This is a genomic window from Mesorhizobium sp. M0587 (assembly GCF_040320945.1).
Taxonomy (GTDB): Bacteria; Pseudomonadota; Alphaproteobacteria; order Rhizobiales; family Rhizobiaceae; genus Mesorhizobium.
In genome coordinates this window covers 112,607-169,331 of record NZ_JAMYQP010000010.1, presented here as the reverse complement: position 1 = coordinate 169,331, position 56,725 = coordinate 112,607, and the positions used below count along the sequence as shown (strand labels likewise).

53 protein-coding genes and 1 tRNA gene (2 of these 54 cut by a window edge) are annotated in these 56,725 nt (G+C 64.0%); 39 read left to right on the top strand and 15 right to left on the bottom strand.

All coding sequences use genetic code 11. From position 1 onward, the window contains the following. Positions 1-646 carry the start of an acetate--CoA ligase gene (gene acs, locus NKI49_RS12520; protein ID WP_352606034.1) on the bottom strand. It extends 1,310 nt beyond the left edge of the window, so only the first 646 of its 1,956 coding nucleotides appear in the window; the start codon lies at positions 644-646; the stop codon falls past the left edge of the window. Between the two features lie 304 nt (positions 647-950). On the opposite strand from acs, the gene NKI49_RS12515 reads away from it, so the two are divergent. Further along, entirely contained in the window at positions 951-1,223 is a 273-nt protein-coding gene (locus NKI49_RS12515; protein WP_352606032.1) for an usg protein, read from the top strand. Positions 1,224-1,382: 159 nt separating this feature from the next. Here the strand turns inward: NKI49_RS12515 and NKI49_RS12510 are convergent, their stop codons facing one another. Both NKI49_RS12510 and NKI49_RS12505 read right to left on the bottom strand, forming a co-directional pair. Further along, positions 1,383-2,417, bottom strand: a complete 1,035-nt coding sequence (locus NKI49_RS12510) for an aldo/keto reductase (RefSeq protein ID WP_352606030.1) — start codon at positions 2,415-2,417, stop codon at positions 1,383-1,385. Between the two features lie 45 nt (positions 2,418-2,462). Next, the gene (locus tag NKI49_RS12505; protein ID WP_352606028.1) at positions 2,463-3,644 is read right to left on the bottom strand and encodes an MFS transporter; all 1,182 of its coding nucleotides are present in this window, start codon (positions 3,642-3,644) and stop codon (positions 2,463-2,465) included. Positions 3,645-3,764: 120 nt separating this feature from the next. On the opposite strand from NKI49_RS12505, the gene NKI49_RS12500 reads away from it, so the two are divergent. Beyond that, positions 3,765-4,673 (top strand): LysR family transcriptional regulator, encoded by a 909-nt coding sequence (locus NKI49_RS12500; RefSeq protein ID WP_352606026.1) that lies wholly within the window; start codon positions 3,765-3,767, stop codon positions 4,671-4,673. 52 nt (positions 4,674-4,725) lie between these two features. Here NKI49_RS12500 and NKI49_RS12495 read toward each other — a convergent pair whose 3' ends face one another. Together NKI49_RS12495 and NKI49_RS12490 are read right to left on the bottom strand one after the other, a co-directional pair. Further along, positions 4,726-5,775 carry an aldo/keto reductase gene (locus NKI49_RS12495; protein ID WP_352606024.1) on the bottom strand — a complete coding sequence of 350 codons (1,050 nt, stop codon included), beginning with the start codon at positions 5,773-5,775 and terminating at the stop codon, positions 4,726-4,728. Between the two features lie 216 nt (positions 5,776-5,991). Next, positions 5,992-6,654, bottom strand: coding sequence for a YggS family pyridoxal phosphate-dependent enzyme (locus NKI49_RS12490; RefSeq protein WP_352606022.1), 663 nt, complete (start codon positions 6,652-6,654; stop codon positions 5,992-5,994). Between the two features lie 154 nt (positions 6,655-6,808). On the opposite strand from NKI49_RS12490, the gene leuS reads away from it, so the two are divergent. The 3 genes from leuS to NKI49_RS12475 all read left to right on the top strand — a co-directional run bounded on the left by leuS (position 6,809) and on the right by NKI49_RS12475 (position 12,804). Further along, positions 6,809-9,433 carry a leucine--tRNA ligase gene (gene leuS, locus NKI49_RS12485; protein WP_352606020.1) on the top strand — a complete coding sequence of 875 codons (2,625 nt, stop codon included), beginning with the start codon at positions 6,809-6,811 and terminating at the stop codon, positions 9,431-9,433. Further along, entirely contained in the window at positions 9,420-10,001 is a 582-nt protein-coding gene (locus tag NKI49_RS12480; protein ID WP_352606018.1) for an LPS assembly lipoprotein LptE, read from the top strand. The genes leuS and NKI49_RS12480 overlap by 14 nt, the downstream gene beginning before the upstream one ends. 277 nt (positions 10,002-10,278) lie before the next feature. Then, positions 10,279-12,804 carry a DNA translocase FtsK gene (locus NKI49_RS12475; RefSeq protein WP_352606016.1) on the top strand — a complete coding sequence of 842 codons (2,526 nt, stop codon included), beginning with the start codon at positions 10,279-10,281 and terminating at the stop codon, positions 12,802-12,804. A gap of 73 nt (positions 12,805-12,877) precedes the next feature. On the opposite strand, the gene fsa is transcribed toward NKI49_RS12475, so the two are convergent. Then, the gene (gene fsa / locus NKI49_RS12470) at positions 12,878-13,534 is read right to left on the bottom strand and encodes a fructose-6-phosphate aldolase (protein ID WP_027025515.1); all 657 of its coding nucleotides are present in this window, start codon (positions 13,532-13,534) and stop codon (positions 12,878-12,880) included. Positions 13,535-13,624: 90 nt separating this feature from the next. On the opposite strand from fsa, the gene NKI49_RS12465 reads away from it, so the two are divergent. Next, positions 13,625-15,808 carry a primosomal protein N' gene (locus NKI49_RS12465; RefSeq protein WP_352606014.1) on the top strand — a complete coding sequence of 728 codons (2,184 nt, stop codon included), beginning with the start codon at positions 13,625-13,627 and terminating at the stop codon, positions 15,806-15,808. A gap of 35 nt (positions 15,809-15,843) precedes the next feature. On the opposite strand, the gene NKI49_RS12460 is transcribed toward NKI49_RS12465, so the two are convergent. Next, complete coding sequence (locus tag NKI49_RS12460; RefSeq protein WP_352606012.1) at positions 15,844-16,299, bottom strand: type II toxin-antitoxin system VapC family toxin; 456 nt, start codon at positions 16,297-16,299, stop codon at positions 15,844-15,846. Continuing rightward, positions 16,296-16,538: a type II toxin-antitoxin system Phd/YefM family antitoxin gene (locus tag NKI49_RS12455; RefSeq protein WP_352606010.1), complete on the bottom strand. Its 243-nt coding sequence runs from the start codon at positions 16,536-16,538 to the stop codon at positions 16,296-16,298. Before NKI49_RS12455 ends, NKI49_RS12460 begins: the two co-directional genes overlap by 4 nt. A 66-nt stretch (positions 16,539-16,604) precedes the next feature. On the opposite strand from NKI49_RS12455, the gene NKI49_RS12450 reads away from it, so the two are divergent. The 7 genes from NKI49_RS12450 (at position 16,605) to NKI49_RS12420 (ending at position 23,220) form a co-directional block, all read left to right on the top strand. Then, complete coding sequence (locus NKI49_RS12450) at positions 16,605-17,300, top strand: aspartate/glutamate racemase family protein (protein ID WP_352606008.1); 696 nt, start codon at positions 16,605-16,607, stop codon at positions 17,298-17,300. A 94-nt stretch (positions 17,301-17,394) separates the two neighbouring features. Then, positions 17,395-17,790, top strand: a complete 396-nt coding sequence (locus NKI49_RS12445) for an AGROH133_08824 family phage infection protein (RefSeq protein ID WP_352606006.1) — start codon at positions 17,395-17,397, stop codon at positions 17,788-17,790. 245 nt (positions 17,791-18,035) lie between these two features. Then, a complete protein-coding gene (locus NKI49_RS12440) occupies positions 18,036-18,596 on the top strand; it encodes a F0F1 ATP synthase subunit delta (protein WP_352606004.1) in 561 nt (186 codons plus the stop codon). Continuing rightward, positions 18,596-20,125 (top strand): F0F1 ATP synthase subunit alpha, encoded by a 1,530-nt coding sequence (gene atpA, locus NKI49_RS12435; RefSeq protein WP_027025510.1) that lies wholly within the window; start codon positions 18,596-18,598, stop codon positions 20,123-20,125. The genes NKI49_RS12440 and atpA overlap by 1 nt, the downstream gene beginning before the upstream one ends. Before the next feature lie 46 nt (positions 20,126-20,171). Beyond that, complete coding sequence (locus tag NKI49_RS12430) at positions 20,172-21,056, top strand: F0F1 ATP synthase subunit gamma (protein WP_352606001.1); 885 nt, start codon at positions 20,172-20,174, stop codon at positions 21,054-21,056. A 69-nt stretch (positions 21,057-21,125) separates the two neighbouring features. Then, positions 21,126-22,700, top strand: coding sequence for a F0F1 ATP synthase subunit beta (gene atpD, locus NKI49_RS12425; protein WP_352605999.1), 1,575 nt, complete (start codon positions 21,126-21,128; stop codon positions 22,698-22,700). A 112-nt stretch (positions 22,701-22,812) separates the two neighbouring features. After that, positions 22,813-23,220, top strand: coding sequence for a F0F1 ATP synthase subunit epsilon (locus tag NKI49_RS12420; RefSeq protein ID WP_352605997.1), 408 nt, complete (start codon positions 22,813-22,815; stop codon positions 23,218-23,220). 145 nt (positions 23,221-23,365) lie between these two features. On the opposite strand, the gene NKI49_RS12415 is transcribed toward NKI49_RS12420, so the two are convergent. Then, positions 23,366-24,910: a mannitol dehydrogenase family protein gene (locus NKI49_RS12415; RefSeq protein WP_502899587.1), complete on the bottom strand. Its 1,545-nt coding sequence runs from the start codon at positions 24,908-24,910 to the stop codon at positions 23,366-23,368. A gap of 96 nt (positions 24,911-25,006) precedes the next feature. Between NKI49_RS12415 and uxaC the strand changes: the two genes are divergently transcribed. The 8 genes from uxaC to NKI49_RS12375 are packed head-to-tail and all read left to right on the top strand — an operon-like array spanning position 25,007 to position 32,111. Next, the gene (uxaC, locus tag NKI49_RS12410; RefSeq protein ID WP_352605995.1) at positions 25,007-26,467 is read left to right on the top strand and encodes a glucuronate isomerase; all 1,461 of its coding nucleotides are present in this window, start codon (positions 25,007-25,009) and stop codon (positions 26,465-26,467) included. Positions 26,468-26,500: 33 nt separating this feature from the next. Beyond that, positions 26,501-27,478, top strand: coding sequence for a TRAP transporter substrate-binding protein (locus NKI49_RS12405; protein WP_352605993.1), 978 nt, complete (start codon positions 26,501-26,503; stop codon positions 27,476-27,478). Between the two features lie 56 nt (positions 27,479-27,534). Next, positions 27,535-28,062 carry a TRAP transporter small permease gene (locus tag NKI49_RS12400; protein ID WP_352605990.1) on the top strand — a complete coding sequence of 176 codons (528 nt, stop codon included), beginning with the start codon at positions 27,535-27,537 and terminating at the stop codon, positions 28,060-28,062. After that, positions 28,062-29,342, top strand: coding sequence for a TRAP transporter large permease (locus tag NKI49_RS12395; protein ID WP_352605988.1), 1,281 nt, complete (start codon positions 28,062-28,064; stop codon positions 29,340-29,342). The genes NKI49_RS12400 and NKI49_RS12395 overlap by 1 nt, the downstream gene beginning before the upstream one ends. 11 nt (positions 29,343-29,353) lie before the next feature. Further along, complete coding sequence (locus tag NKI49_RS12390) at positions 29,354-30,127, top strand: FadR/GntR family transcriptional regulator (RefSeq protein ID WP_352605986.1); 774 nt, start codon at positions 29,354-29,356, stop codon at positions 30,125-30,127. A gap of 22 nt (positions 30,128-30,149) precedes the next feature. Continuing rightward, positions 30,150-31,001, top strand: coding sequence for a 5-dehydro-4-deoxy-D-glucuronate isomerase (kduI, locus tag NKI49_RS12385; RefSeq protein ID WP_352605985.1), 852 nt, complete (start codon positions 30,150-30,152; stop codon positions 30,999-31,001). Next, the gene (gene kduD, locus NKI49_RS12380; protein WP_352605983.1) at positions 30,998-31,762 is read left to right on the top strand and encodes a 2-dehydro-3-deoxy-D-gluconate 5-dehydrogenase KduD; all 765 of its coding nucleotides are present in this window, start codon (positions 30,998-31,000) and stop codon (positions 31,760-31,762) included. The genes kduI and kduD overlap by 4 nt, the downstream gene beginning before the upstream one ends. Before the next feature lie 10 nt (positions 31,763-31,772). Next, the gene (locus NKI49_RS12375; RefSeq protein WP_352605981.1) at positions 31,773-32,111 is read left to right on the top strand and encodes a cupin domain-containing protein; all 339 of its coding nucleotides are present in this window, start codon (positions 31,773-31,775) and stop codon (positions 32,109-32,111) included. A 224-nt stretch (positions 32,112-32,335) separates the two neighbouring features. Here the strand turns inward: NKI49_RS12375 and NKI49_RS12370 are convergent, their stop codons facing one another. Then, positions 32,336-33,757: a coniferyl aldehyde dehydrogenase gene (locus NKI49_RS12370; protein WP_352605979.1), complete on the bottom strand. Its 1,422-nt coding sequence runs from the start codon at positions 33,755-33,757 to the stop codon at positions 32,336-32,338. A gap of 306 nt (positions 33,758-34,063) precedes the next feature. On the opposite strand from NKI49_RS12370, the gene recQ reads away from it, so the two are divergent. Beyond that, entirely contained in the window at positions 34,064-35,905 is a 1,842-nt protein-coding gene (recQ, locus tag NKI49_RS12365) for a DNA helicase RecQ (RefSeq protein WP_352605977.1), read from the top strand. A gap of 29 nt (positions 35,906-35,934) precedes the next feature. On the opposite strand, the gene NKI49_RS12360 is transcribed toward recQ, so the two are convergent. Then, complete coding sequence (locus tag NKI49_RS12360) at positions 35,935-36,897, bottom strand: DUF1186 domain-containing protein (protein ID WP_352605975.1); 963 nt, start codon at positions 36,895-36,897, stop codon at positions 35,935-35,937. Between the two features lie 299 nt (positions 36,898-37,196). On the opposite strand from NKI49_RS12360, the gene NKI49_RS12355 reads away from it, so the two are divergent. After that, positions 37,197-37,706 carry a DUF2867 domain-containing protein gene (locus NKI49_RS12355; protein ID WP_352605973.1) on the top strand — a complete coding sequence of 170 codons (510 nt, stop codon included), beginning with the start codon at positions 37,197-37,199 and terminating at the stop codon, positions 37,704-37,706. A gap of 208 nt (positions 37,707-37,914) precedes the next feature. Here the strand turns inward: NKI49_RS12355 and NKI49_RS12350 are convergent. Beyond that, a tRNA-Ser gene (locus NKI49_RS12350) sits at positions 37,915-38,004 on the bottom strand. Positions 38,005-38,426: 422 nt separating this feature from the next. Here NKI49_RS12350 and NKI49_RS12345 point away from each other — a divergent pair. The 3 genes from NKI49_RS12345 to NKI49_RS12335 all read left to right on the top strand — a co-directional run bounded on the left by NKI49_RS12345 (position 38,427) and on the right by NKI49_RS12335 (position 40,186). Then, positions 38,427-39,110, top strand: coding sequence for a 50S ribosomal protein L21 (locus NKI49_RS12345; RefSeq protein WP_352605971.1), 684 nt, complete (start codon positions 38,427-38,429; stop codon positions 39,108-39,110). Positions 39,111-39,209: 99 nt separating this feature from the next. Continuing rightward, positions 39,210-39,479, top strand: a complete 270-nt coding sequence (gene rpmA, locus NKI49_RS12340; RefSeq protein ID WP_027027342.1) for a 50S ribosomal protein L27 — start codon at positions 39,210-39,212, stop codon at positions 39,477-39,479. 119 nt (positions 39,480-39,598) lie between these two features. Next, positions 39,599-40,186, top strand: a complete 588-nt coding sequence (locus NKI49_RS12335) for a GNAT family N-acetyltransferase (protein ID WP_027027341.1) — start codon at positions 39,599-39,601, stop codon at positions 40,184-40,186. A 164-nt stretch (positions 40,187-40,350) separates the two neighbouring features. Here the strand turns inward: NKI49_RS12335 and NKI49_RS12330 are convergent, their stop codons facing one another. Further along, positions 40,351-41,220, bottom strand: coding sequence for an endonuclease/exonuclease/phosphatase family protein (locus NKI49_RS12330; RefSeq protein ID WP_352605963.1), 870 nt, complete (start codon positions 41,218-41,220; stop codon positions 40,351-40,353). A 133-nt stretch (positions 41,221-41,353) separates the two neighbouring features. Between NKI49_RS12330 and obgE the strand changes: the two genes are divergently transcribed. From obgE to NKI49_RS12310, 4 genes are all read left to right on the top strand, one after another. Then, positions 41,354-42,385: a GTPase ObgE gene (gene obgE, locus NKI49_RS12325; RefSeq protein ID WP_027027338.1), complete on the top strand. Its 1,032-nt coding sequence runs from the start codon at positions 41,354-41,356 to the stop codon at positions 42,383-42,385. Positions 42,386-42,388: 3 nt separating this feature from the next. After that, complete coding sequence (proB, locus tag NKI49_RS12320; protein ID WP_352605960.1) at positions 42,389-43,618, top strand: glutamate 5-kinase; 1,230 nt, start codon at positions 42,389-42,391, stop codon at positions 43,616-43,618. Between the two features lie 3 nt (positions 43,619-43,621). Continuing rightward, positions 43,622-44,908 carry a glutamate-5-semialdehyde dehydrogenase gene (locus NKI49_RS12315; protein ID WP_352600508.1) on the top strand — a complete coding sequence of 429 codons (1,287 nt, stop codon included), beginning with the start codon at positions 43,622-43,624 and terminating at the stop codon, positions 44,906-44,908. A 291-nt stretch (positions 44,909-45,199) separates the two neighbouring features. Then, positions 45,200-45,787, top strand: a complete 588-nt coding sequence (locus tag NKI49_RS12310) for a nicotinate-nucleotide adenylyltransferase (RefSeq protein ID WP_352600506.1) — start codon at positions 45,200-45,202, stop codon at positions 45,785-45,787. Between the two features lie 108 nt (positions 45,788-45,895). On the opposite strand, the gene NKI49_RS12305 is transcribed toward NKI49_RS12310, so the two are convergent. Further along, positions 45,896-46,744 (bottom strand): mechanosensitive ion channel family protein, encoded by an 849-nt coding sequence (locus NKI49_RS12305; RefSeq protein ID WP_352600504.1) that lies wholly within the window; start codon positions 46,742-46,744, stop codon positions 45,896-45,898. Between the two features lie 242 nt (positions 46,745-46,986). Here NKI49_RS12305 and rsfS point away from each other — a divergent pair, with 242 nt between their 5' ends. From rsfS to NKI49_RS12265, 8 genes are all read left to right on the top strand, one after another. Beyond that, positions 46,987-47,364: a ribosome silencing factor gene (gene rsfS, locus NKI49_RS12300; RefSeq protein WP_010912111.1), complete on the top strand. Its 378-nt coding sequence runs from the start codon at positions 46,987-46,989 to the stop codon at positions 47,362-47,364. Positions 47,365-47,449: 85 nt separating this feature from the next. Continuing rightward, positions 47,450-47,932, top strand: a complete 483-nt coding sequence (gene rlmH, locus NKI49_RS12295) for a 23S rRNA (pseudouridine(1915)-N(3))-methyltransferase RlmH (RefSeq protein WP_352600502.1) — start codon at positions 47,450-47,452, stop codon at positions 47,930-47,932. Positions 47,933-48,141: 209 nt separating this feature from the next. Beyond that, on the top strand, positions 48,142-49,530 hold the full coding sequence (locus tag NKI49_RS12290) for a murein hydrolase activator EnvC family protein (RefSeq protein ID WP_352600500.1): 1,389 nt from the start codon (positions 48,142-48,144) through the stop codon (positions 49,528-49,530). A 1-nt stretch (position 49,531) separates the two neighbouring features. Beyond that, a complete protein-coding gene (locus NKI49_RS12285; RefSeq protein WP_027027331.1) occupies positions 49,532-50,863 on the top strand; it encodes a S41 family peptidase in 1,332 nt (443 codons plus the stop codon). Between the two features lie 270 nt (positions 50,864-51,133). Beyond that, on the top strand, positions 51,134-52,315 hold the full coding sequence (locus NKI49_RS12280; protein ID WP_352600498.1) for a divergent polysaccharide deacetylase family protein: 1,182 nt from the start codon (positions 51,134-51,136) through the stop codon (positions 52,313-52,315). Positions 52,316-52,342: 27 nt separating this feature from the next. Then, entirely contained in the window at positions 52,343-52,864 is a 522-nt protein-coding gene (locus NKI49_RS12275; RefSeq protein WP_352600496.1) for an RNA pyrophosphohydrolase, read from the top strand. Positions 52,865-52,935: 71 nt separating this feature from the next. After that, positions 52,936-54,081: an alanine racemase gene (gene alr, locus NKI49_RS12270; RefSeq protein WP_352600494.1), complete on the top strand. Its 1,146-nt coding sequence runs from the start codon at positions 52,936-52,938 to the stop codon at positions 54,079-54,081. Between the two features lie 81 nt (positions 54,082-54,162). Beyond that, entirely contained in the window at positions 54,163-55,419 is a 1,257-nt protein-coding gene (locus NKI49_RS12265; protein WP_352600522.1) for a D-amino acid dehydrogenase, read from the top strand. A gap of 13 nt (positions 55,420-55,432) precedes the next feature. Here NKI49_RS12265 and NKI49_RS12260 read toward each other — a convergent pair whose 3' ends face one another. Next, on the bottom strand, positions 55,433-56,314 hold the full coding sequence (locus tag NKI49_RS12260) for a LysR family transcriptional regulator (protein ID WP_352600492.1): 882 nt from the start codon (positions 56,312-56,314) through the stop codon (positions 55,433-55,435). Positions 56,315-56,667: 353 nt separating this feature from the next. On the opposite strand from NKI49_RS12260, the gene NKI49_RS12255 reads away from it, so the two are divergent. Continuing rightward, a protein-coding gene (locus NKI49_RS12255) for a CoA-acylating methylmalonate-semialdehyde dehydrogenase (protein WP_352600490.1) crosses the window boundary here: on the top strand, positions 56,668-56,725 show its 5' portion. 1,439 nt of this gene lie beyond the right edge of the window; the window shows 58 of its 1,497 coding nt (coding positions 1-58); its start codon is at positions 56,668-56,670; the stop codon falls past the right edge of the window.

Sequence of the window (56,725 nt, the reverse complement as noted above, 5' to 3'; positions counted from 1 at the left end):
CGACCTTTGTGCCGGCCTTGCCGGCGATCTCGACCGCCTTGTCGGTGTTCTCTTTCAGGGGGATCGCCTTGCCGCCACGCAGGCCCTCATCGGCGGTTATGACAATGGTGGACCTGCAGTCGTCGATACGCCCTGCGAGCGCATCTGGCGAGAAGCCGCCGAAGACCACCGAGTGGATGGCGCCGACACGCGTGCAGGCGAGCATCGCATACGCGGCTTCCGGGATCATCGGCATGTAGATCGTGACGCGGTCGCCCTTCTTGACGCCATGCTTCTTCAGCACATTGGCGAAACGGCAGACATGCGCGTAGAGCTCGTTGTAGGTGATCTTCCTGTCGTCGTAGGGGTTGTCGCCTTCCCAGATGATGGCGGTCTGGTTGCCGCGTTTCTTCAAATGGCGGTCGATGCAGTTATAGGAAACGTTGGTCTGCCCGTCCTCGAACCATTTGATCGAGACCTTGCCGTCGAAGGAGGTGTTCTTGACCTTGCCGAAGGGCTTGAACCAGTCGATCCGCTTGCCGTGCTTGCCCCAGAACTTGTCCGGGTTCTTGACGCTGTCGGCATACCATTTCAGGTAAGTGTCGTTGTCGATCAGCGCGTCTTTTTTCCACGCCGGCTGAACGCGGTGGACATGAACCTCGGACATTTCCTGACTTTCCTCCCAAACCAATCGCCGACTTGAAATGCCAGCGGGATCACGGCGACCCGGCCGCGAATTCCGCGGCATTATTACCAGTTCCGCGGTGACGGCAACATTAGACGTTGGATTCGCGCGGCGGGATGCCGCAGGCGGCTTTGCCCGGGCTGTCAGCACTCAGCCGATGCCGCTGCTAACTACGTGTTTTCGCGCGGAAAACCCCTTCTCGATCAAGAAAAAATCAATAGACAGTTAAGCAACGGCGCGCACAATCCGGTGTCGGGAGGAAAGGAGAATCAATTTGGGGACCGGCATGCGCGATCATTCCGAAATGGACCTGATGCTCAGGGGCTATGGCCTGACCACGGCCAAGATTCTTTATCACTTCCCGGACCATCCGCATCTCTTGCAGAGCTTCATCTGGCAGGACTACGATCTGGCGCCGCAATTTCCGGTGCTGATCAAGTTCATCGAGTTCTGGAAGGCCAAGCTGGACGGGCCGCTGCATTCGGTCAGCTACACCCACCAGAAGCTGATCGCGCCGAACGAATGGCGCAAGGTGGATGGCGAGTTCGTGCTGCATTAGTTTCTTGGCGCAGAAGTTTTGACCCTGGCGATTGGCGGAAAACATCAATGACTTCGTCATCCTCGGGTCTTCGCGACGCCGCTTCGCGGCTGCTCCGCCCGTGGATGACGAAGTTGGGGTTCCGGCTGCCCTATCCCAAAATGAACGACCGCGACGGGTTCACACCGCCGGCGGGTTAAGCCTGGCAAAGCCTTCCTGCCGGCGATAAGGAAAATATGGATAGGGCGCGGTGACCTCGCTTGCCGCATCGAGCTTTCTCATCTGCTCCGGCGTTAAATTCCAGCCGACCGCGCCGAGGTTCTGGCGCAATTGCTCCTCGTTGCGGGCGCCGATGATGACGGAGGAAACGGCCGGGCGTTGCAGCAACCAATTGGTGGCGATCTGCGGCACCGTCTTGCCGGTTTCCTCCGCCACCGCGTCGAGCGCGTCCACGACCCTGTAGAGATGTTCGTCCGCGACCGGCGGGCCGAAACTCGCGGTGTCGTGCAGCCGGCTCTTTTCCGGCAGGGGCTGTCCGCGGCGGATCTTGCCGGTCAGGCGGCCCCAGCCGAGCGGACTCCACACCAGCGCGCCGACACCCTGGTCGAGGCCGAGCGGCATCAGCTCCCACTCGTAGTCGCGGCCGACCAGCGAATAGTAGACCTGATGCGCGACATAGCGTGGATAGCCGTGCCGGTCGGCCAGTCCAAGCGACTTCATCACTTGCCAGCCGGAGAAATTGGAGACGCCGACATAGCGCAGCTTGCCGGCGCGCACGAGCTCGTGCAGCGTCGACAGGACTTCCTCGATCGGCGTGCCGGCATCGAAGGCGTGCAACTGCAACAGGTCGATGTAGTCGGTGCCGAGACGCTTCAGCGCGTCTTCGACCGATCTGATCAGCCGCGAACGCGAGGAGCCGTAGTCGGCCGGCCCGTCGCCCGTCGGCAGCGCGGTCTTGGTCGAGATCAGCACGGCATCGCGCCGGCCCTTGATGGCCTCACCAAGCACTTGTTCCGAGGCGCCGCTCGAATAAACGTCGGCGGTGTCGAACAGATTGACGCTGGCTTCGAGGCAGATGTCGATGAGCCGCCGCGCTTCCCTGGCGTCGCTATTGCCCCAGGCGCCGAACAGCGGGCCGGAGCCGCCGAAGGTTCCTGCGCCGAACGAAAGTGCGGGCACTTTCAGGCCCGATGCACCGAGACGTCGATAGTCCATTTTTTACTCCTTGATGATGTCGAAAACGGATTTTGCGGGCGAGCCCTATGAGCGCACGGAGGCCGGTGCGCCGAGCGTCCGGCCGCGATCGAGGCGTAGCGCCAGTCCCGCCACGCCGAGCGCCGCGACTGGCAGCAAGGCGGCGACCCAGGTGAGCGCACCGAGGCCGAGACCATGGGCGATGACCGCGCCGCCGAGCCAGGCGCCGGCGGCGTTGCCGAGATTGAAGGCGGCGATGTTGAAGGACGAGGCGAGGCTCTGGCCGGCACCTTGCGCCTTTTCCAGCACCCACATCTGCAATGGGGCCACGGTGGCGAAGGCGGCGGCACCGAGCAGGCCGACATAGATGACGGCCATCACCTGATTGTGGATGGCGAAGCTCATGGTGGCGAGCACCAGGGCCAGCACGACGAGACTGCCCAGCACGGCTGGTATCAGCCAACGATCGGCGACCTTGCCGCCGGCGAGATTGCCGGCGATGAGACCGCCGCCGAAGACGAGCAGGATCGGCGACACCGCCGTCTCCTGGAAGCCGCTGATCTCGGTCAGCAACGGGGCGATGTAGGTGAAGACGGCGAAGACGCCGGCATAGCCGAGCACGGTGGTTGGGAGGCCGAGCAGGACCGGCGTGCGGCGCAGCACGGCGAGATCGGCGCGCAGGTCGCTGTTTCCGGGCGACGCCTCGCTGCGCGGCACCAGAGCCAAGATGACGGCGAAGGCGGCCAGGCCAACCAGGGTTACCGCCCAGAAGGTCGCGCGCCAGCCGAAGGCCTGGCCGAGCCAGGTGCCGAAGGGCACGCCGAGGATGTTGGCGATGGTCAGGCCGGTGAACATCAGCGCGATCGCCGAGGCTTTCTTGTTGGGCGCGACCAGCCCGGTGGCGACCACCGAGCCGACGCCGAAGAAAGTGCCATGGGCAAAGGCGGTGATGATGCGGGCGCCCATCAGCGTCCAATAGCCGGGCGCCATCGCGCAGGCGAGATTGCCGAGCGTGAATATCGCCATCAGCGCCAGAAGCACGGTCTTGCGTGGCCAATTGCCGGTGGCGATGGTGAGCAGCGGCGCGCCGATGACAACGCCCAGCGCGTAGCCGGAAATGAGCTGGCCGGCGGCCGAGATCGAGACGCCGAGGTCCTTGCTGACGTCGAGCAGCAAACCCATGATGACGAATTCGGTGACACCGATGCCGAAGGCACCAGCGGCGAGGGCATAGAGAGCAAGAGGCATGGCGATTTCCACTTCGACGGCGAAGAGGCGCCGTCCCGCGCCCAGACCCGGAAGATCGTGTCGCCATGCGCTGTGAACCAGACTTGCGCTGGGCACATTTTCTGTGAAATAGATTCACAAATGGCTAGGCCCGATATCAATCGCTCCGGCGAGATCGAAGTGTTCGTGCGCGTCGTCGAGACGGGCAGCTTTTCGGCAGCGGCGCGGGAACTGCGCATGACGCCGTCCGCAGTCAGCAAGCTGATCGCGCGGCTGGAAATGCGGCTTGGCGCGCGACTGGTCAGCCGCTCGACGCGCAAGCTGCAACTGACGCCCGAGGGAACCGCGTTCTACGATAGCGGGCTGCGCATCCTGGCCGACATCGCGGCGGCCGAGCGCGAGGCGGCTGCGGGCGCGGCACCGCGCGGACGGCTGCGCGTCAACACCTACGTTCCCTTCGGAGTGCACCGGCTGGTTCCGCTTCTGCCGCAATTCCTCGATCGCTATCCCGAGATTTCGGTCGATCTGGTGCTGAGCGACAGCGTCATCGACCTGATGGCGGAACGCGCGGACGTTGCCATCCGTGCCGGGCCGCTCGGCGAATCACGGCTGGTGGCACGAAAGCTCGGGCAAAGCCCGGTGGTGGTGGTTGCCGCGCCCTCTTATATCGAGGCGCACGGCTTGCCGCTGACGCCGGCCGATCTCGACAGGCACAATCGCATGGGCTTCGGTTTCGTCAGGCATGTCGACGGCTGGCCGTTCCTCGACGCGGCCGGAAGCACCATCATGATCCCGATCACGGGGAACACGCTGGTCAGCGACGGCGAGGCGATGCGGCTGATGACGCTGGCCGGGGCCGGCGTCTCCAGGCTGGCGCGCTGGCATGTGGCGGCCGATATCGCGGCAGGCCGGCTGGTGCCGCTGCTGGAGGCGTTTAATCCGGGCGACGAGGAGGCAACCCACGCCGTCTATGTCGGCCAGGGCCGACATCTGCCGGCGCGGGTACGGGTCTTCCTTGATTTCCTCGGGGAAAGCGTCCGGCTGACCTGACAGGGTTCCCGGGAGCCGACCGGCTCCCGGGATATTTGTCTTGGGCCGAGCGTTATGCCTTCGGGGTGAACGGCGCCGGGCGCCGGCCGGCGGCTTGACGCTCCAGCATCCAGCCGGGATATTCGGCCGGCAAGGCGCTGACCTCGTCGAGGCGGGCGAGATCGCCGGTGTCGAGCTTCAACTGCGTTGCGGCCAGGTTCTGCTCGAGCTGGTCCATGCGGCTGGCGCCGATAATGACGCTCATCACAAAGGGCTTGGCCAGGACATAGCCGAGCGCCACCGTGGCGACGCTCACACCGTGCTTTCCAGCGATCTCGCGCATGACGGCGACCGCTGCCCAGGCTCGGTCCTCGTTGACCGGCGGAAAGTTGAAGGACGCGCGGCGACCCTCGCCATTGCCGGGCGCGCCCGGGCCATATTTGCCGGAGAGCAGGCCACCGGCCATCGGCGACCACACCATCAGCCCAAGCTTCTCCTCGTTGATGAGCGGCACGATCTCGCGCTCGAGATCGCGTCCGGCGATCGAATAATAGGACTGGACGGTCTCGAAGCGGGCAAAACCCTTGCGGTCGGCGATGCCGAGCGCCTTGGCGATGCGCCAGGCCGCCCAATTGGAAACGCCGACGTAGCGGACTTTGCCGCTGGCAACCAGATCGTCCAGCGCCCGCAAGGTTTCGTCGATAGGCGTCACCGTGTCGGTGCCGTGCAGTTGATAGAGGTCGATGTGGTCGAGCTGCAGCCGTTCGAGGCTGGCATCGACCGAGTCCATGATGTGACCGCGCGAGGAGCCGCGCTGGTTCGGGCCTTCGCCCATGGCGCCGTAGACCTTGGTGGCGACGATCACATCCTGCCGATTGATGCCGAGGTCCTTGATCGACTGTCCGAGCAGCTTCTCGGAGGCGCCGAAGGAATACACATCGGCGGTGTCGAAGAAATTGACGCCCGCGGCAATGGAGCGGGCAACGATCTCGTTGACGCCCTTCTGGTCGAGACTGGCAATCAGGCCCCATTGGGCATTCTGCCCAGCGGCGCCGAAAGTCATGGTGCCGAGGCAGAGTTCGGAGACGAACATCCCCGTATTTCCAAGCTGGTTGTAACGCATGATGGAAGCTCCAGAGAGTTTGTGATGGCACAAACAAATAGGAACGGCACGTTTCGTTTCAACCATTGGCGCAATGGACCGGTCGAACTGGACCATTCTTGCCGCTGGTGCCGAAACTTATCGGAGATGGACCGCTCGGATCATTGTGTTCGGGCGGCGACTGACCTCCTCGACAAATTCGTCGTCCCACTCGGCCCACCGCAGAGCGGATGGTTTTTACCGGCTGCCGAAAATAGCCGAGCCTACCCGGACGCTGGTGGCGCCGAAGGCGATCGCCGTCTCGTAATCGCCGGACATGCCCATCGATAGTTTTGCGACACCGGCCTCCCGCGCCAATTTTTCCAGCAGGGCGAAATGCGGGCCGGGGTTCTCGTCGGCCGGCGGAATGCACATCAGGCCTTCAATGGCGAGACTATGGACATCGCGGCAGCGTGCGACGAAGGCGACGGCGTCGCGCGGCTCGATGCCGGCCTTTTGCGGCTCGGAGCCGGTGTTGACCTGGATGTAGAGTCTTGGCGCGCGGCCCTGCCTGGCGATCTCCTTGGCGAGTTCGGCGGCGATCTTCTCGCGGTCGACCGTTTCGATGACGTCGAATAGCGCCACCGCCTCTTTTGCCTTGTTCGATTGCAGCGGGCCGATCAGATGCAGCTCGACATCCGGAAAAACCGCCTTTAGCGCCGGCCACTTGCCTTGCGCCTCCTGCACCCGGTTTTCGCCGAAGACGCGCTGGCCGGCCTCGATGACCGGGCTGATGTCGGCGGGATCAAAGGTCTTCGACACCGCGACCAGCGTCACCGCGCCGGCTTCGCGACCAGCCTCGCGCTCGGCGGCGGCGATCTTCGCCTTTACCGCGAAAAACTGCTGAACGGTGTCGCTCATGTCTAAATCCTGCTGTTTGACCCGCGTTTTTGTCAGACGCGATACCCATATGGTTGACGGGTTTGCCAAACCATGGTGAACACCCGGACCACATTCCCTGGATTGCCGAGCAGCCGCCAGCAGTCCGCGCATGCTTTTAAGTGAAAAACGTCCCATGGCAACCGAACGATACAATCCGCGCGCGTCAGAACCCAAATGGCAGAAGGCCTGGGCCGCCAGGAAGCTGTTCGAAGCGCACAATGACGATCCGCGTCCGAAATACTTCGTGCTGGAGATGTTCCCCTATCCGTCGGGACGCATCCATATCGGCCACACCCGCAACTACACGATGGGCGACGTGGTGGCACGCTACAAGCGGGCCAAGGGCTTCAACGTGCTGCATCCGATGGGCTGGGACGCTTTCGGCATGCCGGCCGAGAACGCGGCGATGCAGAACAAGGTCCATCCCAAGGAATGGACCTACCAGAACATCGCCACCATGCGCGAGCAACTCAAGGTCATGGGCCTGTCGCTGGACTGGGCGCGAGAATTCGCCACCTGCGACGTCGACTATTATCACCGCCAGCAAATGCTGTTCCTCGATTTCGTCGAGAAGGGGCTGGTGACGCGCAAATCCTCCAAGGTGAACTGGGATCCGGAGGACATGACCGTGCTCGCCAACGAGCAGGTCATCGACGGGCGCGGCTGGCGCTCGGGCGCGCTGGTCGAACAACGCGAGCTGACGCAGTGGTTCTTCAAGATCACCGACTTTGCGCAGGACTTGCTGGATTCGCTCGAAGGCCTCGACGAATGGCCCGAAAAAGTGAAGCTGATGCAGCAGAACTGGATCGGCCGCTCGGAAGGCCTGCTGATCCGCTGGCCGCTGGCCGCGCCGATAGCGGACGAACATGAGCTGGAAGTCTACACGACAAGGCCCGACACCATCTTCGGCGCCTCTTTCATGGCTGTCGCCGCCGACCATCCGCTGGCCAGAAAAGCCGCCGAGAGCAATCCGGCGCTGGGCAAGTTCATCGAGGAGGTCCGGCACATGGGCACCTCGGCGGCGGCGCTGGAGACAGCCGAGAAGAAAGGCTTCGACACCGGAATCCGCGTCGTTCATCCGTTCGACGACAGCTGGACGCTGCCGGTCTACGTCGCCAATTTCGTGCTGATGGAATACGGTACCGGCGCTATCTTCGGCTGCCCGTCGGGCGACCAGCGCGACCTCGACTTCGCCAACAAATACGGCCTGCCGGTGATCCCGGTGGTGATGCCGGAAGGCGCCGACGCGAAGACGTTCCAGATCACCGAAGAAGCCTATGACGGCGACGGCGTGATGATCAATTCACGCTTCCTCGACGGCATGAAGCCGCCGGAGGCATTCGACGAAGTGGCGAAGCTCCTGGAGCAGAAGACGATCGGCAACCGGCCAATGGCCGAGCGCAAGGTGAACTTCCGCCTGCGCGACTGGGGCATTTCGCGCCAGCGCTACTGGGGCTGCCCGATCCCGATGATCCATTGCGAGGATTGTGGTGTCGTGCCGGTGCCGAAGGCCGATCTGCCGGTCAAGCTGCCCGACGATGTCGATTTCGACCGGCCGGGCAATCCGCTCGACCGGCATCCGACCTGGCGGCATGTGACGTGCCCGCAATGCGGCAGGGACGCGCGCCGCGAAACCGACACGATGGACACGTTCGTCGATTCCTCCTGGTATTTCGCCCGCTTCACCGCGCCCTGGGCGCATGAGCCGACCGATCCCAAGGCGGCCAACGAGTGGCTGCCGGTCGACCAGTATATTGGCGGCATCGAGCACGCGATCCTGCATCTGCTCTATTCGCGCTTCTTCACCCGCGCCATGCGCGAAACCGGCCATGTCGACTTGGCCGAGCCGTTCAAAGGCCTGTTCACGCAAGGCATGGTGGTGCACGAAACCTACCGCGTCGGCTCGGCATCGAATGGCCGCTGGCTGGCGCCGTCCGAGGTGCGGCTGGAGGATGTCGACGGCAAGCGCCGCGCCGTCGAGATCGCCACCGGCGAGGACGTGACGATCGGCCCGCTCGAGAAGATGTCGAAGTCGAAGAAGAACACGGTGAGCCCGGAAGACATCACAGATGGCTACGGAGCCGACACGGCACGCTGGTTCATGCTTTCGGATTCGCCGCCCGAGCGCGACGTCGAGTGGACCGACGATGGCGCCGCCGGCGCGCACCGCTTCATGCAGCGCATCTGGCGCCTAGTGTCGACCGCGGCCGAAACGCTGGCGGGCGTCAAGCCTGCCACGGCTGGCGCCGGCGAGGCCGGAGCAGTTTCCAAGGCGACGCACAAGATCCTGAAGGCGGTCGGCGAGGATATCGAGAAGCTCGGCTTCAACCGGGCCATCGCGCGCATCTACGAACTGGCCAATGCGCTGACCGCGCCGCTCAACGAGGTGGCGGAAGACAAGGCGGATTCGGCGCTGAAGGCCGCCTGCCGCGAGGCCGTGGAGATCCTAGTGCATCTGGTCGCGCCGGTCATGCCGCATCTCGCCGAGGAGTGCTGGGAGGCGCTCGGCGGAACCGATCTGGTCGCCGAACGGCCGTGGCCGGTGTTCGATCCGGCGCTGGTCGTCGACAACGACGTCACCTATCCGATCCAGGTCAACGGCAAGAAGCGCGGGGATTTGACAATTGCCCGCGACGCGGATCAAGGTGCGGTCGAAAAAGCGGTATTGGCTCTCGACTTCGTGCAGAAAGCACTCGAGGGTAAGACACCGCGCAAGGTGATCATCGTGCCGCAGAGGATCGTCAATGTCGTTGCCTGATCGGGAAAAGACAGACGTCAGCCGTTTGCTGCGCCGCGTGGCGCTTGCCGGCCTTATCGGCTCGCTGACGCTTGCCTCGGCCTGCACGGTGCGGCCGCTTTATTCCAACGCGCCGCTGTCGACCGGCTCGACCAGCGCCAATGCCGAACTGGCATCGATCGCCGTCAAGCCGGTCAACACGCGTTACGCCCAACAGGTGCGCAACAACTTGATCTTCGGGTTTGGACGCGGCGCCGGCGAGCCGGTCTCGCCCGCCTACTCACTCAGTCTCGGTGTGACCGAAGCCGTCGAATCCTCGGCACTCGTGCAGGTCGGAACCGACCAGGACGAGCCGACCGCCGGTTCGGTGACGCTGACCGCCGGCTATACGCTGACCGATGCGAAGACCGGTGTCGTCATCGCGGTCGGCAAGCGTTCGATCACCTCGTCCTTCGATAGGCCGCGTCAGGAATTTGCCTCGTACCGGGCGCAGATCGATGCCGAGAATCGTGCCGCGCGCGAATTGGCCGAGGCGCTGCAGCTATCCATCGCCCAGGACCTGGTCAGGCACGGCAAGACGGCGGGCTAGAGCGTATCAGGCGAAACGCGCCGGCTACCTGGTGCCTCCCCACGATATGTAGACCTTGGTTCCTCGGTCGCCTTGCGACGGCCAACGGCATGACCTTCAGCTCACCCATTCCAGCCGGATGAATGGGTGATCGTGGAACGACGATTGGACCGCTCGAACCGATCGCCGACATCGCCGCAAAAGATGCGCTCCAATCGTTGCAGCGGAGCCGGCGGGAAGCAACTGTTAACCACTCGCTCCCTATTGCTCGACAGACGTTTCAGAGTGAGTCTTGAGCATGGAATCCAGGCGTTTTCCTCGGGTCAATTCATTGAAGACAGCTTCGCCCGATGATCCCGCGGCAGGGCGTTTCGGCGGTATGGGCGACAATGCGGACGGCCGGCAGCCGGGCGCATCCAGAACCGGCAATTCCGCGCCGTTTGTCGATCTCGGCGGCAATGAAAGCCCCGCCTGGCAGGATTACTTCTTCCTGGCGCCGAATGTGCGGTTCACGCGCACGCCGGACTATGAGGCCAGGACGCTTCGCCCGCAGCACGACCAGATTGCTGTCGAGCAAAGCGAACCGCTGGAGCCCTCAATGCAGCAAGCAATCGCACAGCCAGTAGCAGCGGCGAGACCCTCCTCCTCGTCATCGGCCTCGACGAGCCGGCACTCCGGTCCGGAGGCCGCCCGGCCGCTTGCCGGCAGCAGAGCCGCGATGCATGCAACGCCATCGGCCCAGGCGGCGGCATCCGTTGCGCCAGGGCGTGCCGGTCAAAAGGCGCCGGCTGTTCCGCCCGCCGAGGTAGCCGCATCGCAACATGCATTCACGCGGGCAGTGTCCGCCCCGGGAACTGGGATGCCGGTCAAGGCAACAGGTCGCAAAAAAGCGCGCTGGCCCTATCTGTCGGATCACGTGTTTTTCGAGGTCATGGCGCCCTACATGATCGAAAGTCCGTCGCCGGTGTCGCGGTCTGCCCCAGCTCCGCGCCCAGCCGGGCCGGTCGTCGCCGAACGGGCCGACATTCACCATGGGCCCGCGGCGGATCCCACTTCGTTGTTTCGTGTCATCGAATGCCTGCCAGGCCTGCAAGCCTCGGTTGCCCTGCCGGATGCCCGTCCAGCCAACTCGAACGAAGCCGCGGTCCAGCCGGCTGAAAGCGTCCCTGTCCCGGTCGCGCAAGGCTCGCAGGAGACCGTCCCGGGTGCGGCCGTGCGGATATCTTCGCCGTTGCCCAAGGTCGGCCGAATCGTCCGGTCGACGACTGGAGCGGCCTACGAGCTTCCCTCGGAAGAGCTGCTACAGCAGCCGCCGGAAGGGCAGGGCTTCTACATGTCGCAGGAGCGGCTTGAGCAGAATGCCGATCTTCTGGAAAGCGTGCTGGAGGATTTCGGCGTACGCGGCGAGATCATCCATGTTCGCCCCGGCCCGGTCGTCACCCTCTATGAGTTCGAGCCGGCGCCAGGCGTCAAATCCTCCCGCGTCATTGGTCTAGCCGACGATATCGCCCGCTCCATGTCGGCGGTTTCAGCACGCGTGGCCGTCGTGCCCGGCCGCAACGTCATCGGCATCGAGCTTCCGAATGAAACCCGCGAGACCGTCTATTTCCGCGAACTGATCGAATCGCAGGGTTTCCGCAAAACCAGCTGCAAGCTGGCGCTTTGCCTCGGCAAGACGATCGGCGGCGAGCCTGTGATCGCCGAATTGGCGAAGATGCCCCACCTGCTGGTCGCCGGCACGACCGGCTCAGGCAAGTCGGTTGCCATCAATACGATGATCCTGTCGTTGCTCTATCGGCTGAAACCGGAAGAATGCCGGCTGATCATGGTCGATCCCAAGATGCTCGAACTCTCCGTCTATGACGGCATTCCGCATCTTTTGACCCCCGTCGTCACGGACCCCAAAAAGGCCGTCACCGCACTCAAATGGGCAGTGCGCGAGATGGAAGACCGATATCGCAAGATGGCCCGGCTCGGCGTCCGCAATATCGACGGCTACAACGAGCGCGCGGCCGCTGCCCGCGACAAGGGCGAGGCGGTCGTCATGACCGTGCAGGCCGGCTTCGAGAAGGGCACCGGCGAACCCCTCTTCGAACAGCAGGAAATCGACCTTGCGCCGATGCCCTACATTGTCGTCATCGTCGACGAAATGGCCGACCTGATGATGGTCGCCGGCAAGGAGATCGAAGGCGCCATCCAGCGCCTGGCACAGATGGCGCGCGCGGCCGGCATCCACCTGATCATGGCAACTCAGCGCCCTTCCGTCGATGTCATCACCGGCACGATCAAGGCCAACTTCCCGACCCGGATCTCCTTCCAGGTCACCTCCAAGATCGACAGCCGCACCATCCTGGGCGAGCAGGGTGCCGAGCAGCTGCTTGGCCAGGGCGACATGCTGCACATGATGGGTGGCGGTCGCATCGCGCGCGTGCACGGTCCCTTTGTCTCGGATGTGGAGGTCGAGCATGTCGTGGCGCATCTGAAGGCACAGGGCCGCCCCGAATATCTGGAAACCGTGACTGCCGACGAGGATGAAGAGGTAGACGAGGGCGACCAGGGAGCGGTCTTCGACAAGGGCTCCGTTGCAGCCGAGGACAGCGATTCCATCTACGACGAGGCGGTCAAGGTCGTGTTGCGCGACAAGAAGTGTTCGACGTCCTACATCCAGCGTCGCCTCGGCATCGGTTACAACCGCGCCGCTTCACTGGTCGAGCGCATGGAGAAGGAAGGGTTGGTCGGCGCACCCAACCACGTCGGCAAACGCGAGATCATCATGGGCCGGCGTCAGCCGGTAACGGCGCCCGACGATGCGGGTACGGACTGATCGGCAGGCCCTGATCCGCACCGCGCACAAAAAAAGACCGGTTGCCCGGTCTTTTTTGCAAAGTGGAATGGTCTCAGCTGATCTTCTGGCCGGTCTTGGCCCAGTCGGCGAGGAACGCTTCCAGGCCCTTGTCGGTCAGCGGATGCTTGACCAGTGCCTTCAGCGTCGCCGGCGGCGCGGTGATGACGTCGGCGCCGATGAGGGCCGCCTGCTTGACGTGGTTTACCGTGCGCACCGATGCGGTCAGGATCTCGGTCTGGAAATCGTAGTTGTCGTAGATCTGCCGGATCTCCTGGATCAACTCCATACCGTCCGAGCCGGTGTCGTCGATGCGGCCGACGAAGGGCGAGATGAAGGAGGCGCCGGCCTTGGCGGCGAGCAGCGCCTGATTGGCCGAGAAGCACAATGTGACGTTGACCATGCGGTTCATCTGAGTGCGGATCGTCTTGCAGGCCTTGAGGCCGTCCAGCGTCAGCGGCACCTTGATGCAGACATTGGGCGCGATCTTGGCCAGCACCTCGGCCTCCGCCATCATGTCCTTGTACTCGGTCGCCACGACTTCCGCCGAAACCGGCCCTGCGACGATATCGCAGATCTGTTTGGTGACCTCGGAGATCTTGCCACCCGATTTTAGGATAAGCGAGGGATTGGTGGTGACGCCGTCGAGCAGTCCCAGATCGTTGAGCTCACGGATATCCTTGATATCGGCGGTGTCGACAAAAAATTTCATGGTGGGTCTCCTGAAGATTTTATCGTGCGGGCTGGGCACGTTCAGCGTCGGCCTTTGCTCTAGACCAAAGTCGGGGCAAGGTCACGCCTCATGATCGAAGATTCGCCCTTTGTCGCGGCCGCGCCGGTGCTGGTGCCGATGCCGGCCGAACGCCCCTACACCTACGCCGTGCCGGCCGGCATGCGCGTGGTGCCGGGGTCGATCGTGCGCGTGCCGCTTGGGCCGCGCCAGGTCGCCGGCATCGTCTGGGATGGCGCGGTCGAGAGGGTCGACGCGAAAAAGCTGCGCCCCATCGAGCAGGTCTTCGACTGCCCGCCGATCGACCGCGCCATGCGCCGCTTCGTCGACTGGGTGGCGCAGTACACGCTGTCGCCGCCGGGCATGGTGGCCCGCATGCTGCTCAGGGCGCCGGAGGCTTTCGACCCCGAACCATGGATCGAGGGGCTGCAGCGCACGCTTCTCGCTCCCGATCGGATGACGGATGCGCGAGCGCGTGTGCTGGAGACCGCCGAAGGCGGGCTTGCCTGGACGCGATCCGGCCTCGCCCATGCCGCCGGCGTATCGTCGACGGTGGTCGAGGGCCTCAAGGCGCAAGGCGTGTTCGAGACGGTGATGATTCCACCGCGCCCGGTGGTGGCCGCGCCTGACTCCAGCTATGCCGTGCCGGAGCTGATGCCGGACCAGAGCGACGCGGCATCGATGCTGCGCGCCAATGTCGCAGCGGCTTCCTTCAGCGTCGCGCTGCTCGACGGCGTCACCGGCTCGGGCAAGACGGAGGTTTATTTCGAGGCGGTGGCGGCGGCGCTCGACCAGGGCAAGCAGGTGCTGATCCTTTTGCCGGAAATCGCGCTGACGCATGCGTTTCTCGAGCGCTTCCAGCAGCGCTTCGGCGCCAAGCCGGGCGAATGGCATTCGGATCTGCCGCCGCGGATGCGCGAACGGGTCTGGCGGCAAGTGGCGGAAGGCGGCGTGCGCGTCGTCGCTGGCGCACGCTCGGCTTTGTTCCTGCCGTTCAGGGAGCTTGGTCTGATCGTCGTCGACGAGGAGCACGACCCCGCCTACAAGCAGGAAGACCGCGTCTTTTACAATGCCCGCGACATGGCGGTGGTGCGCGGCCACATAGGCGGTTTCCCGGTGGTGCTGGCTTCGGCGACGCCATCGGTCGAAAGCCGGGTCAACGCCAGCCAGGGCCGCTACGCCAGGGCGGTGCTTTCGGCTCGCTTCGCCGAGGCGGCGCTGCCTCACCTCAAGGCGATCGACATGCGGCGCGCGCCACCGGCACGGGGCGGCTTCCTGTCGCCGGTCCTGCTCGACCATATGCGCCAGACGCTGGAGAAGAAGGAGCAGTCGCTGCTCTTCCTCAACCGGCGCGGCTATGCGCCGCTGACACTGTGCCGGGTCTGCGGCCACCGCTTCGGCTGTCCGGTCTGCTCGGCCTGGCTGGTCGAGCACCGCTTTCGCGGCCAGCTCGTCTGCCACCATTGCGGGCACAATGAGCGCCGCCCCGAAGCCTGTCCGGAATGCGGAACGCTCGATCATCTGGTCGCCTGCGGGCCGGGGGTAGAGCGCATAGCCGAGGAGGTGGTCGCGCATTTTCCCGACGCACGCACCATCGTGCTGTCGTCCGACCTGATGGGCGGCGTGCGGCGGCTACGGCTGGAGCTGGAGGCGATCGCAAACGGCGAGGCCGACATCGTCATCGGCACGCAGCTGGTCGCCAAGGGCCACAACTTCCCCAACATGACCCTGGTCGGCGTCGTCGATGCCGATCTCGGTCTCGCCAATGGCGATCCGCGCGCCGCCGAGCGTACCTTCCAGCTGCTCAGCCAGGTGACCGGGCGAGCCGGCCGCACCGGCAAGAAGAGCCTAGGCCTGCTGCAAACCTTCCAGCCCGACCACCCGGTGATGCGGGCGATCGTCTCGGGCGATGCCGAGGCTTTTTACGAACGCGAGATCACCGAGCGCGAACGAGCGGCGCTGCCGCCCTTCGGCCGGCTCGCCGGCGTCATCGTCAGCGCGGTGACACGGGCGGAAGCGGAGGGCCATGCACGCGGCCTGCGCCGCGCCGCGCCTGAAGCCACCGACCTGTTCGTGCTGGGTCCGGCGGAGGCGCCGCTGTCGTTGCTGGGCGGCCGCCACCGCTTCCGCCTGCTGATCCAGGGCGAACGGCGCGCCGACATGCAAGGCTTCATCCGTGCCATGCTGGCCAACGGGCCGAAACAGCGCGGCTCGGTCCGGGTGCAGGTCGACATCGACCCGCAGAGCTTTTTGTAAAAACCCGCAGACCTTTTTTGTAAAAAAGAGATCGATCAGTCGGGGTCTGGCGGGTCTTGCAGTATGTTCCAGCACCAAACGTCAAGCGCTTCAAAATGCCTGACGTTTGCCGTAATGACGGTGAGCCCATTTGCTGCCGCCGTGGCAGCGATCAGTATGTCCGCCAGGCCTGGATTCTTCCCTTTCGCAGAGACTGCTTCCTCCATTCGGCCCGCTTTTCGCGCTATATCGGCGTTGATCCCCAGAATTTGATCTGCAAATCCTTCGATAGTGTCGTTGAGCCAGGCAGTGAGACTGTCCGCGCGGTTTGTGGCCCCGGCACGATCGAGCCTGCGTATGCCTTTCTCGATTTCGGTGATCGCTATAACGGAGATGAATAGCGTTTGTTTTTCACCTTGCGTTACGATCCAGTTTGCGACGTTTTTCGCAAGCGGCGGCCTGCCAGGCGCGAACGCGGATAAGATGGAAGTGTCGAGAAGATAGCCGCTCAAAGATCGATATCCCGCGACGGCGACTCGTTCCTTTCAAGCTCGATCCCTCCCGGATAGGTCAGAAGAAACTCTCCGAAGTTTCGACGCTTGGTTGGATAAAGCTTTTGCAGGTCCTCGACCGAAACGACCGCCGCTGCTGGCTTGCCGTGCTTTGTGATAATGGTGGGCTCGCCGCTCTCTGCGGCCTCGACGAGCGCCGAGAACCCTGCCTTGGCTTCCCTAACCTGCATCGTTTTCACGGCAACCTCCTTGTGGTCTCATGGGGTCATAAATATAGGTATTCGAGCAGCAAAGGAACAGCATCGATGAAAACCCTCGGCCTTCTGGGCGGCATGAGTTGGGAATCGACCGCCATCTACTATCGGCTGCTGAACGAGATCGTGCGCGAGCGCCTCGGCGGGCTGCATTCGGCGAAACTGCTGCTCTGGTCCTTCGACTTCGCCGAGATCGCCGAGCGGCAGCATCATGGCGACTGGGAGGGCGCCGGCGTGCTTCTGGTCGAAGCCGCGCGCAACCTTGAGGCCGGCGGCGCGGAAGGGCTGCTTTTGTGCACCAACACCATGCATAAGCTCGCCGATCAGGTGCAGGCGTCGGTATCGATTCCGCTGATCCACATCGCCGACGCCACGGCGGCGGCGATCAAGCGCGCCGGCATGCAGCGCCCGGCTCTGCTGGCGACACGCTTCACAATGGAGCAGGATTTCTACAAGGGCCGGCTTGCCGGCAAATATGGTCTGCAACCTGTCGTGCCCGATGCGGCCGGACGCGACATGGTGCATCGCGTCATCTACGAGGAACTGTGCCAGGGCATCCTCACCGAGGCCTCCAAGGCGGCCTACATTACAGAGACTGAACGTCTGCGCCGCGAAGAGGCCGCCGACAGCGTCATCATGGGCTGCACCGAGATCACCATGCTCATCGGCCAGCAGGATTTCGACATCCCGGTGTTCGACACGACCCGCATCCATGTCGAAGCCGCCGTCGAGTTCGCGCTCTCTTGATGCGCTCCTCCTAAAGTGCCCGCAGCCATCTGGCATCCATTCTTTCCTTCGCTAGAATGCGCGGAATTTCAAACAGGCATTTCGAGGGGACGAGATGGATTTTGCACTTCCGTGGCCGACGAGCCAGGGCGAATGGCTGGCCTGGTCGAGCGCCGCCGTCACCGTGCTGCTCGGCCTTTTGTTCTTTCTGGCGCCGGGTCTTGCCTTCCGTGTCCTGCGCTTGCAGGCCAAGCCGGAGAAGGCGGCGGCGATCGCCGAGGGGCGCGGCAGGATGTCGGGCTTCTATCTCGGCGTCGGCCTGTGCTGCATCCTGCTGGCGCAGCCGCTTATCTACATGGCGCTCGGCTTCTCCTGGCTGTTCACCGCCTTCGGCCGCCTGCTGTCGATGATGTCGGACGGCGCCAACACACCCTTCAACTGGGTTTCAATCGTGGTGGAGCTGGCGCTGGCGGCCTTGCCGCTCGCCTTTGCCTTCGGCTTCGTGCCCTGAATCCGCGGCTATCGCCTGGAGGAAGGCACGAGTCTTTCGCCGGATGCGACAATAGTGCCTGAAACCATACGGAACGACGCATTGCGGTCTTAAAATGCCTGTGCTAGACGGCAATCGACTTTCGGCAGGGGATAGCGGAAGCCGCGCCTCCGTGCTCGAAAAAATGCAGTAAGGTCAAAGATTTAGCCAGAGTTTTCGCTCGCGCCAACAATCTGCGGCCTGTCAGACAAGAGAAAAGACGGTCCGTGGCTCAATCGTCATCGCCAATCTCAGGTGTCGCAGAACGCTACGCGGGTTCGCTGTTCGAACTCGCGCTGCAGGCCAATTCGGTGGCCAAGGTCGAGACCGACCTGAACAGTTTCGAAGCCATGCTCGCGGGCAGCGCCGATCTTACCCGATTGATCAACAGCCCGGTTTTCTCCAGCGAAGACCAAGCCAAGGCCATCGCGGCGATCGCGGACAAGGCGGGGATTACGGGCCTCACCGGCAATTTCCTGCGCGTCGTCGCCAAGAACCGCCGGCTGTTCGCCATCCCCGGTATGATCAAGGCGTTCCGCCAGATCGCCGCCGAGCATCGTGGCGAGGCCGCCGCTGACGTGATTTCGGCTCACGAGCTGACCGCCGCCCAGCAGACCGAACTCAAGGCGGCGCTGAAGAGCGTTGCCGGCAAGGAGGTGGCCATCTCCGTCACCGTCGATCCGTCGCTGCTCGGCGGACTGGTGGTCAAGATGGGCTCGCGCCAGATCGATACGTCGCTCAAAACCAAACTCAATTCGCTCAAGCTTGCACTGAAAGAGGTCGGCTGATGGACATCCGCGCCGCGGAAATTTCCGCAATTCTGAAAGACCAGATCAAGAATTTTGGCAAGGAGGCCGAGGTCTCCGAAGTTGGACAGGTGCTGTCCGTCGGTGACGGTATCGCCCGCGTCTACGGCCTCGACAATGTCCAGGCCGGCGAGATGGTCGAATTCCCCGGCGGCATCCGCGGCATGGCGCTCAACCTCGAGGCCGACAATGTCGGCGTCGTCATCTTCGGCGCCGACCGCGACATCAAGGAAGGCGACATCGTCAAGCGCACCGGCGCCATCGTCGACGTCCCCGTCGGCCCTGGCCTGCTTGGCCGCGTCGTCGACGCGCTCGGCAATCCGATCGACGGCAAGGGTCCGATCAAGGCAGTCGAGCGCAAACGCGTCGACGTCAAGGCGCCCGGCATCATTCCGCGCAAATCGGTGAACGAGCCGATGTCGACCGGCCTCAAGGCCATCGACGCGCTGATCCCGGTCGGCCGCGGCCAGCGCGAGCTGGTCATCGGCGACCGCCAGACCGGCAAGACCGCCATCATCCTCGACACGATGCTCAACCAGAAGTCGGTGCACGACAACGGCCCCGAGAAGGAAAAGCTCTACTGCGTCTACGTCGCCGTCGGCCAGAAGCGCTCGACCGTCGCGCAGTTCGTCAAGGTGCTTGAGGAGCGCGGCGCGCTCGAATACTCGGTCATCATCGCCGCTACCGCTTCCGATCCCGCACCGATGCAGTTCCTGGCGCCGTTCGCCGGCTGCACCATGGGTGAGTATTTCCGCGACAACGGCATGCACGCGCTGATCAGCTATGACGATCTGTCGAAGCAGGCCGTCGCCTATCGCCAGATGTCGCTGCTGCTGCGCCGCCCGCCGGGCCGCGAAGCTTATCCGGGCGACGTCTTCTACCTGCATTCGCGCCTGCTCGAGCGCGCCGCCAAGCTCAACGACGATCTGGGCGGTGGATCGCTGACCGCTTTGCCGATCATCGAAACGCAGGCCAACGACGTATCGGCCTATATCCCGACCAACGTGATCTCGATCACCGATGGCCAGATCTTCCTCGAAACCAACCTGTTCTTCCAGGGCATCCGTCCTGCGGTGAACGTCGGCCTTTCGGTCAGCCGCGTCGGCTCCGCCGCGCAGATCAAGGCGATGAAGCAGGTTGCCGGCTCGATCAAGGGCGAGCTCGCGCAGTATCGCGAAATGGCGGCCTTCGCGCAGTTCGGCTCCGATCTCGACGCCGCCACGCAACGCCTGCTCAACCGCGGATCGCGCCTGACCGAGCTCCTGAAGCAGCCGCAGTTCTCGCCGCTGAAGACGGAAGAGCAGGTCGCGGTGATCTTCGCCGGCGTCAACGGTTACCTCGACAAGCTGCCGGTGAACCAGGTCGGCAAGTTCGAGCATGGCCTGCTCAGCCACATGCGTTCGGCCGGCAAGGACGTTCTCGATGCCATCCGCAAGGAAAAGGCGCTGTCGGACGATCTGCGCGGCAAGCTGAAGGCCGAGATCGACGCTTTCGCCAAGACCTTCGCCTGAGCGAAGCGCCAGTCCGGATGAGACAAGACGGGATCAGGTTTGAAGCATGCCTTCATTAAAAGACCTTCGTAACCGTATCGCCTCGGTCAAGGCGACGCAGAAGATCACCAAGGCGATGCAGATGGTCGCCGCGGCGAAGCTGCGCCGTGCGCAAGAGGCCGCCGAAGCGGCGCGGCCCTATTCGGAGCGCATGGGTTCCGTGCTGGCCAACATTACCCAGGCAATCGGCGGCGGTGGCGATGCCCCGGCGCTGATGACCGGCACCGGCAAGGATGACGTGCATCTGCTCGTCGTCTGCACCGCCGAGCGCGGCCTGTGCGGCGGCTTCAATTCGCAGATCGCCCGCCTGGCCCGCGACCACATCCGCAAGCTTCTGGCCGATGGCAAGAAGGTCAAGATTATCTGCGTCGGCAAAAAGGGTTTCGATATCCTGCGCCGCGATTATGCAGCGATGATCATCGACCGTGTCGATCTGCGCGAGGTCAAGACGCTCGGCTTCGTCAATGCCGATGCCATCGCCAAGAAAGTCATCCACCTCTTCAACGAGGGCGGATTCGACATCTGCACGCTGTTCTACTCGCAGTTCAAGTCGGTCATCAGCCAGATCCCGACCGCGCAGCAGATCATCCCGGCCGGCGTTGCTTCGGCTCCTGCCGAGGCGGCGGTTGGCGGCAACGCCGTGTACGAGTATGAACCGGAGCCGGGCGAAATCCTCTCCGACCTCATTCCGCGCAACATCTCCGTGCAGGTTTTCCGGGCGCTGCTCGAAAACGCAGCCGGCGAAATGGGCGCCAAGATGAGCGCCATGGACAACGCGACGCGCAACGCCGGCGAGATGATCAACAAGTTGTCGATCACCTACAACCGCCAGCGGCAGGCGCAGATCACCAAGGAACTGATCGAAATCATTTCGGGCGCCGAGGCGCTCTAGGCGCGGTTGGCGGGTCACGGCCCGCGACAGGACCGCGTGAGAAACAAAAGGACGAAAAGGGTAAAGACGATGGCGAAAGCAGCGACCCCCAAGGCGGCGGCCCCCAAAACCGCAGCGGCGAAGGCGGCAAAGGCACCGGCAGCAGCAGTGAAGGCGGCTCCGGCCAAGGCGGCAGCGCCCGCCAGGGCCGCCGCGGCCCGGGCACCGGCAGTGGTTGCCAAGGCAACGGGCGTCGTCGGCAAGGTTCGCCAGGTCATCGGCGCCGTCGTCGACGTGCAGTTCGGCGATCACCTGCCGGCGATCCTGAACGCGCTCGAAACGACCAATGTCGGCAACCGCCTCGTGCTCGAAGTTGCCCAGCATCTCGGTGAAAACACCGTGCGCTGCATCGCCATGGACTCCACCGAAGGTCTGGTGCGCGGCCAGGAAGTGCGCGACACCGGCGCGCCGATCACCGTCCCGGTCGGCCCGGGCATGCTCGGCCGCATCATCAACGTCATCGGCGAGCCGGTCGACGAAGAAGGCCCGGTCGACGCGATCGAAATGCGCTCCATCCATCAGCCGGCTCCGACCTATGTCGAGCAGTCGACGGAAGCGCAGATCCTGATCACCGGCATCAAGGTGCTCGACCTGCTCGCGCCCTACGCCAAGGGCGGCAAGATCGGCCTGTTCGGCGGCGCCGGCGTCGGCAAGACCGTGCTGATCCAGGAACTGATCAACAACATCGCCAAGGCGCATGGCGGCTATTCGGTGTTCGCCGGCGTCGGCGAGCGCACCCGCGAAGGCAACGATCTCTATCACGAGTTCATCGAATCCGGCGTCAACAAGAAGGGCGGCGGCGAAGGCTCCAAGGCCGCACTCGTCTACGGCCAGATGAACGAGCCCCCGGGCGCGCGTGCCCGCGTCGGCCTGACCGGCCTGACGGTTGCGGAATATTTCCGCGACCAGGGCCAGGACGTGCTGTTCTTCGTCGACAACATCTTCCGCTTCACGCAGGCGGGTTCGGAAGTGTCGGCTCTGCTCGGCCGCATCCCGTCGGCCGTCGGCTATCAGCCGACGCTCGCCACCGACATGGGCGCTTTGCAGGAACGCATCACCACCACCACCAAGGGTTCGATCACCTCGGTGCAGGCGATCTACGTGCCCGCCGACGATCTGACCGACCCGGCGCCGGCGACCTCGTTCGCCCACCTCGACGCAACGACGACGCTCAACCGCGCCATCGCCGAAAAGGGCATCTACCCGGCTGTCGATCCGCTGGATTCGACCTCGCGCATGCTCGACCCGCTGGTCGTCGGCGATGAGCACTACGGCGTCGCGCGCCAGGTGCAGTCGATCCTCCAGCGCTACAAGTCGCTGCAGGACATCATCGCCATCCTGGGCATGGACGAGCTTTCGGAAGAGGACAAGCAGACGGTTGCCCGCGCCCGCAAGATCGAGCGCTTCCTGTCGCAGCCCTTCTTCGTCGCCGAAGTGTTCACCGGCGCGCCGGGCAAGCTGGTGGACCTCGCCGACACCATCAAGGGCTTCAAGGGCCTCTGCAACGGTGACTACGATCACCTCCCGGAAGCTGCCTTCTACATGGTCGGCGGCATCGAGGAAGCGGTCGAGAAGGCACAGCGCCTGGCCGCCGAAGCGGCTTAATCAAGGGAATAGGGAGTAGTCAGTAGTCAGTGGTGAATAGCAGCTGGGTGATCGGGGCGGTTGTCCTCTCTCCCTACTCCCTACTCACTATTCCCTACTCACTAAACTGATCATGGCTGAAGCTTTTAAATTCGAACTGGTTTCTCCGGAACGCCTGCTGGTTTCCGCTGAGGTCGAATCCGTCGTCATTCCGGGCGCCGAAGGCGAGATGACCGTCATGGCGCATCACGCCCCGGTCATGACCACGATCAAGCCAGGCGTCGTCACGGTGAAGGCCGTGTCGGGTAGCGAAGAACGCTATGTCGTGTTCGGCGGCTTCGCCGACATCGTTCCGGCCGGCTGTACGCTGCTGGCGGAATCGGCCGTCGCGGTGAAGGATGTCGACCGCGCCGATCTCGCCCGCCGCATCCAGGAAGCTAGGGAAGACGCCGCCGACGCCAAGGACGACCAGGCGCGCAGCAAGGCGGAACAGTTCCTTAGCCAGCTAACCACGCTGGAAGGCGCGATACTTCCGGCCTGAAGTTAGCTTCAGACGATTGAATGAAAAGCGGGGCCTTGCCTCGCTTTTTTGTTGAGACGTCCCTGGTCGCGTGGCGTGAAGATTCGGGTATGCGGAGGTCGGCGGGCGCTGGCCCAGGGATGTCGGCGTTCTGCGTTCCCAGGCTCTAAGTTAATGTCGCGGCACTGGACCCACTTCCTATGCCAAGTGCTGCGAGCGCAAGCTCCACCCCACCTTGCCGCAAGTGCACGAGATGGCTGGCCACCAGTTCCATCAGCGTCTGGCGTCCGGCGTGTTCCCTGGCAAAGCCGGCCAGGTCGAATACCGCCGCCACTGTTTCGTTCGCCGGCAACTGCTGGCTGAAAACTTCCGCCAGCGCCGCATCCAGCGGATCGGTGAAGTGGGCTTCCGGCAAGGTCTTGCCGCGCGCTTCGGACGCGGCGATCCAGGCGGCGATCACCAGCGTCAGGTGCTCGGGCGGTGCGCCGGCTTCGATGCGCTCGATGGCGGACGCGACGATGCGCTGCGGCAATTTCTGGCTGCCGTCATTGGCGATCTGCGCCGTGCGGTGGGCGAGCGCAGTGTTCGAGAAACGCTTGGTAAGTTCTGCCGTATAGCTCGTCGTATCGAGCCCGGCATTTGTGGGCAGCGTCGGAATGGCCTCGGCCCACAGCGCGTCGACAAAAGCCCGTATCGCCGGATCGGCGAAAGCGCGATCGACGGTGGCGTGACCGCTGAGCAGGCCGAGATAGGCAATGGCCGAATGCGAGCCGTTGAGCAGCCTGAGCTTCATGTCCTCGAAGGGCCCGACATCATCGACCATGGTGACGCCGAATTGTTCCCAGGCCGGCCGGCCCTCGGGGAATTTGTCTTCGATCACCCATTGGCAGAACGGCTCGGTCATGACCGGCCAGGCGTCCTCGACGCCGAGTTGGCCAGCGATCCGCGCCCGGTCGGCATCGGTGGTCGCCGGCACGATGCGGTCGACCATGCTTGAGGGAAATGCGACCGCGTCGGCGATGTGGCTGGCGAGCCCTGCATCGCTCTTCATGCCGGGGCCACGCAATTCTGCAAATTCAATCAGCAATCTGTGCAGCGTGGCGCCGTTGGCCGGCAGATTGTCGCAGCACAGCACGGTGAACGGCGGCGTGCCGGCGGCGCGTCGCCGGGCGAGCGCCTCGGCCAGAAAACCATGCGCCGTCTTCGGGGTTTGCAGGTTCGCTAGGTCGTGGACGATGTCGGGATGAGCGGTGTCCAGGCCGCCGCCGGCCGCGCGCAGATACGCCTTTTCCGTGATGGTCAGCGTGACGATGCGGGTCCGTGGATCGGCTAGCGCGGCCAGCACCGCGCCGGGGTCTTCCGGCGCCGCCAGCATCGAGCCGATGGAGCCGACGACGCGGAGCTTTTCCTCGCCGCTGCTCCTGATTGCCAGCGTGTAGAGCCCGTCCTGCGGCGCCAGCGCATCGCGGGTGTCGGCGCTGCGCAGCGAGACGCCTGTTATGCCCCAGCCCGTCTCCCCGGCCGCCAGGCAGTCGTCGACATAGGCGGCCTGATGGGCGCGATGAAAGGCGCCGACGCCGAGATGCACGATGCCCGGGACGACATGACTGCGATCATACGCAGGTCTCGCCACCAAAGCCGGTAATGCCTGTACCGTGCCGCCGGAGAGGCGCTTGGTCATGGTGGTGCGGCTGGTCTGGTTGGACGGCATGAAAATCGCCTCGAGGATGGTCGGCAGGGGGCGTAGCATTCGATTTCTTGCCACACAATGGTTGGAAAAGTCATCATACAACAATCTAATTTTTGTATGTTGACATTATTTCCGACCGACCCTACCGATGGCGGCTCTGGGAGGATCGACGTGGCACTGACCGACGCGGATTTGCTGTTTCCGGCCGAGGCGCGTCCGCGTTCGATCGCGCGCGATCTCTACGCCGGGATCAAGGACCTGCCCATCGTCAGCCCGCACGGCCACACCGATCCGCGCTGGTATGCCCTGAACGAGCCTTTCCCGGACCCGGCCCAGCTGCTCATCGTGCCCGACCACTATATTTTCCGCATGCTCTTCAGCCAGGGCGTGCGGCTTGAGGATCTCGGCGTGCCGGCGCTCGACGGCACGCCTGTCGAGACCGACGGCCGGACGATCTGGCGGCGCTTCGCCGAGAACTATCACCTGTTTCGCGGCACGCCGACCCGGCTATGGTTCGACCATGTGCTCGAGCATCTGTTCGGTATCGACGAGCCGCTGACCGCCGCAACGGCGGACCGTCACTACGATACGATCGCGATGCTGCTGCAGTGGGAGAATTTCCGCCCCCGAGCTCTGTTCGAGCGCTTCAACATCGAGGTGATCGCCACGACCGAAGGCGCGCTCGACGATCTCAAATGGCACAAGATGATCCGCGACAGCGGTTGGGAGGGCCGCGTCGTTACCGCCTACCGGCCGGACGCGATTGTCGATCCGGATTTTGAAGGATTCTCGGCCAATCTCGATCGGCTCGGAGAAATCACCGGCTGCGACACAGGCAGCTGGGCCGGCTACCTCGATGCGCATCGCCAGCGGCGCGCCTTCTTCAAAACCTTCGGCGCCACCTCGTCCGATCACGGCCATCCAACGGCGGAGACCGCCAACCTCTCGGACGCCGCGGCCGAGGAACTGTTCAGCCGCATCCGCCAGGGTTCGCAGGACGAGCGCGTGCGAAAACTGTTTCGCGCCCAGATGCTGACCGAGATGGCCAAGATGAGCCTGGACGATGGGCTGGTCTTGCAGATCCATCCCGGTTCCTGGCGCAATCATTCGCCTTCCATTTTTCAGAAATTCGGCCGCGACAAGGGTTTCGATATCCCGACCCGGACCGATTATGTGACGGCGCTGAAGCCGCTGCTCGACTGCGTCGGGCTGGAGCGCGACCTGACGATCATCCTCTTCACCCTCGACGAGACCAGCTATGCGCGCGAGCTGGCGCCGCTCGCCGGCGTCTACCCGGCGCTCAAGGTCGGGCCTGCCTGGTGGTTCCACGACAGCCCGGAAGGCATGCGCCGCTTCCGCGAGATGACCACCGAGACTGCCGGCTTCTACAACACTGTCGGTTTCAACGACGACACCCGCGCCTTTCCGTCCATCCCCGCCCGTCACGATTTGGCGCGGCGGGTCGATTGCGCGTTTCTCGCGCGTCTCGTCGCCGAGCACCGGCTGCGTGAGGACGAGGCGCATGAGCTGGCCAAGGAGCTTGCCTACACGCTTGCCAAGAAGGCGTACCGGCTCTGAGCCGGGTGCTTTGATTTAAAAAGGGAGGAAGTCATGTTGCATTTTTCGAAATTGACGGCGGCCGCGTTCGCGGTCGGCTCGCTGCTGGTCGGCGTCGCCAACGCCGAAACGGTGCTGCGATCGTCGGATACCCATCCCGATGGTTACCCGACGGTCGAGGCGGTCAAATACATGGGCGACCTAATCAAGCAGCGCACCAACGGCCGCTATTCGGTAGAGGTCTATCATTCGGCGCAGCTCGGCGAGGAGAAGGACACGATCGAGCAGACGCAGACCGGCGTCATCGATCTCAACCGCGTCTCGATGGGACCATTCAACGGCATCGTGCCGGAAACCGCGGTGCCGTCGCTGCCCTACATGTTCCGCTCGGTCGAACATATGCGCCATGTCATGGACGGGCCGGTCGGCGACCAGATCCTGAAAGCATTCGAGGCACATGGCCTGATCGGCCTCGCCTTCTACGATTCCGGCGCGCGCTCCTTCTATAACACCAAGAAGGACATCACCTCGATCGCCGACCTGAAGGGCATGAAATTCCGCGTCATCCAATCCGACGTGTTCGTCGACATGGTCAATGCGCTCGGCGCCAACGCCACGCCTATGGCCTATGGCGAAGTCTACTCGGCCTTGCAGACAGGTGTCATCGACGGCGCCGAGAACAACTGGCCGAGCTTCGAATCCGCCAAGCATTACGAGGTTGCCAAGCACTACACGATGGACGAGCACCAGATCGTTCCGGAGGTGCTGGTGATGTCGAAGGCGAGCTGGGACAAGCTGTCTCCCGAGGATCAGACGATCGTCCGGCAGGCGGCCAAGGACAGCGTCGTCAAGATGCGCGAGCTGTGGGACGCGCAGGAGAAAAAGTCGCGCGGCATCGTCGAAGCCGCGGGCGTAAAGGTCAGCGAGATCGACAAGCAGCCGCTGATCGACGCGATGAAGCCGGTCTACGACAAATATCTGTCGACGCCCGCGCTGAAGGACCTCGCGGCGCGCATCCAGGCAACCAAATAATCCAGTCGCGACGGCGGTGGCGCGATCGTGCGCGCCACCGCCCAGGGGAGGCGCACATGAAATCGTTCTGGCTGGCCACGGAGCGCCTGCTGTCACAGCTTGCAAGGCTTGCACTGTGGGTCAGCGGTGCCGGACTGACCCTGATGACGATAATCATCTTCTGGCAGGTGTTTTCGCGTTATGTCCTGAACCGCTCACCAAGCTGGACCGAGTCCTTCTCGGTGCTTCTGATGGGCTGGTTCATTTTCCTGGGTGCCGCTGTCGGGGTTCGCGAGCGCACGCATCTCGGTTTCGACGTGCTGCTGTATTTCCTGCCGCATGCCGCCAAGGCGGTATTGCGCAGCATTTCGGATATCGTCGTGCTCGCCTTCGGCGCCGGCATGATCGTCTACGGCGTCCAGCTTACCATGCTGACCTGGAACACGGTGATGCCGTCCCTTGCCCTGCCCGGCGGCGTCGGTTTCCTGCCGGTCATCCTGGGTGGCGCGCTTGTCTGCCTGTTTTCACTGGAGCGGCTGGCCGGGCGATTTGCCGGTCTGCCCGTCGACGCCGATCAGTACGCCACGGGCGAGGAGGATCTATAATGGCCCTGACGGTCCTGTTCGGCACCTTCGTCTTCCTGCTGATCATCGGCACGCCGATCGCGTTTTGCCTCGGCGTCGCCAGCTTCGCGACGGTGCTGGTGCTTGGCCTGCCGCCGCTGGTGGTGTTCCAGCGCCTCAACTCCGGCGTCAGCGTGTTTTCGCTGATGGCCATTCCATTCTTCATCTTCGCCGGCGACCTGATGGTGCGCGGCGGCATTGCCGCCCGGCTGGTGGCACTGGCCGGCTCGCTGGTCGGCCACCTGCGTGGCGGGTTGGGCCAGGTCAACATCGCCGCGTCAACCATGTTCGGCGGTATTTCCGGGTCGGCGGTGGCCGACGCCTCGGCGGTCGGCGGACTGATGATCCCGCAGATGAAGGCGCGCGGCTACGGCGTCGATTATGCCGTCAACATCACCTCGGTCGGCGCCATCATCGCGCTGCTGATCCCGCCCTCGCACAACATGATCATCTATTCGATTTCGGCCGGCGGCCGCATTTCGATCGCCGATCTGTTCACGGCCGGCGTGCTACCCGGCCTGCTCCTGGCGCTGTCACTGATGATTACGGCCTATTGGGTCGCCAGCCGCCGCGGCTATCCGACGGAGCCCTTTGCCGGCTTCGGCCGGGCGCTGCAATTGCTTCTCGCCGCCATTCCAGGCCTGATCCTGATCGGCATTATCTTCGGCGGAGTCCGGTCCGGCATTTTCACCGCCACCGAAAGCTCCTGCATTGCCATTGTCTACGCCTTCCTGGTGACGCTTATCATCTACCGTTCGATGAGCTGGAACGACTTCGTCACCGCCACCACCGCTGCGGTGCGCACCACGGCAATGGTGCTGATGATCATTGGCTGCGCCGCGGCTTTTGGCTGGCTGCTCGCCTATCTCAGGGTCCCGGCAGCGCTGGTCGCTTTCCTGCAATCCGTGTCCGACAACAAGCTGGTCATCTTGCTGATGATCAACGTGGTGCTGCTTATCCTCGGCACGTTCATGGACATGTCGCCCTTGATCATCATCACCACGCCGATCTTCCTGCCCGTGGTCATGGCTTACGGCGTCGATCCGGTGCATTTCGGCGTCATCCTGATCCTCAACCTCGGCATCGGCCTGTGCACGCCACCGGTGGGCGCGGTGCTGTTCGTCAGCTGCGCCATCGGCCGGATCCCGATCTGGACGGCGATGCGCTCGATCTGGCCATTCTACGGAGCGGCCTTCGCTGTGTTGATGCTTGTCACCTACATACCGGAAATCTCATTGTGGCTGCCGAGCCTGTTCCACTAGGAGTTTGCCACGTGTCCGCTGCCGCAACCGACCTCCGGGTCGAGAGAAAACCCAAACTGTCGGAGACCGTCGTCGCGGCGATCCGCAGGCAGCTTCAGGCGGGCGAGATCCTGCCCGGCCACAAACTGCCGACCGAAGGCCAGTTGACCGAGACCTTCGGCGTCAGCCGCACCGTCATCCGCGAGGCCTTGGCCAAGCTGGCCGCCGACGGCTTGGTCGAGCCACGCCAGGGGGCCGGCGTCTTCGTCACCGAGCATATCTCGACCATGTTCGGTGCGCTTGCCGCCGACATGGGCAGCAAGGATTCGATCGCGCTCAACGTGCTCGAAGTGCGGCTGGCGATCGAGATCGAATCGGCCGGTCTCGCCGCCAACCGCCGCAACGCCGCACAGGAGGCGGCGATCCAGGAAGCCTTCTTCGAGTTCGAACGGCTGCTGCTCGCCAGCGAGCCGACCGGTCCGGCCGACCTCGCCTTCCATCGCGCCATCGCCAGCGCCACCAACAACCCATTCTATGTCGAAATGCTCGACGTGCTCGGCCGGCGCGCGATTCCCTGCGACGTGACCTCGCCATGGTCGACGGAACTGGTCCAGTCCGACGCATACCAGCGCGGCCTGCAGCGCGAGCATCTGGTGATCCTGAACGCGATCACATCGGGCGACGCCGAGGCCGCGCGCGAGGCGATGCGTATCCACCTTGCTGCCAGCCAGCAGCGCTATCGCGAGCGCCTGCACGCAAGGCAGGTGTTCTATGCCAATTCGGTCATGGCCGCTGCCGGCGAATGACCCATCTCAAATCAGGACAGCCATGAGCCAGAGCGACACCCACTATACGTCCCGCTTCGCCATCGATCCCGTAGCCGCCGCAGCCATGGGAACCGACGAGCTGCGCCACAATTTTCACATTGAAGACCTGTTCCAGCCCGGCCGCATCAGCCTGACCTACACTCATTACGACCGCATGATCGTCGGCGGCGCCATGCCAATGGCGACACCGGTGCCGCTGGCAGCGATCAAGCCGACCGGGACCAAGAACTTCCTCGATCGCCGCGAGCTGATCGCCGTCAACATAGGCGGTGCCGGCAGCGTTAAAGCAGGCGGCCAATCCCACGAATTGCAGGCGCGCGACATGCTCTATCTCGGCATGGGCACGCCGGATGTGTCGTTTGCTTCCACAAGTTCCAGCGAGCCGGCCAAATTCTATCTGCTCAGCGCGCCGGCGCACCAGAGCTGGCCAAGCCGGCTGATCCGCATCGGCGATGCCAAGCGCATCGACCTCGGCAGCAAGGATAGCTGCAATGAGCGCTCGATCTTCCAGTTCATCCATGCCGAGGGCGTAAAGACCTGCCAGCTCGTCGTCGGCATGACGCAGCTTGCGCCGGGCTCGGTGTGGAACACCATGCCTTGCCATGTGCATGACAGGCGCATGGAGGCTTATCTTTATTTCGACCTGCCGGAGACGGCGCGGGTGTTCCATTTCATGGGGGAACCCGATGAAACGCGCCACATCGTCATGCGCAACGACGAGGCGGTGCTGTCGCCGGGCTGGTCGATCCACTCGGGCGCCGGCACCTCCAGTTACGCTTTCATCTGGGCGATGGCCGGCGACAATGTCGACTATACCGATGTCGACCTGGTGGCGATGGACGAGCTGCGATGAGCGACCTCTCCGCCTTCAGCCTGGTCGGCAAGCGCATTCTCGTCACCGGCGCCAACACCGGCATCGGGCAAGGTATTGCACTCTCGATCGCACGCGCCGGCGGCTCGGTGATCGGCGTCGGCCGTTCTTCGATGGATGGCACGGCAGACAAGATCGCCGCGGCGGGCGGGCAATTCGAGGCGGTGAGCGCCGATCTTGCCGACACGGCGGCCGCCGGCCCGTTGCTCGACCGGGTCTGGGACGAGAGCGGTCCGCTCGACGGGCTGGTCAACAATGCCGGGATCATCCGGCGCGCCGATGCCGTCGATCTCTCAGTGGCCGATTGGGACGACGTCATGGACGTCAACCTGAAGACGGTGTTCCTGCTTTGCCAGAGCTTCGCCAGGCGCGTGCTTGCCAACCGCCGCCCGGGCAAGATCGTCAACATCGCCTCGGTATTGAGTTTCCAGGGCGGCATCCGGGTCGCGTCCTACACCGCCTCCAAGCATGGCGTGCTCGGCATCACCCGGCTGCTCGCCTGCGAATGGGCGGCAAAAGGCATCAATATCAATGCCATCGCGCCGGGCTACATCGAGACCAACAATACGCAGGCGCTACGCGCCGATCCCGACCGCAGCACCGCCATCCTGGCGCGCATTCCGGCCGGCCGCTGGGGCGAGCCGGGAGACATCGGCGACGCCGCCGTCTTCCTGCTGGCGCCGGCGTCGAACTACATGCATGGCGCCGTGATGCCGGTGGATGGCGGCTGGTTGGCGCGATAAGGAGATGACGATGGCGGAGCCAAAGATTTTCGCGCATGCCGGCGAGGGTGCCTGGACGCCGACCCCGGACGGCAACAGGCGGCGCGTTCTGCTGCATACCGATGAATTGATGATGGTCGAATTCGGCTTCGACAAGGGTGGCGTCGGTGCGCTGCATTCGCACCCGCATGTCCAGGCAAGTTATGTCGCGGAGGGCCGCTTCGAGGTGACGATCGATGGCCGGACCGAAACCCTCGAGGCCGGCGGCAGCTTCATCGTGGCGTCCAATGTGGTGCATGGCGTCAAGGCGCTGGAGGCGGGGCGGCTGGTCGACAGTTTTACGCCGCACCGGGCCGATTTCCTCGCCTGACGCGGCAGGTCGCCGCGGCCGGTTTCGAGACGGTCAACGGATGTCGTGACGGCGTGGCCGTTTCCAAGAATGAATCGCCCGCGCCTCAGGAGAGGCACGGGCTTGTTGCCTGGGCGCTTGTGGCGCCGCGGTACTCAAAACATCACCGCAGGATGCCGACCCTGCCGCATGATGGTGAACATAAGCTTAACGCACCGCCTGGCCGGCACGATCGGCGACTGCCCTCAGGTGATATGCCGGAGCAGGCTGAAAAGCCGCTCGAACGTCTTCCCATAGGGCGGACGCAACAAGGCGCCCGCGCTCAGCCGGGACTGCAGGAAAACCGGCTTCTCCTTGCTGAAGGTGCGGAATCCCCATTCGCCATGATAGGCGCCCATGCCGCTGGCGCCGACACCTCCGAAGGGCTGGTTCTCCTGCACCAGATGCAGCATGCAGTCATTGATGGTGACACCGCCGGCGACCGTCTCGTGCAGGATGCGTCGACGATTGCCGCTGTTTCGACCGAACCAGTAGAGCGCCAGCGGCCGGTCCGCCTTGTTCACGTGGTCGATCGCCTCGTCTATCCCGGCATATTCGATGATCGGCAGCACCGGGCCGAAAATCTCCTCGCGCATCAGCCGCAGGTTTGGTCCGGCGTTCGTGACCAGGGTCGGCGGCAATTTCCGGCTCGTGGTGCCGAGGTCTTCGCCGGCAAGGTTGATCTCCGTGACATCGGCCCCGGCATCGCGGGCCTCCGCGATCATCTCGCGCAGGCGCTGATAGTGCCGGTCGCTGACGATGGCGGTGTAATCGGGGTTGTCGCGCAGGCTCGGATAGAGCCGCGCCATTGCCGTTGCCAGCTTCGCGGCGACGGTTCCAGCCTGTCCCTTCGGCACCAGCAGATAATCCGGCGCGATGCAGGTTTGCCCGGCATTCAGGAGCTTGCCATAGGCGACGCTGGATATTGCCGCATCGAGGTCGCATGACGGATCGAGGATCGCCGGCGACTTGCCGCCGAGTTCGAGCGTGACGGGTGTCAGGTTGGCGGCCGCGGCGATCGCGACCTGGCGCCCGACCGCGGTCGAGCCGGTGAACAGCAGGTGATCGAAAGGCATCGAGACGAATGTCTTGCCCATCTCGGCATCGCCGGTGACGATGCTGAGCTCGTCCGGCGCGAAATGCTCGCCTGCCAGCTCGGCCAGCAAGGCGGAAAAGGCGGGCGTCAGTTCGGAAGGCTTGACGAGGACGCGATTGCCGGCGGCAAGTGCCGCGGTGACCGGCGCGACAGCGAGCTGAAAAGGGTAATTCCAGGGCGACACGATGCCGACGACACCGAGCGGCTGCGAGACGAGACGGTTCCTGCCCGGCAGGAACGGCATTGAGGTGGCGACACGGCGCTCCCGCATCCAGCCCCTCAGATGCGACAGCGCGTGGCGGATGCCGGCGCGGACGACGAACAGTTCCGCCAGCCGCGTTTCGTGCGCCGAGCGGCCGCCAAAGTCGGCGTCGATCGCCGCGCAGATGTCGGCCTCATGCCGCTCGGTAAGCGCCAGCAGCCGCTTCAAGCGATCCTTTCGCACGCCGATGTCCGGAAAAGGCTGCGCCTCGAAAGCCGCACGCTGCAACTGGAACCGCTCGCCGAGAGCATCCTGTCTGGTCTGCAGCATCGCGCCCTCCCTGGCTTGCCGGGCCAAGCTTACATCGTACAGCGCGGGGGAATCCAGCGGGGGCGCGGGTGTCGCAGGGGAAGGTGCCCAGCCCAGGGGAAATATCGACCTGTCTGCGGCATGACATCACCGATCGCGCAGGTGTGAGGTAGATCGTGATCTTGACCGCAGCGTGCGAGCAGTCTGTTCCTGTTGTGGTCCGATGACAGCTGCGCTACTGCAAGGCCTCACGCGGAGAGTCGTTTTGATCGGTTTCCACATCCTCTCCAATCCACCAAAAATCAAATCCAGCCCGGTGCCCGACTGATGCCGGCACAGGCGGCGAACATCCCGGCCGAGGATCCCAAGCGGCGCGTCCTGAAGGACGTGTTCGGCTTCGATGACTTTCGTCCCGGCCAGGCGCCCGTGATGGAGGCGCTGCTGTCCGGGCGTCATGTGCTGGCCGTGATGCCGACGGGTGCGGGCAAATCGCTTTGCTACCAGGTGCCGGCGCTGGTGTTGGGTGGGCTCACCATCGTGGTTTCGCCGCTGGTGGCGCTGATGCAGGACCAGGTCGCCGCACTGCGCCTTGCCGGCGTTGGCGCCGACACGATCAATTCCTCGCTCGACCGTGAAGCCAATGTCGCCGCCTGGCGCCGCGTTGCCTCGGGCCAGACGCGGCTGCTCTATCTCGCGCCGGAGCGGCTGATGACCGAGCGGATGCTCGAGGCGCTATCGAGGCTCGAGGTCAGCCTGATCGCCGTCGACGAGGCGCATTGCATTTCGCAATGGGGTCCCGCGTTCCGGCGCGAATATGAGGATTTGTCGCGGCTGCGCGGCATCTTTCCCGACGTGCCCATCATCGCGCTGACGGCAACCGCGGATGAGAGTACCCGTACCGACATCGAAGCGCGGTTGTTCGCCGAGCGCGTCGAAACGCTGGTGCTGGGCTTCGACCGGCCGAATATCAAGCTTGGCCTCGCGGCCAAGCAGGACAGCAAGCGGCAATTGCTGGATTTCGTCGAGCGTCACGCCGGCCGCAGCGGCATCGTCTATTGCCTGTCGCGCAAGAAGACCGAGGAAATGGCTGCTTTCCTGGAGCGGAACGGCGTGCGAGCGCTCGCCTATCATGCCGGCATGAGCAAGGACGCGCGTGAAGCCAATCAAAACGCTTTCATGACGCTCTCCGGCGTCGTCATGGTGGCGACCATCGCCTTTGGCATGGGCATCGACAAGCCTGACGTGGCCTACGTCTTCCATACCGATCTGCCGGGCAGCCTGGAGGCCTACTATCAGGAAATCGGCCGTGCCGGCCGCGACGGACGGGAGGCCGAGGCGCATATGCTGTTCGGCCTCGGCGACATCCGCATGCGCAGGCTGTTCATCGACGACGAGGACGCGCCGGCGGAGCACAAAAGGCGCGCGCATCGCCGGCTCGACACGCTGATCGGCTATTGCGAGACGGCGCAGTGCCGCCGCCAGGTGCTGCTCGGTTATTTCGGCGAGGAAGCGCAACCTTGCGGCAATTGCGACAACTGCCTCGACCAGGCACCGCGCGCGGATGGCGGGGCCGAGGCGCGGATCATCCTGGCGGCGATCGCGCAGAGCGGCGAACGCTTCGGCGCCGGCCATGTCATCGACATTCTGCTCGGCCACGAAACCGAGAAGATCCTGGCCTGGGGCCACCAAAGGCTTGCCAGCTTCGGCGGCGGACTGGCGCACAAAAAGGACTTCTGGCTGTCGCTGATCCGGCAGCTTGCCGCTGGCGGCTTCCTGGAGCCGGATCCGGGCGGCCATGGCGGCCTCGCCATCGCGGAAAAGGGCCATGCGCTTGGCCGCGGCGAGATGCCCTTCCACTACCGCATTGAGCTGCGCGGGCGCGCCTCGCGCGGCAAGGTGCGCGCCGCCCAGGACATTGCGCAGGCCGAGAATCTGGACACCGCGCTGCTCGCCACGCTCAAGGCGCTGCGGCTGCGTCTCGCCAAGGAGCGCCAGGTGCCTGCCTATGTAGTGTTCTCAGATCGCACGCTGATCGACATGGCCGAGCGGCGTCCACGCGACCTCGATGCGTTCGCCGAGGTGAATGGCGTCGGGGCGGCGAAGCTGAAGGAGTTCGGGCAGGCTTTTCTGCAGGCGATCGCGGAGCACCAGGCGAATGGGGCGGGCTGAAAATCACCGCCAACGTGCTGCGGCAACAGTCAACTTGCGAGGCAGCATTTCTTGAATTTCTTGCCGCTCCCGCAGGGGCATGGATCGTTGCGGCCGACATCACGCAAGGGGTTCGTGACCGGAGTCATGTTGGTGTACCAATTTCGGTCTAGCCAGGGCGATTGCCGATCTTCCCCGTCAAGCCCGACGCCATCGCCAAAACCGGAGCCGCGGGTCCAGTCCAGCGCCATGAGCACATCGTCGATGTAGCCGAGGTTGGCATAGTGGAACCGGTCGATGTCGTTCGGTCGTTGCTCGGCATCCAGCAGGTCGCGTTCGAAGTGGTGGTGTTCAAGCACGCCTTCCGGCACGCAGCCTTCGTCCCAGGCACTGTCGACCAGCGGAACAAGGTCGCGCAGGGCGAGCAGAGCGATTGCCTCCAGCCAGCCAATCCAGGCGTAATCGCCGTCGTCAGCCAGCTTCTCGTTGTGGAACCGCTCCAGAAACTGCTGTGTCCGGCCACGCTCGATACGGCCGTCCCAGGTCAGAAAGGTCATTGCGCCGAACAGCGCGTCGCGAACAAATTCGTCGACCGAGCGATCGGCGATGATGTCGACTAGGGCGTCGACATTGCCATCGAAAACACCGGCGATAATGGGCGCCAGGGATTCGGTAACGGCGTCGCCAAGCAGGCGATCGATTTCGTCGGCGGGGCGACGCAGCAGGCGCAGCAAGGGTTGGCATGCCTGGCCGTCGTGGGCGCCGCCCAGAATGTACAGGCCTCGGAAGAGTAGCAGCTCTTCGCCTTCCGACAGAGCTTCTCCGTCGGCCGCTCTTGTGAGGACCGCCCGCAGTGCGGGAGCGGATTCTTCTATCCTGACGGTACACTGCCGAATCGCGAGATCCGGTAACCGCCGCTCCGTTGCCACGGCATGAAGGTAGTGTTCTATCGGACCGAGATCGAAGCCCGGCTGGCCGTTGCTAAGAAATTTTTCCTCGTCTTCCTTCTTCATGGCATCCTCGTTCTTTCGCTTATGTCCGAATCTACCGAGACGGTCTGCCTTTGGACAGGCTGTTCGCGGCGGAACGGCAAATTCCGCCCTTGCGATCGTCACATTTGTACGGACATCCCACCGGCGCGGCTTGCCAACTTATGTCCGCTCAACCCCAATAGCGGCGGAAGAGTGGACGTTGCCCGAGGTCGCAGAAAGGCCAACAGCAGAAGTTCCTTGCTATGTTTGATGGGGAGCCCCGTTCGTGCTATCGGAATGCACCCACCTCTTCGCTTCCATTCAGTCCGGGCGAAACATTTATGGCGCGCGTTGCTCGAGTCGATTTGCCGCAACGTTCGGTGCTTAAGCCGCTCTACGCCAACGCGGGCTTCGCTGACGCATTCGCGATCGATCTGCCGAGCAATGCTACGGGCGACGCCGAGCGCCTCGCCGCCCATATCCTTAAGGGTCAGGCGCGGTGGGTTGGCTGGCTAATAGCTCTAAGGGACACCTTGGTTGCGGGGTTTGGTCTTAAGACATCGTCTGAGTTGCGCGATGACGTTGCGAAAGACAGGATCGATTTCTTTCGGGTCTACGATCGGCGTCGTCATGAGATTATTCTTGGCGAGGACGATCGCCATCTCGACTTCCGTTTGTCCGTTTTGGTTGAAGAGTCCGCTTTGTGCCGCCGACTTGTCGCCACAACGGTCGTGACCTTCAATCATTTGGGAGGGCGGGCCTATATCGCCGGAATTGCGCCATTCCATCGGCTGATCGTAAAGTCGTCGTTGCGTCGAGCCGAACGATCGGGCTGGCCACCTGAGCTGTGAGGTCGCGCGCCGCCGGCTGGACCAAATTCGGTACGTGCTGGGTCGCGTGTTGCGCCACAAGAGGCGCGCGTACCTTCCAGCCCAAGCATTTACACAAGGGTACGCTGGCTTTGGGTCAGCCGCACCTCACTTACGCTGAAGCTTCGGAGGGCATCCTGTTTCGGGCACGGCTGCGCTAATCCTGCGAAGCTCGAAGGGCGAAGCAGGATGGCGGAGAGGGAGGGATTCGAACCCCCGATGGGCTTGCACCCATGCCGCATTTCGAGTGCGGTGCATTCGACCACTCTGCCACCTCTCCGCGGTCATGGTCGGCCGTTGCCGGCGCGGCGCACTAGATAACGGCTGAACGGGCAGGTTACAAGGCCAATCCGCGAGTTATTTGGCTTGCCGGACAAGCGGCGGATTCATAGTGGCTCCGGTGCGGCGAGGCGCGGGCGTTGCGGGCCATGCACGCATCCTTGCCTCCAGACGGGGGCACGCGTTCGATCGCGTTGACACGGCGGGTGCTTGTCCGCCGATAACGGTCTCGGCAACTCCCGACAACGGCGCTGCCTGTCGGCGCTGCCTTGACTCGCACCCAACCTTCGGTTAGGGACAGCGCGCAATCGGCGTGGAGGGTTCTTCCGCGCCGCTTGTTTTTTGAACCCGCAGACTGACAAAAAGACGGCCGAACCGCCAGAGGCGGTTCATCGAGGCCGACCGAACAGCGAAAGGCAAAAAATGTTCGCAGTCATCAAAACGGGCGGCAAGCAGTATCGCGTCGCCGCCAACGATCTCCTGAAGATCGAAAAAGTCGAAGCCAATGTCGGCGATATCGTCGAAATCGGCCACGTGCTCGCGCATGGCGAGGGCGAGAATGTCACGTTCGGCGCGCCGTTCGTCGATGGTGCGTTGGTCACCGCCGAAGTCGTCGAGCAGGGCAAGAACCGCACGGTCATCGCTTTCAAGAAGCGCCGCCGCCAGAATTCGCGCCGCAAGATCGGCCATCGCCAGCTTTTGACCACCGTGCGGATCTCCGAGATCCTGCTGGGTGGCGCCAAGCCGACGAAGACGGCAGCGGTCAAGGCGCCGAAGAAGGAAGCCAAGGCAGAGGCCGCGACTGAAGCGAAGGCGGAAGCCGCGCCGAAGAAGGAGCCCAAGGCCAAGGCAGCCGAGACAAACGCAGCCGAGACCGCTGCAGCGCCGCTGTTCAAGGCGCCGAAGGGCGAGCCGGACGACCTGACCGTGATCAAGGGCATCGGCCCGGTCGCAGCCAAGGATCTCAACGAACAGGGCATCATCACCTTCGCGCAGCTCGCCAAGCTGACCGAGAAGGATGTCGCCAAGATCGACGAGCACATGCCGTTCAGCGCCGACCAGATCAAGGACTGGCGCGAGCAGGCCAAGGAACTGGCGAAGAAGTAAGACGACCGGCGCAAAACGTCGCCGGATCGGACTTGAAACGGAACGCGAACGCGTTCATAAGACCATTCAAGCGCCCTTGGGCGCATCGGAGTTAGTTAGATGGCACACAAGAAAGCTGGCGGCTCGTCGCGCAACGGTCGCGACTCGCATTCCAAGCGTCTGGGCGTGAAGAAGTTCGGCGGCGAAGCCGTCATCCCGGGCAACATCATCATTCGTCAACGCGGCACCACCTGGCATCCCGGCGTCAATGTCGGCATGGGCACGGACCATACGCTTTTTGCGCTCGAAGCCGGCGCCGTGACGTTCAACAAAAAAGCCAACGGCCGAACCTTCGTATCGGTCAACCCGATTACCAAAGCCGCGGAGTAGCCGGTTCCGCACTAAAACACCGGCGCCCATCTCGGGAACCGGTGTCTGGCAATGCCAGGAAAAGGATCAGGGGAGATGGGTTTCCATCTCCCCTTTTTCTTGTGCCTGGAGGACTGCAAATGGTTGCCGAAGCGGAAGACAGCGACGACGAAAGTTACGCGATAGACTGCCCGGTGCTGGTCACCGAACGGCTGGTGATGCGGGCGCCCTGCGAAAGCGACATCGCACAGCTGGTCGAGCTGGCCGACAATCGCCATGTCGCCGAAATGCTGGCGCGCATGCCGCACCCCTATGGCGAGGCCGAGGCACGGGCATTCCTCGCCATGACCAAGTCGCGTCGTGCCGGCATCGCCTATGCCTTGACGCTAGCCGGCACCGACACCTTCGTCGGCTGCGCCGGGCTCAACACCACCGACCGCGGGCTGGAACTCGGCTACTGGATCGGCGAGCCTTACTGGAAGCGGGGCTACGCGACGGAAGCCGCCCACGCATTGGTCGACCTCGCCTTCCAGAGGACATCGATCCAGGTGCTGCACGCCTCGACGCGGGTGATCAATCCGGCCTCGCGCCGGGTCATCCACAAATGCGGCTTCCAGTACGCAGGCCAGGGCATGCTGAACTCCATCGTCGCCGGCCAGGTGCCGGTCGAGCGCTACCGGCTCGACAGGAAGACCTGGACCAGCCTGCGGAACTGGGTGCATTTTTGATGGACGACGCTGGTCGAGCCAATGGTCGATGACAGCAGCGATATTGAAACGGTCGCGATCGCGCCGATAACGCCCGAGGACGTTGAAAGCTTTCGACGGGGAATACCGCGATACGATCATGATGGCGATCGTCGAACGCGAAAACGCAGCCGGATGAAGAACCATCAGCCCAGTTCGACCCATACGGGGAGATGGTCTGAGCCGGCCGCTTGCCGGTCGACCCACAGGCGCTTCAGCGACCGGGCAAGCGAGGCGCTGGTGAAGATGTAGTCGATGCGCTTGTGGCGGCTGGCGTCGGCGGGTTGTCTGGGGTCTACCCAGCTGACGAGATCGTCGCCGGTGATATCGAGGCGGACGGCGGCGTCGACTGCGAAATCGGCGGTCAGCGGCATGCCGAATTCGTGGTCCGGCCGGCCGGCGAGTTCGACATATTCGGGCGAGCCGGCCAGCATGTTGAAATCACCCATGGCGACAAAGGCTTCCGGGTGCGGCAGTTCCGGCAGTCCGATCTCGGCGACACCGGACAATGCGCCGCCTTCGAGCGCATAGTTCAACAGGCGCCGGCGCAGAAACTGGATCTGGCTGGCGCGTTCGACCGGGCTGCGGTGATCGAGATGGATGGAATAGAAACGAATGAAACCAAGCGGCGTCTCGATCAGCGCTTCCAGCGCGCCGCGCTGGAAGTTCATCATTTCGAAGCTGCGGCTGCGCGGCAAAAGCAGGTTGCGCGATAGATGAATGGGCGTCTTCGACAGCACCATGTTGCCGAGCTGGAAGGTCGTGGTCATGGCGCGGCCATTCTCGACGCGCGAGCCGATATTGGCCTCGAAATTGCTGCCATAGACGGCGAAATAGTCGGGCAGCGCCTCGCCGATCTCGGCGACCATGTCGCGCCCGCCGTTCCTCGGATTGTTGCGGGTGACCTCTTGCAGCGCGATCACATCGGCGCCGCGCACGGCATCGGCGATGCGGCCGACATCGTACTGTCCATCGAGACCGACGCCGTACTGGATATTGTAAGTTACAAGCTGCATGCCGACATCTCTCCGGCCAATCCCGCGCGGCCGTTGTCACAAAACGGGCCTCGCCCTTGGCCGCGCCTTGGTTTAGAGCAAGGCCAAGGGTTAAGAGCAATCCCGCAAAACCAATAAAGAAACCGCCAGTCCGATGAAATTTCTCGATCAAGCCAAGGTTTATGTCCGCTCCGGTGACGGGGGCGCAGGTTCCGTGTCGTTCCGGCGCGAGAAGTTCATCGAATTCGGCGGACCGGACGGCGGCGATGGCGGCCGCGGCGGCGATGTCTGGCTGGAAGCGGTCGACGGGCTGAACACGCTGATCGACTATCGCTACCAGCAGCATTTCAAGGCCAAGACCGGGGTCCATGGCATGGGCCGCAACATGACCGGCGCCAAGGGCGCCGACGTGACGCTGAAGGTGCCGGCCGGGACCCAGGTTTTCGAAGAGGACAACGAGACGCTGATCTGCGACCTGACCGTGGTCGGCCAGCGGTTTCTGCTCGCCAAGGGCGGCAATGGCGGCTTCGGCAACCAGCACTTCAAGACTTCGACCAACCAGGCGCCCCGCCGCGCCAATCCCGGCCTGCCGGGCGAGGAGCTCAACATCTGGCTGCGGCTGAAGCTGATCGCCGATGCCGGGCTGGTCGGGCTGCCCAACGCCGGCAAATCGACATTCCTTGCCGCGGTCACCGCGGCCAAGCCGAAGATCGCCGACTATCCGTTCACGACGCTGCATCCAGGTCTTGGCGTCGCGCGCATCGATGCGCGCGAATTCGTCATCGCCGATATTCCGGGCCTGATCGAAGGCGCGCATGAGGGCGTCGGCATCGGCGACCGCTTCCTCGGCCATGTCGAGCGCACGCGCGTGCTGCTGCACCTGGTTTCGGCGCAAGAGGAAAACCCCGGGAAGGCCTACAAGACCGTGCGCGGCGAGCTCGAGGCCTATGGCCACGGCCTGACCGACAAGGCCGAGATCCTGGCGCTCAGCCAGATCGATACGCTCGACGCCGAAGAGCGCAAGAAGAAGGTGGCCTCGCTGAAGCGCGCCGCCGGCCGCGCCCCGCTGCTGTTGTCGGCGGTCACCGGCGAAGGTGTAGAGGCGGTGCTGCGGGCCTTGATGGCGGTAATCGCCGAGGCCCGCGCGCAGATCGCCGCCCCGGTCGAGACGCGCTGGGAAAAATAGGCCATGCAGTCGCTGAAGAATTACCGGCGCATCACCGTCAAGATCGGCTCGGCACTGCTTGTCGACCGTGCGACCGGCTTGAAGCGCGACTGGTTGGCCTCGCTCGCGGACGACATTGCCGTGCTTGCCAATGGCGGTGCCGAAATCCTCGTCGTCTCGTCTGGCGCCATTGCGCTTGGCCGCACGATTTTGAGCCTCGGCAAACGCGCCTTGAAGCTCGAGGAAAGCCAGGCGGCGGCCGCCGTTGGCCAGATCGCGCTTGCCGGCGCCTGGTCGGATGCGCTCGGCAGGGGAAGCCTGAAATCGGGCCAGATTCTGCTGACGCTCGGCGACACCGAAGAGCGCCGCCGCTATCTCAATGCACGGGCGACGATCTCGACGCTCTTGAAGATGAAGGCGGTGCCGGTCATCAACGAGAACGACACGGTGGCCACGTCCGAAATCCGCTATGGCGACAATGACCGGCTGGCCGCGCGCGTGGCGACGATGATGGGCGCCGACCTGCTGGTGCTGCTGTCCGACATCGATGGGCTCTATACCGCGCCGCCGGCGCGGGATCCCCAGGCAGAGTTCATTCCGGTGGTCGATCGTATCACTCCGGATATCGAGGCGATGGCGGGGGCGGCGGCTTCCGAATTGTCGCGCGGCGGCATGCGGACGAAGCTCGATGCCGGCAAGATCGCCACCGCCGCCGGCACGGCGATGATCATCACGTCCGGTACGCGGCTGTCGCCGCTGATGGCGATCGAACGCGGCGAGCGTGCCACCTTCTTCCGGCCGAGCGCCAATCCGGTCAAGGGCTACAAGACCTGGATCGCCGGCCAGCTCGAACCGGCCGGCCGGCTGACGGTCGATGCAGGCGCCATCGGCGCGCTGCTGTCGGGCAAGTCGCTGCTGCCGGCCGGCGTCAAGCTGGTCAGCGGCAATTTCTCGCGCGGCGACACGGTGGCGATCCTGTCGCCCGAGGGCCGCGAGATCGCGCGCGGACTGGTTGCTTATGATGCCGCCGATGCCGTAAGGATCGCTGGCCTGAAAACGGCCGAGATCGAAACCGTGCTCGGCTACGAGGCGCGTTCGGCGATGATCCATCGTGACGACCTTGTGGTGAGTCATACCAGCGACCAAGTGCGGGCCAATGACCAAGTGCGGGCCAATGACCAAGTACGGGGCAGCGACCAGGTAGAGGCCGGTGACCAGATGCCGGCTGTCGACCACGTAACCGGCGGAGGATGAGCCATGCTGAAGCTGCATGAAAAATCCCGGGATGACACTGTGGCGCTGATGGCCGGCATCGGCCGCCGCGCCCGTGCCGCCGCCCGGCCGCTGGCGATCGCCACGACCACGTCCAAGAACAGCGCCCTGGCCGCCATGGCAGATGCCATCATGCGCCGCCAGCAGGAGATACTCGACGCCAACGCCATCGACATGTCGAACGGCCAGGAATCGGGCCTCTCGGCCTCTTCCATGGACCGGCTGAAGCTGACGCCGGCGCGCATCCGCGCCATGGCCGACGGCATCCGGGAAATCGCCGGGCTCAGCGATCCCGTCGGCGACGTCATCGCCGCATGGGAGCGGCCGAACGGCCTGCATATCGAGCGCGTGCGCACGCCGCTCGGCGTCGTCGGCGTCATCTACGAAAGCCGGCCGAACGTGACGGCCGACGCCGGCGCGCTCTGCCTCAAGGCGGGCAATCCGGTGATCCTGCGCGGCGGCTCGGATTCGCTCAATTCGTCGGCCGCCATCCATGCCTGCCTGGTCGAGGGCCTGAAGGCCGCCGGCCTGCTGGAAGACGCCATCCAACTGGTGCCGACCGCCGACCGCGCCGCTGTCGGCGAGATGCTCAAGGGGCTCGACGGCACACTCGACGTCATCATCCCGCGCGGCGGCAAAAGCCTTGTCGGACGGGTGCAGAGCGAAGCGCGCGTGCCGGTCTTCGCCCATCTCGAAGGCATCTGCCACCTCTACATCGACCGTTCCGCCCAGCTCGACATGGCGATAAGGATCGCCGTCAACGCCAAGATGCGGCGTACCGGCGTCTGCGGCGCCGCCGAGACGCTGCTGGTCGATCGTGCCGTGGCGTCCACCCATCTGGTGCCTATCCTCGACGCTTTGCGTGCCGCAGGCTGCGAGATCCATGCCGACGCCGAAGTGCTGAAGCTGTTTTTCGACGCCAAGCCGGCAACAGACGCCGACTGGGTGACCGAATATCTCGACGCCATAATCGCGGTGAAGCTGGTCGACGGTGTCAGTGGTGCGATCGAGCATATCGAAACCTTCTCCTCGCATCACACCGAGGGGATCGTCGCCGAGGATCCGAAGGCCGTCGAACGGTTCTTCAACGAGATCGATTCGGCGATCCTGCTGCACAACGCCTCGACACAGTTCGCCGATGGCGGCGAATTCGGCATGGGCGCCGAGATCGGCATCGCCACCGGCAAGATGCACGCGCGCGGCCCGGTCGGCGTCGAGCAGCTGACCTCCTTCAAATACCGCGTACGCGGGTCGGGACAGGTGAGGCCTTGACGCTTTTTGTCCTAAGGGCTTGAAGCTTGCGCCCAGCCACCCCCCTCTGTCCTGCCCGTCCTCCGCAGCTGCAGCGCAGCTGCTGCGGAGGGTGGACCGGACATCCCCCCCGCAAGGGGGGAGATTGGCTGACGCGGCGCCTTTCGCCTATCGCCGAGGTCGCCAGATGGACGCTTTCTCCGAAGCTGCTAATCTCCCCCCTTGAGGGGGAGATGTCCGACAGGACAGAGGGGGGCGCCTAGCACCATGCTGTCGTCGTCCCAGCCCCTCGTCCCCTCCGCATACCTCAAAATGCCGCATGCTGAAAAAGGCCTTGCGGTCGGCCTGTTCGGCGGTTCGTTCAACCCGCCGCATGCCGGCCACGCGCTGGTCGCCGAGATTGCACTGCGACGCCTGGCGCTAGACCAGTTGTGGTGGATGGTCACCCCGGGCAATCCGCTGAAGAACACGCGCGAGCTGGCGCCGCTCAGCGAGCGGCTGCAACTGTCGGAGCAGATCGCCAAGAACCCGAAAATCAAGGTCACCGCCTTCGAGGCGACGCATCATGTGCGCTACACCGCCGACGCGCTGGCGCTGGTCAAGGCACGCAATCCCGGTGTCGGCTTCGTCTGGATCATGGGCGCCGACAGCCTGCGCGATTTCCATCGCTGGCAGCGCTGGCGCGAGATCGTCATGACGTTTCCGATCGCGGTCATCGACCGCCCGGGCGCGACGCTGTCGTTCCTGTCGTCGGTCGTTGCCAAGACTTTCGACTATGCCCGCGTCGACGAAGGCGATGCGCCGAGGCTCGCCCGCATGAAGGCGCCGGCCTGGACCTTCATCCATGGCCCGCGCTCGTCGCTGTCGTCGACTGCCATCCGCAATCAGGGGAAGGGCTGATCGACGCGCTGATTCGGGTGGGCAATCCTGCGCAGACACGGCCACTCTCGTGAACAACCAGACCGAAACGGAATCGAGCCACGGCAACGGCACTGGAGCGATTGACCATTACCGGCGGGCTTCCGGCGCCGGGGTTTGCGGTGGCGGCAGCGGGATCGATATGCGTTCGCGATCGAATTCCTGCTTGGCGCGCTTGGTGAGATCGGCCTGGGTGGCGAAGAAATCCGCGGCCGACGTCCAGTAACGCAAGGTGATGGAGACGGTGCTATCGCCCAACGCCGCGACGAAGGCGGTCGGCGCCGGCTCGCGCTTGACGCGACGCTCGGCAGTGGCGATGGCAAGCAGCGTCTTCTGGGCGCGGTCGATGTCGTTCCACGAGCCGATGCTGAGCGTGATGTCGCCGCGCCGCACGCCGTTGCGCGAAAAATTGCGCACCGGCTGGTTCCACAGCGTCGAATTGGGCGCCAGGATGTAGACGCCTTCGGCGGTTCGGAGCTTGGTCGCGAAGAGACCGATTTCCTCGACCGAGCCGGCAATGGAGCCGACTTCGACGGATTCGCCGATGCGGAACGGCCGCAGCGCCAGAAGCATGATGCCGGCGGCAATGTTCTGCAGCGTGCCTTGCAGCGCAAGGCCGATGGCCAGGCCGGCGGCGCCGATGGCGGCGATGATCGAGGCTGTCTGCACGCCGAACTGGCCGAGTACCATGATGACGACGAGGATCAGGATGACATAGCGGATGAGCTGAGAGAAGAAATGCCGCAGCGTCTCGTCGAAGCCGTGAATGTGGCCGAGGCCGGCATAGACCGAACGCTCGCTAAGGCCGGCGACGACGTAGCCGACAACCAGAAGGATGACGGCGCCGATGGCCGAAAAGGAATAGGAGACGATCAGCGCACTGAGCTGCGAGAGCCCAGCCTGAACGGTCAGCAGGGCGTTTTGCGGATCGATCGGCATGATGGGATTCCGGTTGATCAATCAGCCGATAACCCCTGCGGAACGCCTGGGTTCCGATCTTTTGCATGCCGCGCGGAACAAGCCAGCCATCAAATGAGTTCGCTTAGAAGCGGGGCTCCGTCTTGAAACTGCAACGGAACTCTGCCTATCTAAGCGGTGTCACCTGCTTTAGGGGTGATTTGGTTGTTCTTGCTGCGAAAGGAAATACACTGAGAACAGCACTGCGGAAGAAGGCCGACATCGTGCCTTCGCCGGCCGGGATCAGCGTAAACGACGCCGTGTCCCGCGCCATCAACACAGTCCTTGCCAGTCTGGAAGACTCCAAGGCCGAAAACATCGTCTCAATCGACATTCAGGGGAAATCGAGCCTCGGCGACTATATGGTCGTCGCATCGGGCCGATCGCACCGTCATGTCTCGGCTGTTGCCGACCATCTCCTCAAGGCGCTCAAGGATGCCGGTCTCGGCACGGCGCGCGTCGAGGGGCTGTCCGGCGCCGACTGGGTCCTGATCGATTCAGGCGACATCATCGTCCATGTCTTCCGCCCCGAAGTCCGCGAATTTTACAATCTCGAAAAGATGTGGCAGGCGCCGGATCTCGAGGAAGAGACCCTCCACTAAGCCGCCTTTGTTTTGATGCATGTCATTGCCCCAATACCGGTTCCCACTTTTGGGTGACATGCATTAGCGGCTTATAGGGGCGAGGATGAAGATATCAGTTCATGCCGTGGGCCGAATGAAAGCCGGCCCCGAGAGAGAAATAGCCGACCGCTATTTCGAGCGTTTCTCCAAGAGTGGGCCGGCGGTGGGGCTTGAATTCGCCGGCATCACCGAGATCGCCGAAGGCCGCGCGCAGGGCGCCGGCGAGCGCCAGCGTGACGAAGGCTCGAGGCTGCTGGCACAGTTGCAGCCGGGCACGGCGCTGGTCCTCCTCGACGAACGCGGCAAAAGCTTCTCCTCCGAAGAGTTCGCGGCGCGCATCGGGCAGCTACGCGACGGCGGCCGCAAGGCGCTGGTCATCGCCATCGGCGGCGCCGACGGTCACGATCAATCACTGCGGGACCAGGCCGATCTGGTGCTGTCGTTCGGCGCGTTGACCTGGCCGCACCAGCTGGTGCGCGTGATGCTGGGGGAGCAGCTTTATCGAGTGGCCACTATTCTGGCGGGACACCCCTATCATCGCTCGTGAGCCTGGCGCGGAATTTCCGACCAAGACCCACGAATCGACGTTCACCACCCGGATTTCCGCCCCAATGCCGTGCAAGAGTGCATCCTTGGTTTTTACGCCTGCCGTCCTCCCGCATTCGGGACGATTTTTGGGCGACATGCATTCGGGAGCGGGCCTTTCAAACATGGTTGATGGTTCGTTAACGAAGCCGCAGATAGAGTCGACCGCGAATGTCTGAAGGCTGGAAATGGACGACGAGTTCCTGGCGCGCGCGCTGCGGCATCGTAGCAGCGGCGGTGCTTCTGTCGCTGCATGTCACTTGGGCCGAAAACACGCTCGACATGGCCCCCGATCCGGACCAGAGCCGCGCAGAATACGAACAGGTTTCCAAGGAGATAACGCTGTCGTCGGAACGGCTCGCCAAGCTTGCCGCCGACATTGCCGCGGTCAAGAAGGACCACGCCTCGATTACCGCAGCGTTGATCCAGTCGGCGATGACCGAGCAGAAGCTTGGACAGGATATCGAAGATATCGGCGCCAAGCTGGAAGGACTGAAGGGCCAGGAAAAGAAGATCCGGGCTTCGCTCATGGCGCGGCGCGATGTGCTTGCCGAAGTGCTGGGCGCCTTGCAGCGCATGGGTCTCAACCCGCCGCCGGCCATCCTGGTCAAGCCGGAGGACGCGCTGTCGTCGGTGCGCGGCGCCATCCTGCTCGGCGCCGTGGTGCCGGAACTGCGCCAGCAGACCGACGCCCTGCTGGCGGATCTCAAGGAACAGTCGCGGGTGACGGCCTCGATCGAGGCCGAGCGGGAGCGATTGACGGCAGCGGTCGGCGAGCAGACGGCGGAAAAGAAACGTCTCGGCATGCTGCTCGAAGCCAAGCAGAAGCTCGAAGCCGACACGCAGGCGCAACTGACGGCCGAACAGCAGCGTTCGCAGGCGCTGGCCGCCAAGGCCAGCAGCCTGAAGGAACTGATCGCCTCGCTCGAAGCGCAGGCAGCCCAGAACCGCAAGGCCGCGGATGCGGCCAAGACCGCTAATGCCGGCCAGACGAATGACGAGCAGACGAATGACGAGCAGACGAATGACGAGCAGACGAATGACGGGCAGACGAGTGACGGGCAGACGGCATCGTTGGCTTCCCTGCCGGTTCCCGAAGGCAACCGGCTTACCGCCGCGGCACCCTTTTCGGCGCTGCAGGGGCAGATCGCGCTGCCGGTCACCGGCCGGATCAAACGACGGTTCGGCGCGGAGGACAGTAACGGCGCAGTGATGCTTGGCGACATGGTTGCGACACAATCGGGAGCCATCGTTACCGCACCGGCGGATGGGAATGTGCTTTATGCGGGGCCGTTTCGCTCCTACGGTCAACTCTTGATCCTCAATGCCGGCGACGGTTATCATGTCGTCCTGGCGGGGATGAGCAGAATCAGCGTCGCGACTGGCCAGTCAGTGCTCGCAGGAGAGCCGGTCGGCGCGATGGGAGAGGCCCGGGTGGCGAGCACCTCGGTTTCGAAGAATGGAAATGCCACGCCGGAGCTCTATGTCGAGTTTCGCAAGGATGGAAAACCCGTCGATCCGGCCCCATGGTGGGCGGACCGTTTTTCTGGAAGGACGTGAAATGATGCGGAAACTGTCGCTTCTGTTTGCTGGTGCGCTGATGGGCGCGTCCGCCATGAGCCTGGTTTATGGTGCGCCCGGCTCGGCAGCGAATGCTGCGGGGTCGGAGACCTACAAGCAATTGGCGATCTTCGGCGACATCTTCGAGCGGGTACGGGCACAATATGTCACGCCGCCCGACGACAAGTCGCTGGTCGAGAACGCCATCAACGGCATGCTCACCTCGCTTGACCCACACTCTTCCTACATGAACGCCGAGCAGGCGCAGGACATGCGCGTGCAGACCAAGGGTGAGTTCGGCGGCCTCGGCATCGAGGTCACCATGGAGAACGACCTGGTCAAGGTGATCACGCCGATCGACGATACCCCTGCCGCCAAGGCGGGCGTGCTGGCCGGTGATTATATCGCCAAGATCGACGGCGAGGAGGTTCGCGGCCTGACCCTCAACGATGCTGTCGACAAGATGCGCGGCCTGGTCAACACGCCGATCAAGCTCACCATCCTGCGCCAAGGCGCCGACAAGCCGATCGAGCTGACGGTGGTGCGCGATATCATCAAGGTCAAGGCGGTCAAGTTCCGGGTCGAGAACGACATCGGCTACATGAAGATCACCTCCTTCACCGAAAAGACCTATGACGATCTCGAGAACGCGATCGACACCATCAAGAAGCAGGTGCCGAACGACAAGCTCAAGGGCTATGTGCTCGACCTGCGCCTCAATCCGGGCGGCTTGCTCGACCAGGCGGTGAGCGTGTCCGACGCCTTCCTGACGCGTGGCGAGATCGTCTCGACGCGCGGCCGCGATCCGAAGGACGTCACCCGCTTCGACGCCAAGCCCAAACAGGTCGACAATATCGGCGGCAAGCCGATGATCGTCCTCGTCAATGGCGGCTCGGCCAGCGCTTCCGAAATCGTCGCCGGCGCGCTGCAGGATCTGCGCCGCGTCACGGTGGTCGGCACCCAGTCGTTCGGCAAGGGTTCGGTGCAGACCATCATTCCGCTCGGCGAGAACGGCGCGCTCAGGCTGACGACGGCGCTCTATTACACGCCATCCGGCAAGTCGATCCAGGGCAAGGGCATCACGCCCGACATCAAGGTCGACCAGCCGCTGCCGGCGGAGTTGCAGGGCAGGGACCTGACACGTGGCGAGTCCGATCTCAAGGGCCATATCAAGGGCGCCGACGAGAGCTCGACCGGTTCCGGCTCGGCAGCCTATGTGCCGCCGGATCCGAAGAACGATCTGCAGCTCATCTATGCCGAGCAACTGCTGCGCGGCCAGAAGACCGATCCGTCCTTCCCGCCCAATCCGGAAAAGGCCGTGCTCAACCAGTAAAAAGATAGAGCGGCGCACGCGCCGCTCTATCGCTGCATCGGCTTCGTTCTGGGCCCGATGCTCAGGGCGGCCACAACAGTCTGGCCGCCTGAACGAAGCAATGCGATGCTGCCGGGACCGAAAGGTTCCGGCAGTTTGATTCGGGGCAAGTTGTTTCGAAGCAAGGCGAAGCCTCGGTTGATGGCGCCAGCGATGCGCCGGGGTTGATGGATTCGCGCATGTCGTTTCGAACGTTTGCGTATTCGAAGCCATGCGACCGGGGATTTGGGCTTGGCTGATATCGGCAAGGACATCGAACGCCCGCTGGGACTGACCGTCCGGCCGCCGCGCGCCGCCCGCAAGGTCAGCGCGGGTGTGCTCGCTGGAACCCTCGTCGTACTGGCCCTGGTTGGTGTCTCCGGCGCCATCGCATTCAGGGAAAAGCCGTTTCGAAAGCCGCAAGAGGTTGCCGTCTCGACACCGAAGGTGGTGGCTGCGGCCGATCCTGCCGCGGTGCCGAGCGCCTTGGCGCCGGTCGCCGCGCCAAGGCCGGAGGCGCCGGCCAAGACAGGCGGGCCGCAGATCATCCATGTGCAGACGGAAGAGGGTGACGGGCCGCCCAAGGCGGCCATCGTCATTCGCGATCCGTCGACCATCGGCCAGAACCTGAAGATCGCGCACATTCCCGACAGGGCGCTGATCGAAACCAGCGAAACAGGGCCTTTGCCGATGCGGTCCGCCGACGGTCGGCGACCGTTCGACGTCTATGCGCGGCCCTGGTCGGGTGCGCGCGGAGCACGCGTGGCGATCGTCATCGGCGGGCTGGCGGTGTCCCAGACCGGCACCCAGGCGGCGATTGCCAAGCTGCCGGCCGAGGTGACGCTGGCCTTCGCGCCGCAAGGCAACAGCATCGGCCGCTGGATGCAGGCCGGGCGGCAGAGCGGCCATGAAATCGTCATGCAGGTACCGCTCGAACCGTTCGACTATCCCAACGTCAATCCGGGCCGCAACACGCTGACGGTGGCGGCGAGCGCGGACGAGAATCTGAAGAACCTGCACTGGGCGCTGTCGCGGACGACGAACTATACCGGTGTGATGAACTATATGGGCGCGCGTTTCTCCTCCGACGCGGCGGCGATGGAGCCGTTCATGGCCGAGCTTGGCAAAAGGGGCCTCGCTTATATTGATGACGGCTCATCGGCGCGCAGCCTGGCACCCGACCTGGCGTTGAAGGACGGCGTGCCCTTCGTCGGCGGCGACACCGCGATCGATGCGGTGCAGGACCGCGGCGCCATCCTGAAGAAACTCGACGGGCTCGAAGCGACGGCGCGCGCCAAAGGTTTCGCGGTCGGCATCGGCTCGGCTTTCGACCTCACGGTCGACACCGTGGCGTTCTGGGTTGCCGAGGCCAAGAAGCGCGGCATCGAAATCGTGCCGATCTCGGCAGTGGCCATCGATCCGCAAAAAGGCTAGCCCTCGAAAGACGGAAGAAACCGACTTATGCAAAAGACGAAAAAGGTCGATCGCGAGACGCTGCCTTATCGCCCCTGTGTCGGGCTGTTAATCCTCAACGCCGAGGGTCTGGTCTGGGTCGGGCATCGCATTGCCGAGCCCGACAGCGAATTCGCCGGCACGACACAGCTCTGGCAAATGCCGCAGGGCGGCATCGACAAGGGCGAGGAGCCGCTGCAGGCGGCCGAGCGCGAGCTCTATGAGGAAACCGGCATGCGCAGCGTCTCGCTGCTGGCCGAGGCGCCGGACTGGATCAACTATGATCTGCCGGACCACCTCGTCGGCATCGCCTTCAAAGGGCGGTATCGCGGCCAGACGCAGAAATGGTTCGCCTTCCGCTTCCATGGCGATGCCAGCGAGATCCAGATCAATCCGCCGCCGGGCGGCCACACCGCCGAATTCGACAAGTGGTCATGGCGGCCGATGCAGGATCTGCCTGACCTGATCGTTCCGTTCAAGCGTCATGTCTACGAGGATGTGGTGGCGGCGTTCCGGCATCTGGTGCGATAATCGCGCGGGCAGCGGTCGAGATTGCCGTGCCTGCAGAGCCGTCCTATTGAGGGAACGCGACGAGGGGTGCCATGAACGACACCGTCAATCGGACTGTTGCGAAACCCGCCGCCAGTTGGCCGATCAGCGAAGCGGCGGCAGGAGCGATTCTGACCATCGATCTCGGGGCCATCCGCGAGAACTACCGGCGGCTGAAAGCGCGGCTGGCGGGCGCCCGCTGCGCCGGCGTCGTCAAGGCCGACGGCTACGGACTCGGCGCGAGCCGGGTGGCCTCGGCGTTGGCCAGGGAATGCTGCGACATCTTCTTCGTCGCGCTGCTTGCGGAAGGCGTCGAATTGCGCAAGGCGATCGGCTCCGGACCTGACATCTACGTGCTGAACGGGCTGCCGCCGGGATCCGAGCCAGATGCGGTTTCCGCCGGCCTTTGCGCGGTCATCAACAGCACCGGACAGCTGAAAGCCTGGCGCGAGGCGGCGCGGCGCGCAGGCCGAAAACTGCCGGCCGCCATCCAGGGCGATACCGGCATGTCTCGGCTTGGCATGTCGCCGTCCGAAGTCGAAGCGGCGGTCAAGGACAGCAGCGCCTTCGACGACATCGAGGTCAGATATGTGATGAGCCATCTGGCCTGCGCCGACGAGCCGCGCCACCCGGCCAATGAACAGCAGCGACAGGCGTTTGAACGGCTGCGCGCCATGCTGCCCGAGGCGCCTGCCTCGCTTGCCAATTCCTCCGGCATCTTTCTCGGGCCGTCCTATCGCTACGATCTTGCACGCCCCGGCGCCGCGCTCTACGGCATCAACCCGACGCCTGGGGACGCCAATCCGATGCTGCCCGTCGTGCGGCTGCAGGCCAAGGTGGCACAGATGCGCAGCGTCGAAAAAGGCGCCGGCATCGGCTATGGCCATAGCTATCGCGCGGAAGGCCCGCTCAGGCTGGCGACGATCTCGTTCGGCTATGCGGATGGCTGGCCGCGCCGCTCCGCATCGGCTGCATGGTTCGAGGGCATGCGGCTGCCTTTCCTGGGCCGTGTGTCGATGGATTCGATCATTCTCGACATTTCCGCCTTGCCGGCCGGCCGCCTCGCGGAGGGCGACCTGGTCGAACTGCTGGGCCCCTCGCAAAGCGTCGACGACGCGGCCGGCCATGCCGGTACTATCGGCTATGAAATCCTGACCGGCCTCGGCCCGCGCTTTCACCGGCGCTACATCAATGGCTAACCCCTTGGCGGGCGCGACAAAATCCGGCAGACAGTGGATGGCATGCCCGGTATCGGCGGCATCGTCGTGGAGCGTGATGCGATGAAGATCATGGTGCTGGGCAGTGGCGTCATTGGGGTGACGACGGCCTATTATCTCGCCGAGGCCGGCCACGAGGTGACGGTGATCGACCGCCAGAAAGGCCCGGCGCTGGAAACCAGTTTCGCCAATGCGGGCGAGATCTCGCCTGGCTATGCCTCGCCCTGGGCCGGTCCCGGCATTCCGCTGAAAGCGATCAAATGGCTGCTGATGAAGCACGGCCCGCTGGTGGTTCGGCCGGCCTTCGACCCGCATATGTGGACATGGCTGGTCAAGATGCTGTGCAATTGCACGGCCGAGCGCTACGCGATCAACAAATCACGCATGGTGCCGCTGGCCGAGTACAGCCGCGACACGCTGAAGGCGCTACGCGAGGCGACGGGCATTACCTATGACGAGCGCACCCAGGGCACGTTGCAGCTGTTCCGTACGCAAAAGCAGCTCGACGGCACGGCCGGCGACGTCGAGGTGCTGAAGAAGTATGGCGTGCCGTACGAGATCCTCGACCAGGATGGCTGCATTGCTGCCGAGCCGGCGCTGGCCGGCGTGCGCGAGAAGTTTGTCGGTGGCCTCAGGCTGCCGCATGACGAGACCGGCGACTGCAAGATGTTCACCGACAGGCTGGCCGAGCTTTGCGTGGCGCGCGGCGTCAAGTTCGAATACGACGTGACGATCTGGCGGGTCCTGCGCAGTCGTAACCGCATCGCCAATCTCAGCACCAGCAAGGGCTTCATAGCCGCCGATGCCTATGTGATGGCGATGGGCAGTTACTCGGCTGGCTTCATGCGCCGGATAAAACGGCCGATCCCGGTCTATCCGGTCAAGGGCTATTCGATCACCGTGCCGGTCAAGGATGCCGCCGCGGCGCCCGTGTCGACGGTGATGGACGAGACCTACAAGGTGGCGATCACCCGGCTTGGCGACCGCATCCGCGTCGGCGGCACCGCCGAGATTTCCGGCTTCGACCTCAGGCTGCACGAATCGCGGCGGCGAACCCTCGAACATTCGGTCGGCGACCTCTTTCCGGGCGCGGGCGCCATGCGGGAGGCGACGTTCTGGTGCGGGCTGCGGCCCATGACGCCGGACGGGCCGCCGCTGATCGGGCGTACCGAGGTCTCCAACCTTTTTCTCAATACCGGCCATGGAACGCTCGGCTGGACCATGGCCTGCGGTTCGGCCAAGGTGTTGGCCGACATCATCTCGAGCCGTGTGCCGGACATCGATGCCCGCGCGCTGGCGCAGGAGCGCTACCTTCGATAGCGGGTCAGAACGCCTAGACGAACAGGCTTCGCTCCCGTTCCACCGCCTTGGTGATGAAGCTGGCCACGACCTGGACGCGACGCAGCGGCCGAACCGATTCGTGGTAGACCAGCCAATAGGCGCGGCGGATGGGCGCCACGACATCGACTGACACCAGTTCCGGCATCGAGCGGGCGACGAAAGTGTGCAGGATGCCGATGCCCGCGCCGGACCGCACGGCCTCCGCCTGGCCGAGTGCCGAGGAGATGGCGAAGCTGGTGCGCCAGTCCGCGCTGAATTCGGCGGCATAGTCGAGCGAAGGGCTGACGATGAGGTCCGGCACATAACCGATCAGGGTGTGCTGGCCAAGCTCGGCGGCGGTTCTGGGCAGACCATGCGCCTCGGCATAGGGGCGCGAGGCAAACAGGCCGAGCGAGTAATCGACCAGTTTTCCCGCCACCAACCGACCTTCGGTCGGCCGCTCGACGGTGATGGCGATGTCGGCCTCACGGCGCGATAGCGAAAAGGAACGCGGCACCGGCACCAGCTGGATGGTGAGTTCGCGGTGCTGGGCAGTAAGTTCGCCAAGTCGCTTGGCCAGGAAAGCGACGCCGAAACCGTCGGGCGCGCCGATACGCACCGTGCCGGAGACATCGTCGCCTTCGCCCGCGATCGCGGAACGCGCGGCGATCATGTCGCCTTCCATGCGCTCGGCAATGTCGAGGAAGCGCTCGCCGGCGGGCGTCAGTTCGCTGCCGGTGGTCAGACGTCGAAACAATTTCGTGCGCAGTGCATCCTCGAGCGCGGCGATGCGGCGCGAGACGGTGGCATGATTGAGCTCAAGCCGCCTGGCGGCGCCAAGGATCTGGCCGGCGCGCGCAACGGCCAGGAAGATGCGGACGTCATCCCAGTTCATCTTACCCTCCCCCTTGTGGGGAGGGTCGATCCGCGTAGCGGAGCGGGGTGGGGGGAGGCCGGCGCGAGACCCCCACCCCGGTCGAACGATCTCCGCTTCGCTCCGACCGCTCGCCGACCCTCCCCACACGGGGGAGGGTGAGGGCCTGGGAGATGTCCGGCAGGACAGAGGGGCGCGCGAAGGAACTCAATCTTTCAATCCATGCAACAGCGACGGCACCCATCATTTGCGAGATTTGATGCCCCACCGTCAACCGTTATCCATTTTCCGCACAACGGTTGCGTTCTCACTCGCGTTGCCATCCGCCGGCCAAAGGCGGACAATGGACCATCACAAACACAGGGAGAGAGATCATGATCGAATACGGTCATTTCATCGGCGGCAAGCGTGTCGCCGGGATCAGCGGCCGCA

Coding starts and splice junctions, on each gene's coding strand:
- NKI49_RS12515 (WP_352606032.1), top strand. CDS start 951: ATGCGCGATCATTCCGAAATGGACCTGATGCTCAGGGGCTATGGCCTG.
- NKI49_RS12510 (WP_352606030.1), bottom strand. CDS start 2,417: ATGGACTATCGACGTCTCGGTGCATCGGGCCTGAAAGTGCCCGCACTT.
- NKI49_RS12505 (WP_352606028.1), bottom strand. CDS start 3,644: ATGCCTCTTGCTCTCTATGCCCTCGCCGCTGGTGCCTTCGGCATCGGT.
- NKI49_RS12500 (WP_352606026.1), top strand. CDS start 3,765: ATGGCTAGGCCCGATATCAATCGCTCCGGCGAGATCGAAGTGTTCGTG.
- NKI49_RS12495 (WP_352606024.1), bottom strand. CDS start 5,775: ATGCGTTACAACCAGCTTGGAAATACGGGGATGTTCGTCTCCGAACTC.
- NKI49_RS12490 (WP_352606022.1), bottom strand. CDS start 6,654: ATGAGCGACACCGTTCAGCAGTTTTTCGCGGTAAAGGCGAAGATCGCC.
- leuS (WP_352606020.1), top strand. CDS start 6,809: ATGGCAACCGAACGATACAATCCGCGCGCGTCAGAACCCAAATGGCAG.
- NKI49_RS12480 (WP_352606018.1), top strand. CDS start 9,420: ATGTCGTTGCCTGATCGGGAAAAGACAGACGTCAGCCGTTTGCTGCGC.
- NKI49_RS12475 (WP_352606016.1), top strand. CDS start 10,279: ATGGAATCCAGGCGTTTTCCTCGGGTCAATTCATTGAAGACAGCTTCG.
- fsa (WP_027025515.1), bottom strand. CDS start 13,534: ATGAAATTTTTTGTCGACACCGCCGATATCAAGGATATCCGTGAGCTC.
- NKI49_RS12465 (WP_352606014.1), top strand. CDS start 13,625: ATGATCGAAGATTCGCCCTTTGTCGCGGCCGCGCCGGTGCTGGTGCCG.
- NKI49_RS12450 (WP_352606008.1), top strand. CDS start 16,605: ATGAAAACCCTCGGCCTTCTGGGCGGCATGAGTTGGGAATCGACCGCC.
- NKI49_RS12445 (WP_352606006.1), top strand. CDS start 17,395: ATGGATTTTGCACTTCCGTGGCCGACGAGCCAGGGCGAATGGCTGGCC.
- atpA (WP_027025510.1), top strand. CDS start 18,596: ATGGACATCCGCGCCGCGGAAATTTCCGCAATTCTGAAAGACCAGATC.
- NKI49_RS12430 (WP_352606001.1), top strand. CDS start 20,172: ATGCCTTCATTAAAAGACCTTCGTAACCGTATCGCCTCGGTCAAGGCG.
- atpD (WP_352605999.1), top strand. CDS start 21,126: ATGGCGAAAGCAGCGACCCCCAAGGCGGCGGCCCCCAAAACCGCAGCG.
- NKI49_RS12420 (WP_352605997.1), top strand. CDS start 22,813: ATGGCTGAAGCTTTTAAATTCGAACTGGTTTCTCCGGAACGCCTGCTG.
- NKI49_RS12415 (WP_502899587.1), bottom strand. CDS start 24,910: ATGCCGTCCAACCAGACCAGCCGCACCACCATGACCAAGCGCCTCTCC.
- uxaC (WP_352605995.1), top strand. CDS start 25,007: ATGTTGACATTATTTCCGACCGACCCTACCGATGGCGGCTCTGGGAGG.
- NKI49_RS12405 (WP_352605993.1), top strand. CDS start 26,501: ATGTTGCATTTTTCGAAATTGACGGCGGCCGCGTTCGCGGTCGGCTCG.
- NKI49_RS12400 (WP_352605990.1), top strand. CDS start 27,535: ATGAAATCGTTCTGGCTGGCCACGGAGCGCCTGCTGTCACAGCTTGCA.
- NKI49_RS12395 (WP_352605988.1), top strand. CDS start 28,062: ATGGCCCTGACGGTCCTGTTCGGCACCTTCGTCTTCCTGCTGATCATC.
- kduI (WP_352605985.1), top strand. CDS start 30,150: ATGAGCCAGAGCGACACCCACTATACGTCCCGCTTCGCCATCGATCCC.
- kduD (WP_352605983.1), top strand. CDS start 30,998: ATGAGCGACCTCTCCGCCTTCAGCCTGGTCGGCAAGCGCATTCTCGTC.
- NKI49_RS12375 (WP_352605981.1), top strand. CDS start 31,773: ATGGCGGAGCCAAAGATTTTCGCGCATGCCGGCGAGGGTGCCTGGACG.
- NKI49_RS12370 (WP_352605979.1), bottom strand. CDS start 33,757: ATGCTGCAGACCAGACAGGATGCTCTCGGCGAGCGGTTCCAGTTGCAG.
- recQ (WP_352605977.1), top strand. CDS start 34,064: ATGCCGGCACAGGCGGCGAACATCCCGGCCGAGGATCCCAAGCGGCGC.
- NKI49_RS12360 (WP_352605975.1), bottom strand. CDS start 36,897: ATGAAGAAGGAAGACGAGGAAAAATTTCTTAGCAACGGCCAGCCGGGC.
- NKI49_RS12355 (WP_352605973.1), top strand. CDS start 37,197: ATGGCGCGCGTTGCTCGAGTCGATTTGCCGCAACGTTCGGTGCTTAAG.
- NKI49_RS12345 (WP_352605971.1), top strand. CDS start 38,427: ATGTTCGCAGTCATCAAAACGGGCGGCAAGCAGTATCGCGTCGCCGCC.
- rpmA (WP_027027342.1), top strand. CDS start 39,210: ATGGCACACAAGAAAGCTGGCGGCTCGTCGCGCAACGGTCGCGACTCG.
- NKI49_RS12335 (WP_027027341.1), top strand. CDS start 39,599: ATGGTTGCCGAAGCGGAAGACAGCGACGACGAAAGTTACGCGATAGAC.
- NKI49_RS12330 (WP_352605963.1), bottom strand. CDS start 41,220: ATGCAGCTTGTAACTTACAATATCCAGTACGGCGTCGGTCTCGATGGA.
- obgE (WP_027027338.1), top strand. CDS start 41,354: ATGAAATTTCTCGATCAAGCCAAGGTTTATGTCCGCTCCGGTGACGGG.
- proB (WP_352605960.1), top strand. CDS start 42,389: ATGCAGTCGCTGAAGAATTACCGGCGCATCACCGTCAAGATCGGCTCG.
- NKI49_RS12315 (WP_352600508.1), top strand. CDS start 43,622: ATGCTGAAGCTGCATGAAAAATCCCGGGATGACACTGTGGCGCTGATG.
- NKI49_RS12310 (WP_352600506.1), top strand. CDS start 45,200: ATGCCGCATGCTGAAAAAGGCCTTGCGGTCGGCCTGTTCGGCGGTTCG.
- NKI49_RS12305 (WP_352600504.1), bottom strand. CDS start 46,744: ATGCCGATCGATCCGCAAAACGCCCTGCTGACCGTTCAGGCTGGGCTC.
- rlmH (WP_352600502.1), top strand. CDS start 47,450: ATGAAGATATCAGTTCATGCCGTGGGCCGAATGAAAGCCGGCCCCGAG.
- NKI49_RS12290 (WP_352600500.1), top strand. CDS start 48,142: ATGTCTGAAGGCTGGAAATGGACGACGAGTTCCTGGCGCGCGCGCTGC.
- NKI49_RS12285 (WP_027027331.1), top strand. CDS start 49,532: ATGATGCGGAAACTGTCGCTTCTGTTTGCTGGTGCGCTGATGGGCGCG.
- NKI49_RS12275 (WP_352600496.1), top strand. CDS start 52,343: ATGCAAAAGACGAAAAAGGTCGATCGCGAGACGCTGCCTTATCGCCCC.
- alr (WP_352600494.1), top strand. CDS start 52,936: ATGAACGACACCGTCAATCGGACTGTTGCGAAACCCGCCGCCAGTTGG.
- NKI49_RS12265 (WP_352600522.1), top strand. CDS start 54,163: ATGAAGATCATGGTGCTGGGCAGTGGCGTCATTGGGGTGACGACGGCC.
- NKI49_RS12260 (WP_352600492.1), bottom strand. CDS start 56,314: ATGAACTGGGATGACGTCCGCATCTTCCTGGCCGTTGCGCGCGCCGGC.